Raw genomic sequence first — 56462 nt, forward strand, 5'->3', positions numbered from 1 at the left:
GATGTGCGGCACAGCGTTGCAAGCGCGCGCGGGGTGTGGGATATTCATCAGCACAAAGCATGAACAAGAAGGGGGTGGGAATGATCTGGAACAGCGCTGATTTGCCCGACCCATTCGCCCTGCGCGCAAAGCGGGTGCATGAGGCCGAGGGGCGGGGCAGGCGGGCCTTTGCGTGGTTTCAGGCGGCGCGCCACCAAGGCCCGTTGGTTTGGATTGTGCCCGCCCATGCGCCGGAAATGCCGATGCTGCGCGGATTGCCGCAAGGCGTGGCGGAACGGCTGCACCTGCTGCGGCCCGTGGGCGAAACCGACCTGCTTTGGTGCGTGGAGGAGACGTTGCGCGCAGCCCCCATCGCCTTTGTCATCGCCGAACCCGCGCAGCACTTGTCGCTGACGGCAGGGCGGCGGTTTCAATTGGCGGCAGAGGCGGGGCGGACCACAGGGTTGATGTTGGTGCAAACCGGGGCGGGCAGCAATGCCACGCAGACCCGTTGGACGTGTGAACCGGCAGCCAGCCCGCATCCAGACTCGACTCTGCATCGCTGGCAGCTTACAAAGAACAAAGAGGGAACTTTTGGCGATTGGACGGTAAACTGGCATGGCGCGGCGGCTGCTTTCGATATGGTTTCCACGGCTGGCCAGCGACACCAGCCTGCGACAGCGCCCGGTTGAAGGGCCGTTTGCGCTGACCCTGCGGTCGGGCAATAGCGACCATCTGCATTGCGTCAATCCGGCGGGCATGGCGCAAGGGCTGTCGCGGGGCATGGCGTTGGCCGATGCGCGCGCGATTTGCACCGACCTTGCCACGCGCCCTGCCGATTTGGCGCGCGACCACGCGGCGCTGGCCAGTTTGCGGCGCTGGGCCGGGCGCTATGCCCCGATGGTGGGGGCTGATGGGGCCGATGGGTTGATCGCCGATGTTTCGGGCGTGCCGCATTTGTTTGGCGGTGAGGCGGATTTGCGCAGCGACCTGCACGCGCGGCTTGATCGGGCGGGGTTCACGGCGGTCAGCGCGATTGCAGGCACGCGCGGGGCGGCCCATGCGTTGGCGCGCCACGGCGGCGGCATCATCCCAGATGGGCGGCTGGCCGAGGGGATAGGGCGGTTACCGATCATCGCGTTGCGGGTGAACCATGACACGGCGGCGGGGTTGGCGCGGGTGGGCTTGATGCGGATTGCGGACCTTATCGCGCTGCCCCGTGCGCCGCTGGCCAGGCGCTTTGGCCAAGGGTTGGTGATGCGGCTGGACCAAGCGTTGGGCCAACATGCCGAACCTGTGGCCGCCACGCCGGATGCGCCGCATTTTGGGGTGCGTATGACGTTGCCCGACCCGATTGGTTTGCAATCGGATGTGATGGCGGGGCTGGCGCGGTTGCTGGACCGGTTGTGCGTCACGCTGGCCACGCACCGGATGGGCGCGCGCCGTGTGCGGTTGGAATTGCGGCGCGTGGACCGGGGCGTGGTGGTGGTGGAAATCGGCCTGGCCCGCCCGATGCGCGATGCGGGGCGGATTGCGGCGTTGTTTGTAAAGGGCGTGGACGAGGTGGAGGCGGGGTTTGGCATCGACGCGCTGCGCCTGACTGCCCCAGTGGTAGAGGCGTTGGCACCCGAGCAATTGGGGGCGGCGCAGGGGGACGCGCAGGGGGAAGTACAGGGGGATTTGCTGGCCGATATGCTGTCATCACTGGGCAACCGCATTGGGTTTGACCGCGTGCTGCGCTTGTTGCCCGCCGACAGCCTTATCCCCGAACGCAGCCAAATCCTTGCACCCGCTGCGTATAGCGTGGCCGAACCCAGCCCTGTGCGTAGGGGCCCCCATCGTCCGATCACCCTGTTTGCCCCCGAACCCGTCGCCGCCGCCGCAGGCCACCCGCCCCGCCAGTTTCGCTGGCGGCGGATGCGGTTCACCACCTTGCGCGCGATGGGGCCTGAACGCATCACCCCGGAATGGTGGTTTGATGACCCGACCTGGCGCAGCGGTTTGCGCGATTATTGGCGGGTTGAAACCCAAGAAGGCCCGCGGTTGTGGCTGTTTGTGACGCCGCAATCGGGCGGGGGATTTGAGGCTTCTGGTGCGCAGGCGGGGGCGCAAAACTGGCCCGGCGCAAGCGCCCAAAACTGGTATGTGCAGGGGGAGTTTGCGTGACACCCCCCTATGCTGACCACCCTTATGCCGAACTTTGCGTCACCTCCAATTTCACCTTCTTGCAAGGCGCGTCCCACCCCGAGGAGTTGGTGACCCGCGCCGCCGAGTTGGGCCTTGCTGCCATCGCCATCACTGACCGCAATTCGGTGGCGGGGGTGGTGCGGGCGTATTCCGCGCTGAAAGAACTGTCGCGGTTGCAGGCACAAGCGGCGCAGGATGCACCCCCCATTCGGTCGCAGCAGGTGATGGACCATTCCAGCCGTCAAATGGGCGCGCAAACGGGGGGGGATATGCAAATACAGCCCAACGCCCCCCTGCCAAAGCTGATTGCGGGTGCGCGGCTGGTGCTGACAGACAGCGTGGTGGAATGGGTGGCGCTGCCCAGCGATTTGCCCGCGTGGTCGCGCCTAACGCGGCTGTTGAGTGTGGGCAAACGCCGTGCGCCAAAGGGGGCGTGTTATTTGACCCGCGCCGATCTGGTGGAGTGGGGCGCGGGCATGAACCTGATCGCCCTGTCACCCGATATGTTAGAGGATGCCACACCATCCGCCACCCGCGCCGACCTTGTGGCGATGGGCCATAGCTTTCCGGGCCAGTGCTTTTTGGGGGCGGCGCTGCGTTATGACGGGCGGGACCAAACCCGGCTGGACCAATTGGCGATGCTGGCGCAAACCACTAATCTGCCGATGGTCGCGGTGGGCGATGTGCTGATGCACCGCGCCGCGCGCAGGCCGCTGGCCGATGTACTGACCTGCCTGCGCCTTGGCTGCACGATCGATGATATTGGCACGCAGCGGTTGGCGAATGGCGAACGCCGCCTGAAATCGGGGGCGGAAATGGCGCGCTTGTTTCACCGCCACCCCGCCGCCTTGCGCCGCAGTATTGATATTGCCAATGCCTGCGCATTTCGCCTTGATGATCTGCGCTATCAATACCCGGATGAGGCGGTAAACGGCGAACCCGCGCAAGACAGGCTGGAACGGTTGGCCCATGCGGGGCTGCGCTGGCGATACCCCGCCGGGCCGCCACCCAAAATTGTGCACCGCGTGGAAAAGGAGCTGACCCTGATCCGCGAGGTGGAATACGCGCCGTATTTTCTGACCGTGCATGACATTGTGCAATTCGCGCGCGGCCAAGGGATTTTGTGCCAAGGGCGCGGGTCCGCCGCCAATTCGGTGGTCTGTTACTTGCTGGGGATCACTGAGGTGCCGCCCGAAACCATCACCTTAATTTTTGAACGCTTCATCAGCAAGGAACGCGGCGAGCCGCCCGATATTGACGTCGATTTTGAACATGAACGGCGCGAGGAGGTGATCCAATGGATTTACGACCGCTACGGGCGTGACCGCGCGGGGCTGACGGCCACGGTCATCCATTTTCGCGCCCGCGCCGCCATCCGTGAGGTGGGCAAGGTCATGGGCCTGTCCCAAGATGTGGTGGCGCGGCTGTCGGGGCAAATATGGGGCTGGTCGGGGGCCGCCCCCGATGCCGACCGGATGCGCGATGCGGGCCTGAACCCCACGGATGGGCGCATGATGCTGGCGGCGAAACTGATCACGGAGATCATCGGCTTTCCCCGACATCTGTCCCAGCATGTCGGTGGGTTTGTCATCACCCATGGGCGGCTGGACGCGCTGTGCCCGATTGAAAACGCGGCTATGGATGACCGGACCATTATTGAATGGGACAAGGATGATATTGACGCGCTGGGGTTGCTGAAAGTCGATATTTTGGCGCTGGGGATGTTGACCTGCATCCGCAAGGCGTTCGCGTTGATCGCGCAGCATCGGGGGCAAAACCTGACGCTGGCCAATATTCCGCCAGAAAACCCGGCGGTCTATGACATGCTGTGCCGCGCTGATGCCATTGGGGTGTTTCAGGTGGAAAGCCGCGCGCAGTTGAACTTTTTACCCCGGATGCGCCCGCGCACGTTTTATGATTTGGTGTGCGAGGTGGCGATTGTGCGCCCCGGCCCCATTCAGGGTGGCATGGTGCATCCGTTCATCAACCGCCGCATGGGCCGCGAACCGATTGAGGATTTGGGCCCCGCGATGATGGAGGTGTTGGGCCGCACCTACGGCGTGCCGCTGTTCCAAGAACAAGCGATGCAAATCGCCGTTGTCGCGGCAGGGTTTACCCCGGCGGAGGCTGACCGCTTGCGCCGGTCGCTTGCCACCTTCAAACGCATGGGCACGATTGGCGGGTTTCGGGATCGCTTTGTGTCGGGGATGCTGGCGCGCGGGTATGACGCCGATTTTGCCGTGCGGTGTTTCGCGCAGATCGAAGGGTTTGGCAGCTATGGGTTCCCCGAAAGCCATGCGGCCAGTTTCGCGCGGCTGGTCTATATTTCGGCATGGTTGAAATGCCACCATCAGGCGGTGTTCACCTGCGCGCTTTTGAACAGCCAGCCCATGGGGTTTTACGCGCCTGCCCAATTGGTGCGCGATGCGCGCGACCGGGGCGTGGAGGTGCGGCCCATTTCGGTGAACCATTCGCAATGGGATTGCACGCTGGAACCCCGCCCCGATGGGGGCCTTGCCCTGCGCCTTGGGTTTCGCCAAATCAAAGGCTTACGGGGTGAGGATGCGGCGTGGATTGTCGCGGCCCGCGCCAACGGATACCCCGATGTGGAAAGCCTGTGGCGGCGTGCGGGCGTGCATCCCGACACGCTGGAACGGCTGGCCGAAGGCGATGCTTTTGCCGCCCTTGGTCTGACGCGGCGCGCGGCACTTTGGGCGGCCAAGGCGCTGAAAGCCCCCGCACCTTTGCCCCTGTTTGGCACGGATGGCGAGGGCGGGGCGGAGCCGCAGGTGGCCCTGCCGCAAATGACATTGGGCGAGGAGGTGATGGAGGATTATTTGTCCCTGCGCCTGTCCCTGCGCGCCCACCCGATGGAGGTGTTGCGCCCGCGTTTGGCGGAAACCCTGCCCGAATCCCAGCCCGCGTGCTTGCCCAATGACCGGTTGGCGCAAGCACGCGGGCGGGTCAGTGTGACGGGGCTGGTGATCACCCGCCAGCGCCCCGGCACAGCGGCGGGGGTAATTTTTCTGACGCTGGAGGATGAAACCGGCACGGCCAATGTGATCGTCTGGAAACAGGTCTATGCCGCGTTTCGCAAAGCGGTGATCGCGGGGCGGTTGGTGCGCGTGACGGGCCGGGTGCAGCATGACGGCCCCACCACGCATCTGATTGCCGAGGTGGTGGAGGATGTGTCGCCACTGCTGGGCACCCTTGGCCGCCCCGCCAGCATCCCCTCCAACGATGGGCGCGCGGATGAGACGCGCCGATCTGTACCCAGCATTTCTGTTCTAAGTGTCCCTAATCCGAGTGTCCCTAAGTCTGCCAGTTCCGCCCGCCACCCCCGCGAACAGGCGAAAAAGCTGTTTCCCAGCCGGGATTTTCATTGACCCCGCGCAATGGCAAAGCCCGACCCTTTTGCAAGGACCGGGCCAATCCACCGTTCAGGGTCGCTTATTTCTCGCCGATATAATCCGCCATCAGCTTTTCATTGCGGGCATCTTCCAACCGGGCCAACCGGTCCTCAGAGATTTTGGCGTCAAAGCGGTATTTGACAAAATTCACCAGCGACAGCGTCAACAGCAAGATGCCAAGGCCCCAATAGCCTTTGGTCGAAAGGTCAACCGGGGCCAGCCAGATTGACAGGGCCAGCATGCCATAGGCGACAGCCACGCCAACAGCGTTGAAAAACATGATGGTCGAGGTGTCAGAGTTTTGTGCAGACATGGAAAAATTCCTTTTGGAATAAGGGGGGATTAGACAGTTTTCGATTGCAGCCGCGCCAGAACATCGGCGGCTGTGATGCGGGTGGCGGGGCCAAAGCCTGCATCTGCCATCCGGTCGGCAAGGCCATCATGACTTAGCTCTCGGTTGATGCCGCGCAGGATGTCTGATCGTTCAAACGGGTCATCGGCATTGGTGACGCGGGCGATCAGCGCCTCGGCTTCCTCTATTGCGGAGGCATCGCCATTGGGCAGTTTCTTGATCAGGGATTGTTCGCGGCGAATGGCGCGGGCGGTGGTGGCCCCTTGTTTTAGATCAATAATACGGTGATGCCCCGCCTCCACCGATTGGCGCAGACGCACGGTTTTGGTTTCCAGACGCAGCACCGTTTCAGACCGCAACACCCGTTCGTTTTCCATTTGGGCCAGCGCATCGGCGGCAGGGACGGCCAGATCATCGCGGCCTGTGGCCAGCGCATCGGTGGCGCGGCGGGTCATGTCGGTGATGCGCTGATCCAAGGTTGCCAGCATCCGCTCCTCGGCGCGCTGGCGCTGGATCAGGCTGGCAAGGGTGCCTTTGGCCGCGCGCAACCCTTCGTCGGCCTCGCGGATTTTTTGGTCAATCAGTTCAATCGCATAGGTGTCGCGCAGTGTATCCTCGGCGCGGGCATTGGCACCAAGGATCAGGGTTCGCAGTGTTCCAAACATTGGCCGTTCTTTTCATGGGTTCGAATTGAACTGCGTTCATGAATTGAGCATATCGAAAAATGAACGGCGTTCAAGTATTATTTTGAACGATGTTCGGAAAAATTAGCATGTGACGTAACGTTCGATAGAAGAATGGCGATCATTTCCTCCATCCGTGCGATTGGCACGCCAGAGATTCGGCGCTGCAGCCCCAGATGAACGATGCCATGCACCGATGAAAACAAGGTGCGGGTCATCATTTCCACATCTTGGCGCGGCATTTCGGGGAAAAGCCGGGCCAGTGGCGCGCCGATCAGGGCAAAGAGTTTGCCAAGTTCGGCCAGATACCATTGCGGCACGTCCATATCGGTTGACATTTCCAGATCAAACAGCGCGCGCCACAGGTTGGTGTTGTCATTGGCAAAGCGCAGATAGGCCAGCGACATGGTGATCAATTCGGCCTGCGGTTTGTCGGGTGCGCTGGCGGCAACAGACGCCGAAACAAACCCACCCAAAGCGTGAAAGGTGCGACCATTCACGGCCATGATCAGCCCGTTCAGGTCGGGAAACACATTGTAAATCGCGCCTACCGCGCAATCGGCAGATTTTGCCAGATCGCGGGCCTTAACGGCTGCGAGGCCGTTTTGGGCAATCACGCCTTCGGCAACATCGACCAGCCGCGCGCGCAAATCATCGCGGCGCAGATCGGCCTTGGTTGGTTTTTTGGGCGTATCGGGCATGTCTGAGCCTTTCTGAACGGGGTTCAGGATAGCTCAGACAGCGCGGGATGGAAAGGTGTTAGGGACTGGATGGCGCGCCCCCTTCGAACCGGTTGCCATTGGTGTAATCACAGGGCGCTTCTTGCATTTCCAGATGCAGGCGGTCGCCGGTATAGGGGTGGGCGCGGGCGAGGTCTTCGTCAAACTCGATGCCCAGACCCGGTGCTTCGGGCGGGATAATATAGCCGTTTTCCCATATGATCGAATGTTTGATTAAGGCCATGTGGAACGCACCGCCGGTTTCAATGGTTTCCGCGATGAGCAGGTTGGGGATGGAGGCGGCGAGGTGGATGTTTGCCGCCCATTCCACCGGGCCTGCATACAGATGCGGGGCCATTTCGGCGTTGAACACTTCGGCCATGGCGGCAATTTTCTTGGCCTCCCATATGCCCCCCACGCGACCAAGCGCGGGTTGCAGGATTTTCACGCCGCCCATGCGCAACAGCGCGCCAAATTCGGCCTTGGTGGTGAGACGTTCACCGGTGGCCAGCGGGATGCGGACGTGTTTGGCCACCTCGGCAAATTCTAGCAAGTTGTCTGGTGGGATGGGTTCTTCGTACCACAAGGGCGAATAGGGTTCCAACGCTTGGCCGAGCCGAATGGCACCGGACGTGGTGAACTGGCCGTGGGTGCCAAACAACAGATCGGCGCGGTCGCCCACCGCCTCGCGGATCGCCTTGCAAAACGCGACGGACCGCGTGATGTCGGACATGGCGGGATGATGACCGCCGCGCAGGGTATAGGGGCCTGCAGGGTCGAATTTCACGGCTGTGAAGCCTTGATCGACAAAGTGCACTGCGGCCTGCGCCGCCATATCTGGGTTTATCCAAAAATCCGCGCTTTCATTGCCCTGTTCGGGGTAAAGGTAAGTGTAGGAGCGGATGCGGGCATTCATTTTGCCGCCCAACAGCGCCCAAACGGGACGGTTTCGCGCCTTGCCCAGAATATCCCAACACGCCATTTCAAGGCCCGAAAACGCGCCGATCACCGTGGGGTCGGGGCGCTGGGTGAAGCCCGAGGAATAGGCGCGGCGGAACATCAGCTCAATATTTTCAGGGTTTTCGCCCTCCATATGGCGGCCAAACACATCTTCGATCACCGCGACCATGGCTTTTGGCCCGACGGTGGAGGCGTAACATTCGCCGTAGCCTGTGATGCCGCAGGCCGTGGTGAGTTTGGTAAAAATCCAATAGCGGCCGCCCCAGCCGGGGGCGGGGGGGGCGACGGTGAAAATTTCAAGCGATTGAAGGCGCATAGGATTGGGCTTTCTGTTGTGTTGCAGACGCCGGGGGGCTTCACGCCCCCCGGCCCCCCCGTGAGGTATTTTTACCAACACGATGTTAGGGGGCATTGATTGGTTTTTCGAGTGGTTTTTGTGAATGCAGCGCGATGGCTGCGACCATAAGGGCTGCAGCCAGCAAAAACGGCGCGCCGGGCGAGAAGATGGGGGCATCGGGGGCGGTGAAATAGGCGAAGGTGGCGGTCATAAGGAGGGGGGCAGTGATCATGGCGGCGGCGTTGACGGACGCCAGCACGCCTTGGAGTTCGCCTTGGGCATTGTCGGGGGTTTGGCGAGAGAGCAGCGCTTGGAGGGCAGGGGTGACCACACCCCCCAAAGCTGTGATGGGGGTGAGCATGATCGCTAGCGGGCCGGAGGTGACAAGGCCGAGTGCGGTGAGGGTGGCGAGGTTGACGAAGAGGCCGCCGAGGGCCGCGCGGTGTTCGCCGTAACGTTTGATCAAGGGGCCGACGAGGAAGGCCTGGCCAATAGCAAAGCTGATGCCGTAAACGCCCAGCGAATAGCCGATCATTGCGGCGTCCCAGCCAAAGCGCGCCTTGCCGTAAAACGCCCAGATTGCGGGGTAGACGTTCATGGCGATGGCGATGATGAGGAAGGTCACCAGGGGCCGTTTGAGGCCGGGGGTTTTAGTCAGTGCGTGCAAGGCACCCAAGGGGTTGGCGCGCGACAGGGTAAAGGGGCGGCGGTTTTCGTTCGTTACCGTTTCGGGCAGGATGATGACCCCAAGGATGAGGTTGAGAAGCGCCAAAGCCCCCGCCACATAAAACGGCGCGCGGGTGTCGATGCCTGCGACCAACCCGCCGATCATTGGCCCGAGGATAAACCCCACGCCAAAGCACGCCCCGATCAGGCCAAAGCGGCGGCCACGTTCGGACGGTTCGGAAATATCGGCGATAAAAGCGGTGGCGGTGGCTTGCGTCGCGCCTGCGATGCCTGCCAGCAGGCGTGCGGCCAACAGCAGCCAGATTGTGGGGGCCAGCGCCATCGCAAGGTAAGCAAACACCATGACCACCAGTGACAGGAGCAAAACAGGGCGGCGGCCATAGCTGTCGGACAGCGAGCCGATGACGGGGCCAAAGATGAATTGCATCACCGCGTAAGAGGTGGCCAACACGCCCCCCCACAGCGCCGCCGTGGCCAAACTGCCCCCCGTGACCGACCCGATCAGATCGGGCATGACCGGAAAGATCAGGCCAATGCCGATCGCATCCAAAGCGACGGTCATCAAGATGACACCTAAGGCGGCGCGGGGTGGTTTCTGCATCTGTGTTTCAAAAGTCCAAAAAGGGGGTGGTTCGTGGGCCTGCAGCTTTGCTGAGGGGTTGGGTTTGTGCAAGGGGCGTTGGGATTTGGGCGCGTTAGCTGTGCCCGATGTCGCGCAGGAAATCGAGCAGCGTTGTGGCGAATACTTGCGGGGCCTCCACCATGGGCAAATGGCCTGCAGGGCGGATGAGGGCCATGCGCGCGCCGGGGATCAGATGTGCCAGATCTTGGACCATATCGGCGGGGGTGATGGCATCTTGGCCGCCCGCGATAATCAGGCTGGGCAGGCGCAAGCTGGCTGTGGGGGTGTAAAAATCACTGCCTGCGATGGCTTGTGCGCAGCCCAAAAATCCCTGCAACCGGCGGGCGCGCAGCGCGGCTGTCCACGGCGCCAGCGCATCTGTTTTGCGAAAGGCCGGGGAAAAGTTGCGCTTTGTATCGGTGTCCAGCCGCGCCTCAATGCCGGTTGCGCGGATGGTCGCAATGTCGCGCGCCCATGTGTCCTTGGTGCCCAGTTTGGGGGCGGTGTTGGCCAGCACCAATGCGCGGATTTGGTCCAGCCGTTTTACCGCCAGCCCTTGGGCCACCATGCCGCCAAGGTCGTGACCGATGAACACCGCATCGCGGATGGCCAAATGGTCCAACAGGGTTTCGGCATCCCGCACCAGCGCGCCCATCGTGTAGGGGGCTGGCGGCGTATCTGACTGCCCATGACCGCGCAAATCATAGCCGATCACGCGCAGCCCGGGTGGCAGCAGGGCAATAGTGGCGGCCCAAATGCTGTGATCAAACCCCAAGCCATGCGCGAACACCAAGGCGGGACCGCCCGCTGCGCTGTCCCAAAAGGCGGTTTTATGGTCACCATTGCTGGCAAATTGCGGCTGCATCTGCGGGCCTTACCCGTCCAGCATCGCCAGCGCGCGGGCGAACACATCAGGGTCCACATTCCCGCCCGAGGCGACGCAGATCACATCCGGCGTGGCGATTTCATCGCCATGAAACAGCGCCGCCGCCAAGGCCACCGCGCCGCCGGGTTCCAGCACCACTTTAAGGCGTGACCACGCCAGTGCCACGGCGCGCAACGCCTCATCATCGGTCACCACAATGCCGGGGCCACACAGCCGCGCCATCACAGGCAGGGTCAGCGCGCCGGGGGTGGGCGTCACAATAGCATCGCACAGCGACCCCGCTGCATGGGCATTGTGCTGGCGCGTGCCTGTGGCCAAGCTGCGCGTCACATCATCAAACTCCGCAGGTTCGACCGGCCGGGCGCGCAGGCCCGTAGCGCGCGATGCCAGCGCAATCGCGATGCCCGATGTCAAACCACCCCCGCCGCAACAGACCAATACATCGGCCGCCGTGATCCCTTCGGCGGCAGCCTGTTCGGCAATTTCCAAGCCGGTGCTGGCTTGTCCCGCGATCACCATCGCATCATCATAGGGTTTGATCAGCGTCAGCCCGCGTTGGGTGGAAAGGGCAAGGCCAATGGCGTCACGGTCCTGCGCCGCGCGGTCATACAGCACCACTTCGGCGCCCAAAGCGCGGGTGTTGTCGATCTTCATCTTTGGGGCATCATTGGGCATGATAATCACCGCAGGCACCCGGTGTTGGCGCGCGGCCAAGGCCACACCTTGCGCGTGGTTGCCCGATGAATAGGCGATAACCCCTTGGGCGCGCAGACCCGGTTCCAGCGCCGACACCGCAGACCACGCCCCGCGATATTTGAACGACCCTGTGTGCTGCAAACATTCCGCCTTTACGAAGACGCGCCGCCCCGCGATCTCATCCAAAAAAGGCGAGGTTAACAGCGGGGTACGGCGGGCGTGGCCGTCAAGGCGGCGGGCGGCGGCCTCAATCGCTTGGATGTCGGGTGCCTGAATGTCAGGCGCTTGAATGTCGAGTGTTTGAATGTTGGGCGCTTGCGTGTGGGGGGCTGGCATATCGGGCATTGGGGCTACTTTTCTGGGGCATTTGCGCACCATAGCTGACCTGTTGCCCCCGAAAGGTCAATCTTTAGCAGGTTTGTTTACCGCCCGTTAACCAAATCCCGCCGAAGGTGGAGGGTAAGCGGAGGGACGTAATGCGTTTTGTCTGGGCCTTGATGATCTGGTGCTGTGCGGTGCAGGCGCAGGCGGGCGCATGGCCGCGCGAACAAGGCGGCGTGTTTATCGCCCTGTCGCAAGATGCCACGCAGCAAAAGCTGTACGCCGAATATGGCGCGCGCAACGATTGGACGATGGGGGGGGAGGTGACGATGCCAAAAGGCCGCCGCCTGCCCGATGTCAGCCAATTCGCGCATTATCCGGTGTGGCGCGGCAAAGGGGGTGCAATCTTGTCGCTGGGAATTGCAGGCGATCTGCGCGAGGCAGCGGCGGCAACCGTGGACCCGCTGTATGACGGCGTGGCCGAAATGACGGTGCGTTTGGGGGCGTTTTGGGGCAAGGGGTTTCAAACCGGGTTGGGCGATGGTTGGGCCACGGTCGATGTGCAGGTGGAACGGATTGTCAGCACCAATTGGGTGAACACGGGGTTGGCCTATAAGGTGGATGCGGGGCTGGGATTGAAGCCTATCAAGCAGGTGATGATCACAGCGCAGGCGCAATACTGGCGGCGCGATGATGACCAATTCTTGCGGCTGGAAGGGGGTGCTGCCCTGTCGCTGGGGCCAGCCAAACTGGTTGTGCAGCCGTCCATCGGGGTGATCGGACCAAAGGACGGGCGGGTTAAGATGGCGCTGTGGCTGGAATTTTGATCGCCCCCAACCAATCGCGCAGCACGGCGACCGCCGCCGCCTCATCCAAAAACGGGATATGGGCGCGGTCGGGCACGTTGCAAAACCCCATATCGGGGCGGCGTGCGCGCATTTCGTCCGCGCAGCTTTGCGTCAAAAGATCGGAATTTGCACCCCGGATCAGCGCGATGGGCAGGTCCGCGCATGCCTCAAACAACGGCCACAGATCGGTGGGCGGCCCGTCAAATGCAGCCAAAAAGCTGTCGCGCAATGTGGGGTCATAGGTGATGCGCAAACCGTCGGGGGTTGCGGTGTAATGCAGCTTCGCCTCCTCCATCCAGCGGCTTTCGGGCACATTGGCAAACCCCAGCATCAGCGCGGGCAGGGCGGCGGCCAGCTCGGCATGGGTGGTCACGCGCGGATTGCGGCCCACGTAATCCATAATGCGCGCCAGCCCCGGTTTGTGAACCTCTGGCCCGATGTCGTTGAAACAAATCCCCAGCAACCGATCCTTTGCCATCGCCGCCAGCACCATCGCGATCAACCCACCGCGCGATGTGCCAATCACAGCCGCCTGCGCCACGCCCAAATGGTCCAGCAATTCAATCGCATCGCGCCCTTCAATCGGCACGGTATAGGTGGCGGCCCCGGTCCACTGGCTTTCCCCGCGCCCGCGGTAGTCCATGCGGATGAGGCGATAAGGCGGCAAATGCGGGATCATGTAGTCAAAATCACCCATCGTGCGGGTCAATCCGGGCAAGCACAACAGGGGCAGCCCCGCGCCCTCATCGCGGTAGGCAATGCGCGTGCCGTCAGATGTGGTGAAAAATTGGGTCATGCGGCACCTGCAAGGTTGGGGATTTCAGTCAGATCTGGCAAAACATGGTCCGGCGTGGCGGTTAGACGGTCCATCGGCAGGCCCGCGCGGTTCACCCAAACCGTGCGAAACCCAAACGCCGCCGCCGAACACACATCCCACCCGTTGGATGACACGAACAAAACCGCGTTCCGCGCCACGCCAAACTGCGTGCCGACCAGCCCGTAAACCCGGCGCGCGGGCTTGAACACGCCAACCGCCTCCACCGACAGCACGGCGTCCAACACCCCTGCAATTCCGGCGGAACGTGTCGCCGCCGCCAGCATTGCGGGGCTGCCATTGGATAATATCGCCGTGGCCATCCCGCGCGCTTTCAACGCCGCCAAAACGCCCGGCACCTCTGGATAGGCAGGAAGTTCGTCATAAAGCGCCAGCAAACGCGCGCGCAGGGCCGCATCCTGCAGCCCCGCTGCCTCCATTGCCCAATCAAGGGCATCTGCGGTGACGCGGCCAAAATCTACATGGTCCCTCGTTACGGCGCGCAGCCAAGTGTATTCCAACTGCTTGCGCCGCCAATCCTCGGCCAATCGCGGCCACAGCGCTGCCAAGGCGCTTTGGCTCGGCTCGGTCGCCGCCACGCGCGCGGCACCTGCCACGTCAAATAACGTGCCGTATGCGTCGAAAACCACTGTTGAAATGGGCATGGGCAAACCTTTCATTGCGCCGAAATTGGCACAGACCAAGCGACAGCGAAAGGGGCCGCGACAATCGCCACGCTTGCGACTGCGGGGCACAGCGCCTAAAGGGATTTGGATTGGCGAAAAGGCAGACAGATATGGCACGCGGCACGACATTGCTGGAAGAGCGGGAAAAATCGAAACAGATGGGCGCGCTGCGGGGCCTCTTGCCCTATATGGCCCCCTACCGCAAGCTGGTGATCAGCGCGGTCGTGGCACTGGTCGCCACATCGGTCGTGTCGCTAACGCTGCCGCTTGCCGTGCGCCGCGTGGTGGATGGGTTTTCATCCGGCGATGCGGCGCTGCTGGACCAATATTTCGCCGCCGCCTTGGTTATCGCCATGCTTTTGGCGCTGGGCACGGGCGCGCGCTATTACTTTGTGACCCGGTTGGGCGAACGCGTGGTCGCCGATATCCGCAAATCGCTGTTCGACAAGGTGATGGGAATGAGCCCGGCATTTTTCGAACGCATCATGACGGGTGAAGTCCTAAGCCGTTTGACCACAGACACCACGCTAATCCTTTCAGTCATCGGTTCCTCCGTCTCTATCGCGCTGCGCAACCTGTTGATTTTTATGGGCGGCATCGTGGCCCTATTGCTGACATCGGCCAAGCTGACGGGGCTTGTCCTGCTGATCGTGCCGGGGGTGATTGTGCCCATCATCGTGCTGGGCCGCCGCCTGCGCGTGTTAAGCCGCGAAAACCAAGACTTAATCGCAGAAAGTTCCGGCAACGCGTCCGAGGCGCTGTTGTCAGTGCAAACTGTCCAAGCGTTCACCCATGAAATCCAATCGCGCGCCACATTTGCAGGCGTGACCGAGGCTGCGTATCTGTCTGCGCAACGCCGCATCGGCACGCGGGCGATCATGACCGTGATCGTGATTTTTCTGGTGTTCACGGGCGTTGTTGGCGTGCTGTGGATTGGCGCGCGCGATGTCCAAGCGGGCGTAATGAGCCCGGGCGAATTGGTGCAATTTCTGATTTATTCGGTGATGGTGGCGGGTGCTGTGGCGGCACTTTCCGAAATTTGGGGCGAATTGCAGCGCGCGGCAGGGGCCACGGAACGGCTGGTCGAACTGCTGGTCGCCGCCGACAGCGTCCGCGACCCCGCAACGCCAATGCCCTTGCCCCGCCCCGTGCGCGGTGCGATTGAGTTTGAAAATGTCACCTTCCGCTATCCGGCCCGCCCTGAAATCAGCGCGCTGGACCATATCAGCCTGCAGGTGAACCCCGGCGAAACGGTCGCGCTGGTCGGGCCGTCGGGAGCGGGCAAAACCACCATTTTGCAACTGCTGCTGCGGTTTTATGACCCCCAAAATGGCCGTATCACGCTGGACGGTATCGCGCTGCCCGACCTGACCCGCGATGATTTCCGCCGCGCCATCGCCCTTGTCCCCCAAGATCCGGTGATTTTTGGCGCATCTGCGCGTGAAAACATCCGCTTTGGCCGTCCCGAGGCCACTGATGCCGAGATTGAGGAGGCAGCCCGCGCCGCTGCGGCCCATGACTTCCTAACAGCGCTGCCGCAAGGTTATGACACCTTTGTGGGTGAACGGGGTGTGATGCTGTCGGGCGGCCAAAAGCAACGCATCGCCATTGCCCGCGCCATTTTGCGCGACGCCCCCGTGCTGCTGCTGGACGAGGCGACAAGTGCGCTGGACGCCGAAAGCGAAAGTGCGGTGCAAAAGGCTGTGGATCAACTGTCGATGGGGCGCACCACCTTGGTCGTCGCGCACCGTTTGGCCACGGTGAAAAAAGCCGACCGCATTGTGGTCTTTGACCAAGGCCAAATCGTTGCAACGGGCACCCATGATGAATTGGTGGCGCAAGGGGGGCTTTATGCCCGTCTGGCGCGGCTGCAATTCACCGATGGGCAGGCATGAACGGGGAATTTCCGCCCGTTTTTCCCCGCAACTGTGAAAAGCGGTGATTGCACCAAGCGTCCCAACCGCCATACTACGCCCGTGACGGGGCCTGTTGCCCCGGTTTTTAAGTGAGATGTTCATGGTTGTGTGGAGCTTTGTAAAAGATGCAGGCACATCGCTGTTCGGGGGCAAGGCCGATGCGGCCGATGCGCCAAAAGAGGACGCGCTGCTGCAAGAGGTGAAAAGCCTTGGCCTTGACACCACCGGGATGGATATCAAGGTGGACACCGCTGGCAAAGTTGTCGTGACAGGCAATGCCGTAAGCCAGGAAATGAAGGAAAAAGTGATCTTGGCCGTTGGCAACGTCGCAGGCGTTGGCGAAGTGCAAGATGACATGCCGGACGCAGGGCCCGCCCCCGTGTTCCACGAAGTCAAAAAGGGTGACACGCTGTCGGCAATTTCCAAGGCGACGCTTGGCAGCGCCAACCGCTATAATGAGATTTTTGAGGCGAACCGCCCCATGCTGTCGCACCCCGACAAAATCTATCCCGGCCAGATGCTGCGCATCCCGCAAGCGTGATTTGACCTAAAACCTGTTTGAAAAGGGGCGCAATCTGCGCCCTTTTTTATGCAGTGACGTTGCGTTTGGGCGGTGGTCACGGCTTGCGACACTGTCCAAAACCGCCCATCGTTACGCCAAAATGCCCAAGCGCAAATGTCGCGGGCCATAGGGGGGGGGACGATCCATGACAGCCTTTGCAACCATTGCCGACCGCGATGCGATAGAGGCGGAAATGCCCTATGCCGCGCGCAATACCGCCAAATCCATCTATGATTTCCTAACCCGCGCCCGCGACGCCCACGGCCCCAAACCCGCCGTCAGCTTTCAGTTGCAATCTGGCCCGACCGATGCTGCGCAAACGATGACATGGGCCCAATACCACGCCAGCGTCACCCAAGCCGCCAACCTGTTTCGCGCGCTGGGCGTGGGCCCGGATGATGTTGTGGCCTTTGTGCTGCCCAATTGCATGGAAACCGCTGTGACGGTTTTGGGCGGGTCTGTGGCCGGAATCGTCAATCCAATCAACCCCTTGCTGGATGCGGATCAAATCGCCTCTATTCTGCGCGAAACCGGGGCAAAGGTTGTGGTGACGCTGAAAGCCTTTCCCAAAATTGATCTGCCGCAAAAGGTGGCAAAGGCGGTTCGCCATGCCTCCAGCGTGAAAACCGTGCTGGAAATTGATCTGAAGCGGTATCTGTCGCCGCCCAAAAGTTGGATTGTGCCGCTGATCCGCCCGAAAAACCCCGTTGCGCACAGCGCCGAAGTCCGTGATTTCAACGCTGAGATCGCGCGCCACCCATCGGATGGCCTGACCTTTGACGATGTGCTGGACGACCGCGTGGCCGCCTATTTCCACACGGGCGGCACCACGGGCATGCCCAAAGTGGCACAGCACAAAGTGTCTGGCATGGTTTATAACGGCTGGCTGGGCGCGAATTTGATGTTCAAATCCAATGATGTGGTGATCTGCCCGTTGCCGATGTTCCACGTCTTTGCGATCTACCCCATCTTGATGTCGATGATCGCATCTGGCGCACATGTGGTGTTCCCCACCCCCGCCGGATACCGGGGCGATGGCGTGTTCGACAACTTCTGGAAGCTGGTCGAACGCTGGAAAATCACCTATATGATCACCGTGCCAACGGCACTTTCGGCATTGATGCAGCGCCCGGTCAACGCCGATATTTCCACCCTGCGCGGCGCGTTTTCAGGCTCCGCGCCCCTGCCGTTGGAGCTGTTCAAACGGTTCGAGGCGGCGACAGGCGTGCAGATCATCGAAGGTTACGGGCTGACCGAATGTACCTGCCTTGTGTCGTGTAACCCGCCGGAGGGTATTAAAAAAATTGGCTCGGTCGGTATTCCGTTCCCCTATACACATGTCCGTATTTTGTACCATGATGCGGCCGGAAACCCCACCGATTGCGGCATCGACCAGGTGGGTGAAATTTGCGTGGCAAACCCCGGCGTTTTCCCCGGCTCCACCTATACCGAGGTGGATAAAAACCACGATTTGTTCGCCGAAAGCATCTATTTGCGCACCGGTGATCTGGGGCGGCTGGACGCGGATGGCTATCTTTACATCACGGGTCGCGCCAAGGATTTGATCATTCGCGGCGGCCATAACATCGACCCCGCCGAGATTGAGGAAGTGCTGGCAGGCCATCCCGCGGTCGCCATTGTCGGCGCGATTGGCCAACCCGACGCCCATGCGGGCGAAGTGCCCTGCGCCTATGTGGAGCTGATAAAGGACGCCGAGGTGAGCATCGACGACCTTATGGCCTTTGCGCGCCAGCATATCCACGAACGCGCAGCGGTGCCAAAAGTCATTGAAATCCTTGCGGAACTGCCGAAAACAGCGGTGGGCAAAGTGTTCAAACCCGACCTGCGCCGCCTTGCCATCACCCGCATCTATAATGAGGCGTTGGTGGCAACTGGCCTGCCCGTGCGCGTGGTCGCGGTGGTGGAGGATAAAAAACGCGGCCTCGTCGCCCAAATCACGCGCGATGCAGGCACCGATGATGCGGCAGTGACGGCCGTTTTGGGCGACTTCGTGCGCCCGTGGGATTGGGTGGAATAGGGCCCAAAATTCAGGCAGCGGTGTCCAGCCAAATGGTCACCGGGCCTGCGTTGGTCAGGCTGACATCCATATCCGCGCCAAATTCACCGTTGGCCACAGGGATGCCCAAACGGCCCACGGCGGCGCTGAAATAATCGTACAACCGCCGCCCATCGTCCGGGCTGGCGGCGGGCGAAAAGCCGGGGCGATTGCCGCGCGATGTATCGGCGGCCAGCGTGAACTGGCTGACAATCAGCGCCGCCCCACCCGCATCCGCAATCGACAGGTTCATCTTGCCTGCATCGTCTTTGAAAATCCGCAGCTTGGCGATTTTCGCGGCCAATTGATTGGCCTCAGCCTCGGTATCGCCCTGCATCGCGCAGATGAAAATCAGCAGTCCCGGCCCAATTTCGCCGACCGTTGTCCCGTCTACCGTGACCGCTGCATGCTGGACGCGTTGCAACAGCGCCCTCATACCTCATGCGCCCAAGGTGGGTTTGCGCCGGGGCGTGACACGGTGATCGCGGCTGTGCGGTTGCCGAGCGACAGGGCCGCGTCCAGTGTGGCATCTGGCAGGCCCGCCAGCGCCGTTTTGGTCAGCGCGCCCGCTGTGTGCAGCGCGGCCAGCGCGCCCGCGTTGAACGTGTCGCCCGCGCCCACCGTATCGGCCACCGTTACTTTTTGCCCGGCGACAAAGCGGTTTTGTGTGGCCGTGATCGCGCGCGCGCCGCTGGCCCCTTCGGTCAAAAACACCAGCTTTGGGCCGCGCGCCAGCAGCCCTTGGGCCAGTGTCGCCGCATCACCGGGACCGTCGAGCCAATGCAAATCCTCATCACTGATTTTCACAATATCGGCGCGGGCCAGCATGGCCGTGATCCGCGCGCGGTAGGCGTTGGGATCGGTGATAAAACCGGGGCGGATGTTGGGGTCAATCATCGTCACGCGGTCGCCTGCTTGGGCTTGAAGGGCGGCGTAGGTGCTGGCAGCGGGGTCGTTCACCAAAGATATGCCGCCGAAAAATAGCGTGGTCACATCATCGGGCAGGGTGGGCAAATCGCTGGCCGCAAGGCTGCGCCCCGCCGTGTTTTCATCGTAGAATGCATAGGTCGCCTGCCCGTTCACCAGCTTGACAAAGGCCAGCGTGGTGGGCCGATCTGACCGCGCCGCAAGGCTGGTGTCTACGTTGGAGGCCGCCAGTGTGTCTGTCAAAATTTGGCCAAACAGATCGGTGGACAGGCCCGAATAAAACCCCGTTTTCACCCCCAGCCGCCCCAAAGCGATGGCTGTGTTGAACACCGCGCCGCCCGCGTGGGGGGCGAAACAGGGCGCACCATCAGTGGTTTGACGGGGCAACATGTCGATCAGGGCTTCGCCGCAGCAGAGGATCATGGGGGTGGTCCTTTCGGGTATCAGATAAAATAGGGCGCGAGGTTGGAGCGCACGCGGTCCAAAGGAGTGGCCCCGGACGTGTCGGGGACAAAGGGTTCGCCCGTAATCGCCTCATAGGCTTGGATATAGGTTTGGGCGGTGGCCGCGATCATATCGGCCGGGATTTCGGGGATGTCGTCGGTATAGGGGTCGCAGCGGGCGGCGACCCAGGCGCGGATCACGTCCTTATCGAACGAGGGGGGGCGGGTGCCCGTTTGCAGCGCCGCCGGGTATCCATCGGCCAGCCAATAGCGGCTGCTGTCGGGGGTGTGGATTTCATCAGCCAGCACGATATTGCCCGCGCCATCGGTGCCAAATTCGTATTTTGTATCTACCAAAATGAGGCCGCGTTCGGCCGACATTTCTTGGCCCCGTTTGAACAGCGCGAGGGAGATTTTGGCGATCTGGTCCCATTGGGATTGGGTCAAAAGGCCGGTTTCCACAATCTCCGCTGCGGTGAGGGGTTCATCATGGCCGCCATCAAACGCTTTAGATGTGGGGGTGATGATGGGCGTGGGCAGGGCGGCGTTATCGGCCAATCCATCCGGCAATGTGTGGCCATACATCTGGCGCTGGCCCTTTTTATACAGCGTCAGAATAGAGGTTCCAGTTGTCCCAGCCAGATAGCCGCGCACGATTATTTCGACGGGCAAAATGGTCAGCCGCTGGCCCACGACCACGTTTGGGTCGGGGTAAAACAGGACGTGGTTGGGGCAAATATCGGCGGTGTGTTCGAACCAGAACCGGGCGGTTTGGGTCAGGATTTGGCCCTTGTAGGGGATCGCGGTCAGGATGCGATCAAAGGCGGAAATCCGGTCCGAGGAGATGAGGATGCGTCGATCATCGGGCAGGTCATAGCAATCGCGGACCTTGCCGAAATAGGGGTGCGGCAGTTCAGGGATGCGGGCGCTGGAAAGGATGCGGGAAAGGTCGATCATATAGCCTCCTATCGGTTGGGGGTTCTATTGATCGACAGGTGGCGGGAGTCAATCTGTGCTGCGATTTTAGGGGTGCGGTTCGCGCGCGATGCTTTGGCTAAGAACCTGATATACAATAGTTTTGCGTTTTTCATTAAGGAAATTTTAAGTTTTGCATCGCGGTGTGATCTGCGGTCCGGCGGTGCCGCGCGGACCAAACCGGGCGCGGGGGGGCTAAATGCCCCCTAAGGTCGGGGCCCCCGTTGCAGGCGTGGCCATCAGCTTTGGCTTGCCACGGCCAGCGCGCCCAAGATCAGCGCGCCTGCGATCACGGCAAAGGTGATTTTCCATGCGGAATAGGGGCGTTCGCCTTGGACCTTGCCGGTTTGGCCGTTCACCACGAAACGGTAGGTTTTGCCGTTATATTTATAGGCGGCCATCCAGACGGGCAGCAGGATGTGTTTAAAGGTTTCGGCTGCATAATTGGTATCCACGCGGCTGATTTGCTGTTCATCGCCGCCAATATCGCCGCAGACATCGCCGTAAATTACGCCCGCCATAATGTCATGCGCGGCAGCGTTCCCATCCCCAAGGCCAATCGTATACCCTTCGGCGATGAAGCCTGCCAGAAAATCGGGGCGGTAGGGTTCCAGCGCGCCCAAATCCCATGGCGCAAGGCCCGTGGTAAAACGGTGCGGCAAGCTGGCGGAGGCCAGCACCAGCACATCATCAAACGCGCGGGCCACCCGGCCCGACACCGATTGCCAACGGGTTTTGCGGACTTGTTCTTGGCGTTGCTCGCGGCGTCCGTTCACCTCAACTGTGACCATCCGGGTTTCATAGTAATAAGTGCCGCGTTGGCCGGAATAGGATGATCGCGTGGCGGCATCAAACGTCCAATAAGGCACATAAAGCCCCGACAGCGCACGCCCTTTGCGGGCGTATTCCACCAGCCCGTTGGGCGCAAACCACAAGCGGCCCAGCCATGTGGCCATCGCTGCGCGCGCGGTGCGTTCATCCAGCTGGAACGGCACCAAGGCTTGGGGTTTGATTTGGCGGTTGGTGCCTGTGCCAATGACCACGGGGGTTGCACAAAACGGACATTGGGTGGCGTGTTTTGCGCCCAAAAACTCCACCAAGGCCCCACAATTCGGACATGGGGTGGTTTGCGGGGTTTCCATCGCGGTTTGCGGCAAGTCACCTTGCAACCCGCGCGCAAGGTCGTGTTCACCCAACGCGCGCGTGGACTCGCGCCGCATGGCGCGCGGGATATCTTGAGTGTTGCCGCAGTGATCGCACACCAATTCGGTGGCGCCGGGGGCAAAGCGCAGGTCGGCCCCGCAGGCATTGCAGGGCCAGCGGGTGGCCTGATCGGTCATTTAGGCCGCCGGAGTTGGGGCCGGGGGCGGCGGTGGCGCGATGGTGAACAGCTGCGCCAGTTCCGCGATTTGGCCTGCGGGTTTCCAGCCGTCTTGGCCTGCGGTCCACACCAACGTATCGCGGTTGAAGGTGGCATCGGTGATCATGCGGCCCAAATGGCTGCGCGAGAATGGCCCGTTGGTGGTGCCATTGGCCGCCGTGTGCCACAGCTTTTCGGGCGCGGGTGGCGGGGGCGGTGTTTGGGTGGCAGGCATCGCCCCCCATGGTCCCATGTTTTGCGCCATGCCCATGCCGATACCGGCCCCCAGCCCTGCGCCGACCGCAGCCCCTGCGGAAGAGTTTGGGTGCGCCATCCCTTCGGCGGCATTGAACTGCATATAGCGGTTCATATCGCCCACGATGCCCATCGAGGTGCGCTTGTCCAGCGCCGCCTCCACCGCCTGTGGCAAGGAGATGTTTTCGATGTAAAGTTCGGGCAGTGACAGCCCGTAAGCGGCGATTTGGGGCGTGATCGCGGTTGTGACCAGTTTGCCCAGATCGGCGGTGTTGGCGGCCATATCCAGCACAGGGATATTGGACGCGGCCAGCGCGCGCGACATTTCTTGCAAGATCACGTTGCGGATTTGAAAGCTGATTTCATCGGCAGTAAATTCGCCATCGGTGCCGACGATTTCTTGCATAAATTTCGCGGGGTCGGTGACGCGCATGGAATAGGTGCCGAACGCGCGGATGCGCACGGGGCCAAATTCGGGGTCGCGGGTCATGATGGGGTTTTTGGTGCCCCATTTCAGGTCGTTGAACCGGGTGGTGTTGATGAAATAGATTTCCGATTTGAAGGGGGATTGAAAGCCGTGATCCCAATGTTGCAGCGCGGTCATCACCGGCATGTTGTTGGTTTCCAACATATAAAGGCCGGGGCCGAACACATCGGCCAGCTGCCCTTCGTGGATGAACACGGCCGCTTGCCCTTCGCGCACGGTCAGTTTTGCGCCGTACTTAATTTCATTTCCGTGGCGTTCAAACCGCCAGACCATCGTGTCGCGGGTGTCATCGGTCCAAGCGATAACGTCGATGAATTGGCCTTTGAGAAAGTCGAATACCATGGCGTGTTCCTTAACTGTCGCCGCCCACAAGGGCTGTGGCGAGTTGGTCGATGATGGGGCGGGCCTGATCGGCCGTCATGCCGGGGGTCAAAGCGGGATTATAGAGCATTTTCAGCATCATTTCATCCATCGGCGTCAGCAAAGCAAATTCCTGATCGTCGTTAAAGATGGAGGGGCGCGCGGCGGGGCTGTCATTGGGCAGGCCGAGGCCTTGGGCAATTTCTTCGTGCAGGCACGACAGGTGCAACAGGTCGGGGTGTTCGGCGCGGATCACGGCAAAGGCGCGTTCGATCAAGTTAGTATCGTCGTTGATCGAGGTGGTGACCTGACAATAGGTCGATTGCGGCATGTTCACGATCGCATCAAGTTCGGGCGCGCCGATGTCCGGGTCGGTGCGGCGAATGGTGGGGCCAAGCGCCTGAATTTCATCGGTATTCAGGATGTTAAGCGAGAAGTTGATGTTGGTGGTGGCCAGCGCAATCGGGTGCCCCGTTAGTTTGGAGAGCCGGTTGAGGAAGGACCGGATGCGGGCGGTTTCTGTGGCGCGTTTGGTTTTCGGGATGGAGCTGCCGAACGTGAGGCCGACGCGCAGCGGTTTGTCCCAGCGGCGCAGGCGTTTTTCGGTGGCGCGGGCGACCAGCGTGCCGGACGAGCTGTCAAATTCATCGAAAAACGCGATGCGGATGAAATTATTGGCAAGTTGGCGCGCGGAAAAGGGCGCATCGGTGGCACCATCATCGGTGCGCATCAACCCTTGGGCCAGAAGTTGCGCCTGCACATCGGCGTAATAGGCGCGCAGGGCGGTGGATTGGGCAGAGGGGACGGCGGATATAATGGGGGCTGCAATGCGCTGTGGTGGGGGCTGCGTGGCGCGGCCTTGCAAGGTGGGCGGGGTGGCGCAGGCGGACAGCAAAGCGGCAGAGGTGGCCACAAGGACCACCCCTTTGCGGGCCTTTGCCCACAGCCCCTGACCGCCTGCGCGCATCACATCAGGTCCCCCGCGTCATGTTAAGCCTTGACGCCGATGGTGTCGCCGAGGCCTGTTTTACGCGCTTTGGCCGATGCCAGCGTGTCGCGCAATTCGTGTTCCATCTTGACCAATTCCACCTCTGCCTCTGCGCGTTTGGCCTTGCCTGCATCGGCAATCGCAAGGCTTTCGTTGATGGTGGCGATCAAGGTGGCGTTGGCCTTTTTCACCGCTTCGATATCAAACACGCCGCGTTCCATTTCGGTGCGCACGATGCGGTTGGTTTGTTGCAGGTTTTCCGCGTTGGAGGTGAGAAGTTCATTGGTCAAATCATTGGCCGCGCGAATGGATTCCGCCGCTTCGCGCGAACGTTGGATGGTGACCGCTTGGGCCAATTGGGTTTCCCACAACGGCACGGTGTTCATCAAGGTCGAGTTGATTTTGGTGACGAGCGATTTGTCGTTTTCCTGCACCAAACGGATGGAGGGCAAGGACTGCATGGTGACTTGGCGGGTCAATTTCAGGTCATGCACGCGGCGTTCCAGATCGTCGCGGGCGGCGCGCAGGTCGCGCAATTCCTGGGCCTTCATCACTTGGCGTTCTTCGGGGGCGGCTTTCACATCCGCCTCTTTGGCGGGGATGTCGGTGGCGTCGATGTCTTTCAATTTCGCCTCACCCGCCGCGATATACAGGGCGAGTTCGTCATAGAATGTCAGGGTTTTGTCATAAAGAATATCAAGCGATTTGATATCTTTCAGCAGGGTGTGTTCGTGGCCCAAAAGCGTGTCGGTGATCTTGTCGATCTGGCCTTGCACATCTTCGAATTTCGCGACGAAATTGGCGAAAGGGGCCGCGCGGCCCAGCAGTTTTTCCCACCACGTCCGCTGGCGGCGCACATCAAGTTCGGACACGGAAAACCCGCGAATGGTGCTGACCATGTTGCGCAGGCTGTCACCCGCTGGGCCCACATCTTTGTTTTTCACATCGGCCAGCATTTCTTGGGAAATGACCTGCAATTCGGCCTGCGCGCCCGACCCAAAGGAGATGATGGATTGCGTGTTCGACATATCAATTTCGGCCATCCGCTTGGTGATTTCAGCGGCATGGGCGGGGGCGGCGCTGTCCAGCGTGATCAATTCGCGGCCCGGTTCGGGCAGCACAACGGCGGTCACGGCCTCCACTTCGGCCAAGGTTGCGGCGGCTTTTTGTTGGATGGTTTCGGCCATAATACACTCACTATTTTGGCGGGGCGGGTGCCCAGCGGATTAACGATTTTCAAAGGCCAAGCGTTCGCGCAAGACCTGTATTTCAACATTCAGATCGCTGGTGTTGTCGGACAGCAAAGCGGTGGTGCGGCTGGCGAAATTGGTTTCCAAATCGGTCAGCAGGGCATCATATTCGGCGCGCACGGAGGGGTCGCGGTTGCGATTATAGACATCGACGAATTTGGTGGTCGCATCGCGCGCACCTTGCAAATAAACGCCCAAGTATTTGCGCGCCGCCGTCAGGTCGCGGGGGTCGTTTTCGACGGTGCGAAACATCGTGCGGGCGGTATCGGCAAAATGGTCAACGCGGGTTTCCAATTGGCGGTCGCGGGCGCGCAAAATGGCGTCTTTCATCGCCGTTAGATGCCCTTCGGCCACGTCGATCGCCTTGGCCACCCGGTCCGTTTGAAAGGCGTCAATGCCTTCGGCACCTTTATCGGTCATCGGGTCAAGGCCAAAGGCGCCAAGGTGCAAAAACGCGCCCAGCGTGCCAAGCGCGCTGGCGATCAGCACCCCTTGGCCTGCGATCAAGGTGAGGATGGCAAGGCCCGTGCCAATCAAAACCGCCGCAATCAGCTTGCGCGGCAGGGCAGGGCGGCGGGCGATGCTGCGCGCTTCATACGCTTCTTGTGCAAACAACCCTTCGCGGGTCAGCCATGCTGCCAGCAGCATCAAGGCGGCGGCCGCGCAGCCGAAAATCAGCGCGACAGGGTCACCTTGAAACGCGGTCCACAAAAAAGGCAGCGGCAGGAAAAACAGCAAGTTGGAGCGGAACCCCGCCTTGGTGCGGCGTTTGGCCTGAAACCCTTGGTTTTGGGTTGGGGGTTGCGGGCTGTTCGGGCTGAATTTTCCACCAAAACGCTGGGCCATGTTACACACCCCCCAAGTTGGCAACATAGACCGTAAGCGCCACGAGAAGGCAGAATGAGAGGGTTTTAAGCCCGTTTGATGACATATCCGCCCCCGATATTTGCGCGCGGCCTTGATTTGCGCGCGGCCCTTTTCGTGATCACCCTGCCTGCCATATGGCCGTCCGTGGCACCCTTGCCCGTGACAGCCCCCCCGCGCGGCACCCCAATATAGTATAAGAACCCCGCGCCCCGCGTGCCAGTGGCATAAGCGGGGAAAGGCGGGGTTAATTCCCCCTTTAGGGCCGTTTTGGGCGGGGATTTGCTGGTTTTGCAGGCCTTGCGGACGGTTTGCCTGCCCCTGCGGTGGGGCCATTGCGGCTGCCGTTTGGTTTGCCGCCCGGTTTTGGCGCAGCCTTGGCCCAAGATTTGCTGGGTGGTTTCGTGCTGCGGCTGGCCGGTGCGTCAATCGCGGCAGAGGCAAAAGCGCGCCCGCCAGATTTTTCGCCGGGTTTGGAGCCAGATTTGGGGGCGAATTTACCGCGCGAGGCGGCGGGTTTTGCGTCTGGCGTTGCAGCGGCGCGCGCGCCCGGTTTGGGGCTGGGTTTGGCGCCCGGTTTGACGATGCGCGGGCCTGTTGGGCGGGCATCGGTGGATGGGGCGGGGCGGTCACCACTAGGGCGGGCGGTGGATGGGCGGGGATTTGCGGGGCGGGGGCCTTTGGCGCGGGGGGCCGGGGCCACCGCATCTTCGGGCAATTCGCGCTGGCCCAGTTGGTCGCGCAGCACGCGGCCTTTCACCTCCTCCACATCGCCGGGCACCATTTCGCCCAAGCGGAACGGGCCATAGCTGACGCGGATAAGGCGGTTCACGGTGAGGTTGATGGCAAACATGGCACGGCGAATTTCGCGGTTTTTGCCTTCGCGCAGGCCGATGGTCAGCCAAGCGTTGGCCCCTTGGATGCGGTCAAGGACGACGATCATGGGCTGGAATTTTTCGCCCTCTACCGTGATGCCGCGGCGCAGGGGTTCGAGGTCCGGCTCGGTCGGGTTGCCCTTGACGCGCACCCGGTATTTGCGAAGCCAGCCCGTGGAGGGCAGTTCGAGTTTGCGTTTGAGGCCGCCATCATTGGTCAGCAACAAGAGCCCTTCGGAGTTGAGATCGAGGCGGCCGATGGACATGACGCGGGGGAGATCTTCGGGCAGGTGATCAAAGATCGTGTCGCGGCCTTTTTCGTCGCTGTTCGAGGTGACCAGCCCTTCGGGTTTGTAATAGAGCCACAGGCGGGCGGGTTCGGGTTGGCCGATCGGTTCGCCATCAACGGTGATGCGGTCGCGGGGGCCGACGTTCAGGGCGGGGCTGGTGATGATTTTGCCGTTCACGGCGACTTGGCCGAGTTCGATCATTCGTTCGGCTTCGCGGCGCGAGGCCACGCCTGCGCGCGACAGGACTTTGGCGATCCGATCGCCTTCGGGAGTTTGGGCTGGGGTTTGGGGGGTGTCGTTTGGCATGCTGTGGCCTTTTGTTTGCGGCGTCGTCGCGACGGGGCTTCGGGTGCAGAGTATTTGGTTGGGGGGGGCGGGGCAAGGGGGGTAAGGTTGGGAGGGGATTGAAATTTGGGCGGGGGCGGGGCAAGGCTGATCCATGGTTGGATTTACATCATATATGGCGGCGGCGCTGGAGGAGGCGCGGGCGGCGGGGCTGCGCGGGGAGGTGCCTGTGGGGGCCGTGGTTGTAGGGCCTGCCGGGGTGGTGGCGCGGGCGGGCAACCGGGTGCGCGAGTTGTGTGACCCGACCGCCCATGCGGAGGTTTTGGCGATACGGGAGGCCTGCCGGATGCTGGGCAGCGAGCGGCTGGGGGGGCATGATTTATATGTGACGCTGGAGCCGTGCCCGATGTGTGCGCAGGCGATATCATTGGCGCGGGTCGGGCGGCTTTATTATGGCGCGTCGGACCCGAAATCGGGCGGGGTGGAAGGCGGCGCGCGGGTGTTTTCGCACCCCCAGTGCCATCATATTCCGGAGGTTTATGACGGGATTTCAGCGGAGGAGGCGGCGCGGATGTTGCGGGAATTTTTTGCGAACCGCAGGTGAGGTTTGGGTGCGATCTGGAGGGTGGTTCGCGCGCGATGCGGCGGTTAATGCGTTGATTTTGTTTGGATTCGTGTTTTTTGTTAACTAAATTTTAACGGCTTACATCGCAGCGCAATTGCGATTTTCTACAGCTGCATCGCAAAGCGGGGGCTGGGGTCGCGGCGCGCAAAACCATTTGCCAAGTAATAGGTTTCGGCAGCGGTGTTGGCGGGGTGGGTGCCCACGGTGAGGTAGGTGCAGCCAAGCCCGCGCGCGCGATCGGCGCAGGCCGCAAGCAGGGCGCGGCCCATGCCGCTGCCGCGATGATCGGGCCAGATGAACAAATGATGCAAATCCATGCCGCGCCGCCCGTATTGGATTTGCGCAAGGGGCAGCAGGATGGCGTAGCCTGCGTGATTATCAAAAATAAGCGCGTGCATCCAAGGGGTTGGGCCGAACAGATCGCGCGCAAGGGTTGCGGGCGTGGCGCTGGCCGCATCACCGTGATGGGCGGCCAACTGCGTGATACCATCCAACAAGGCGGGAATATCGGCAGGGGTTGCGGGGCGGATGTGGGGCATCATGCGACCCTTGGGTTCGGGGGTGGCGGCTGTCAAGGGCGCGATCACAGTTGGGGGGGGCGTAGCCCCCTAACTGCTGGGTCCAAGCGGTTAATGCGCGGGTTTGATGAAAGTGCCGTTGCGCAAATCTGCAATCGCTTGGCGGATTTCGGCGTCGGTGTTCATCACGATGGGGCCGTGCCATGCCACGGGTTCGCGGATGGGCGCGCCCGAGATGAGGAGGAAGCGCAAGCCGTGATCGCCTGCTTGCACGGTCACCTCTTCGCCCCGGCCAAACTGGACCAGCGTGCGGTCGCCGGACATGTCGCGGATGTTCACCTCGCGTCCGCGCACTTTTTTTTCCAGCAGCACGCCGCGCGGGCGGCTGGCATCGCGAAAATTGCCTGCCCCTTCAAACACATAGGCGAAGGCGGATTTGTGCGTGTCGATTTTGAAGGTCTTTTTCACGCCTGCCGGCACGGAAATATCAAGGTATTGCGGGTCGGCGGCGATACCATCGACCGGGCCGGTCTTGCCCCAGAACGAGCCCACGATCACGCGCACTACGGTGCCGTCATCATCGGTAATTTCGGGGATTTCCTTGCTTTCCACGTCTTGATAACGCGGTTGGGTCATTTTCAAATGCCCCGGCAGGTTGGCCCAAAGTTGGAACCCGTGCATTTGCCCGGCTTTGTTTCCGTGCGGCATTTCTTGGTGCAAAATGCCCGAGCCTGCGGTCATCCATTGCACATCGCCAGCCCCCAGCGCCCCGGTGTTGCCCAAGCTGTCGGCGTGATCGACGGTGCCTGCTAGCACATAGGTGATGGTTTCGATGCCGCGATGCGGGTGCCACGGAAAGCCGCGCTGGTAGTGGCGCGGGTCATCGTTGCGAAAATCATCGAACAGCAGGAACGGGTCCATCTGTTCGGGGTTTTGAAAGCCGAAGGCGCGGTGCAGATGGACGCCCGCCCCTTCCATCGTGGGGGTGGCGGCGGTTTCAGAGGTGACGGGACGGATGGACATGCGGTACCTCGCGCTTGATTGGTATGTAAGTTTGGCGGTTTGTGCAGATTAACGCAATTCCCGTGCGCGCGGGGGCTGTGTGCGCCAGCGCACGCTTGCGGCGGGGGTGCTGGTTCTTTGCCGCGAACCTGATATAGCGGGAAAAACGACTTGGGGGTGGATATGGTCAAGGATGATAAAACGGTGTTGGCGCGGTTGGATGCGTCACAGCCGCGCCGGGTGATTGGGGCCGTTGCACAGGTCGGTTTGGCCGCCGTGTTGGTGTCGCTGGCCATATCATTCCCGCGTGAACAGATGGGGCTGCGGATTATTTTGCTGCTGCTGGGTGGGGTGATGGCCTATGCCGCCCATGCGACGTGGCGCGCGACCGAAATGGGTTTGACCTTGACCAAGGACGGGTTGGTGGACGGGCACGGGCGGGTATTGGCCGATCTGGCCAATGTGCGCGAGGTGGCGCGGGGGCCGTTTGCGTTGAAACCATCGCACGGGTTTTCGTTGTTGTTGTTCAAAGCGCCGGGGTTTGCCTGGGTGCCGGGGTTGTGGTGGCGGGTTGGCACGCGGGTGGGGGTGGGCGGTGTGACCGCATCCCAGCCCGCGCGGTTTATGGCCGAAACGATTGCGGGCATGGTTGCGGCGCGCGACGCGCCCCCCCGCGATGACGCGGAGGATGCGTAAGGCCGCGCGTCACGCGTTGCAGTTGTTGGGCAGGTTGATCAAGCACACCTTTGGCACAAAGCGCGGCCGGGTGACGATGAATTCGCCCAAGGTCAAAGCTTGAAGCTGGTTGAGGGGCGGGGTGTAGGGCACCACCGTTTCCACCAAAACTGCCGCTTCGCCATCCACCATAATGGGCAGCCTGTTGACGTAGCCTGCGATGGTTGCGGTGGTCAAACGGGGCAGCGCATTGCCGGGGGAGCGTGAAAACAGCACCTCATAGCGGGAGCGCACCCCGCTCCAGACAAAGGAGGTGACGCGGATTTGGGCGGTTTGGTCACCCGGCAGCATGAAGTTCATCGTGGTGCGCATGCCGGTGATATAGCTTTCGGGCAGGTCGGCGGGCGCGCGCGAAATCATGTCTGAAATCGTGTAGCTGGCTTTTTGCACGGTGTTGATGCTGCGATACGCGTCCCAGAACACGAAAAGCATCAAGTAGACGCTGACCAAAAGGGGGACCGCGATGATCGCCTCTAGGACCACGCTGCCTTTTGTGTCGCGCGCAAAACGGCGCAATGGCGTGCGGATGAATGACATTTGCATGATCCTTATGACGGTTCGTTCACATAGGCGGAAATGGCGATCAGGCGGTATTCGCCATTCAAATCCTCGGACAGACGCGCGCCGATCCCGGTGTAGGGGAACATCGCGTCCTGCAGCACGCAAACGCGCATGAACATGACCTGTTGGGAAGCGCCCGGATTGTAGTCGAGCGCGGGCATGATATTTTGTTCGCGGTTGTAGCAACTGACCTGATTGGACGGAAACGCCCAAGTTGCGGTATCGACCGGCATCATTTCCAGCGTGATGCTGGACATGCAATCGCGCAAGATCACACTTTTTTCGCAGATCAACTGTTTGACCAGCAAGGGTGTGGGGTTCGGGATGCGGCCCAAGCGCAATTCGCGCATGACGCGGTCCACCGATTGTTCCAACAGCACAAAGCGGGTCATCAGCATCGCGGATTCGAGCGCGGAGGCAAAGATGATCACCAATATTGGCACCACCAGCACGAATTCCAGCGATGCCACGCCTGATTGATCATGCCACCAGCCCGACACCCGCGCGCGCAATCTGGCGGCCAGCGATGGGTGCCGGGGGTTTGGGGCCCCAAGATTGGGCACGTCATGGGTCATTGGGTCAACCTCAACTGGCTGATGTTATTGGCGATGGCGCGAAAGGCGGTGGCGATTTCAAGCCCGTTTGCGTCAAAGTAATGGGCGCTGGAGGTGGCGCAGTTGCGCACTTGGGTGCGGCCGTTGGTTGGTGCCTCAAACCCGATGCCATAGACAATGACGTTTGCGTTTTTGGCGGCGTTGCAAACTTGCTGCAGGCGCGTGTCTTTGACCGAGTACACCGATTCCATGAAGGTGTCGCGCCATGTGTTCCAGTTTTGGTTCAACGGAAGGCCGTAGAAATCATAGGAGACGAACGTGACGGACCATGTGGCCCACACCTCGCCCCAAGTGAGCTGGGTGTATTGGTTTGCCGCGCCGCCGCCATCGCGGTCATTGCGCCAAGCGTTGGAGTTTGGCCACCACCAGTCGTTGGATGTGCCTGCGCGGTCATGGAACACCGAGATGCGGCCATTGCTGTTGCGGCGCCAGATGTTGGATAGGGCCGCCGAGTTGTTATAGGGCGGGCGCATTTTGTATTCGGTGGTGTTTTCACCATCTGTCATCACGACCAGCACCTTGATCACCTCGCGCGTGGCGGGGTTCAGGGGACGGTCGATAAAGGTTCGGGCGACGCGGTTGGCGGCGACCAAATTGCGGATCACACCATTCGCGCTGTTGTCGAGCAAATAGACACCCCATTTCACGCCCACGTCGATGGATGTATTGCCACCCACAGAGAGCGCGTTGATGGCATTGTGCAATGTGGTGACGTTTTCGGTGAGGGGGGTCACCACGTTGCCAGCTTCGGGGGGGCAGTTGAACAGCATTGAGGCGGGGGTTGTGGTGTAGTTGTAGGGATCAAAATGCGCGTTGTGGACGCGGCTGGTGGCCGTTGGCAGGCTGGTGGAGTTGAAGGCAGAATCCGGCAATTCGATGCAAGACGATGCGTTGTGTTGCGGCGTGGTGTTGAAGGAGTTCATCATGGGGCGGCCAATATTGACCTGCGCGTTATAGGGCACGATGGACACCGACATGCGCCCCGGCAGCGAGCCACCCAAAACGGTGGACACAAATTCGCGGGCCGCAGGGCGCAGGTTGTTGATGCGCGAGCCGTTCATAGAGCCCGAAATATCAAGCACCATCGAGATTTCCACATCCGAGATGCGCTGTTCGGCCCCTGAGTTGGAGTTGACGTTAAAATCGTCTTGGCCATAGATGCCGCCGGTCATAAAGCCGACGCGCGCACGGGCATGGGCGACCACGGAGCGGAAGTTTAGCCCCTGCTGTGCATCGACGCTGGACAGGTATTGGGTCAACCCGGCCTTGGCAAAATAATCCTCGATCACCGCTTGGGCTGGGCGGTTTTGGTTCATGGCGGCGGCGGCCAGCACCGAACGGTCCAGCGTTTGCTGCACTTCGGCGCGGCGCTGTTCATAGCGCATCACATCCACCGCAAAGGCGCCCATCATAAAAATCAGCACGAAAAACACGATGGCCAGAATAAACAGCGCCCCATCCTCGTTCCGCGTAAAGCGGCGGGCAGCGTGGCGCGCAGCCGCCATGTGGCGGGTGCGGAGGTTTTGTGGCGTTGGCCGATGCATGCCGTTCATGATGCCGTCCTTTGTTTGGTGCGCCCGAAGAAGGTTTGGCGGGTATTGACCCGAAATAGTGAGCGCCGGACGCGACACACGTTTTCCCAAGGCCACCTGGCCTGCAAGTTGGGGCGAAAGTGTGGCGATTTTGGTCGAAGATTTTGATTTTGTATGCTGTCTGGAAACGCTGGGCGTTTGGTGGCGGCATTGTGTTTGATTGCGCAACAAAGCCGGGCTGTGGGGGCGGGCGTTTTGCAAAAACCTTATAATTTGGTTAATTGCGGCGGCAAGAAAGCAGGCGGCGAATCGCGGGAAATGGCAGTTTTTCCTGATTGGCGGCGGTTTTCGGGCGTTAAGATTCGTCTGGATGGGGCGCGTGGGCGATTGTCCTTATTTGGGGTCTGCGTGCGAATAGAGGTGAAAAATTAAGCAACTCTGGCTATCGTGCCCGGTGTAAGCCCCACGCGGAGTGTGGGGCAGCAGGGAGAGACGTGATGCAAGTGACCGGTGAGCCGAGCTTTCGGGATTCTGTTGATTTGATGTTCAACCGCGCGACTGCGCTGATGGACCTAAGCCCGGGGTTGAAGCAGAAAATTCAGGTCTGCAATTCGACCTATACGGTGCGGTTTGGCGTGCGGTTGCGCGGGCAGATTGAGACATTTACCGGATACAGGTCCGTTCATTCGGAGCATATGGAGCCGGTTAAGGGTGGTATCCGCTATGCCCTATCGGTGAACCAGAACGAGGTGGAGGCGCTGGCCGCGCTGATGACGTATAAATGCGCCTTGGTGGAAACGCCGTTTGGCGGGTCCAAGGGGGGCCTTTGCATTGATCCCCGCGCGTGGGAGCCGCATGAGTTGGAAGCGATCACGCGGCGTTTTGCCTATGAGTTGATCAAGCGCGATTTGATCAACCCCGCGCAAAACGTGCCGGCCCCCGATATGGGCACGGGCGAGCGGGAAATGGCATGGATTGCTGACCAATATGCGCGGATGAACACGGCCGATATTAACGCCAAGGCCTGTGTGACCGGCAAACCGCCGCATGCGGGCGGTATTCAGGGCCGGGTGGAGGCGACAGGGCGCGGCGTGCAATATGCGTTGCAGGAATTTTTCCGCCACCCCGAAGATATTGCGCTGGCGGGGCTTTCTGGCAGTTTGGATGGCAAGCGGGTGATTGTGCAGGGCCTTGGCAATGTGGGCTATCACGCCGCCAAGTTTTTGTCCGAGGAGGATGGCGCGATTGTCACGGCGGTGATTGAGCATGACGGCGCGATTGTGAACGACAAGGGCATCGCGATTGAGGAGCTGCGCCAGTGGATTAACAAGACCGGGTCGGTCAAGGGGTTTGCAGGCGGTGATTATGTGGCCGAAGGGGGTGCGGTGCTGGAAAAGGAGTGTGACATTCTGATTCCGGCGGCGACGGAAGGGGTGATTAACCTGACCAACGCGGCGCGCATTCAAGCGCGGATGATTGTGGAGGCGGCGAATGGCCCCGTGACCTTTGGCGCGGATGAGATTTTGCGCAAAAAGGGTGTGGTGATTATTCCCGATATGTATGCCAACGCGGGCGGGGTCACGGTGTCCTATTTCGAATGGGTCAAGAACCTGTCGCATATTCGGTTTGGCCGGATGCAGCGGCGCGCCGAGGAAGCGCGGCATTTGCTGTTGGTCAATGAAATGGAGCGGTTGTCGGCGGATAAGGGCCTTGGCTGGACCATGTCACCGGGGTTCAAGGACAAGTATTTGCGCGGGGCAGGCGAGTTGGAGCTGGTGCGGTCGGGGTTGGATGACACGATGCGCACGGCCTATCAGGCAATGCGCGAGGTGTGGCACGGGCGGCCGGATGTCGAGGATTTGCGGGTGGCGGCGTATATTGTGTCGATCAGCCGGGTGGCGGCGACGTATCAATCCAAGGGTCTGTGAGGGCCAAGCGCCTGTGATTTGAATTGTGAAAGGGGGCCGGGGTATTCGGCCCCCTTTTTGCGGTTTGGGGTTCGATTTGGTTAAGCGGGCGTGAAGGTCATCGCGAGGCCGTTCAGGCAATGACGCTTGCCTGTGGGTTGCGGGCCATCATTGAAGATGTGGCCAAGGTGGCCACCGCAGCGGCGGCAATGCACCTCGGTCCGGGTGGAAAACAGGGATTTGTCGAGTTTGGTCGACACGGCGTTTTCCAAGCTGGCGTAAAAGCTGGGCCAGCCGGTGCCGCTGTCGTATTTGGTGTTGGACGGATAGACGGGCAGATCGCAGCCCGCGCAATTGTAGGTGCCCGCGCGCGATTCCTGAAGCAGCGGTGAGGTTTCGCCTTTGAGGCTGTTGGAGAAGGGTTTTTCCGTTGCCTCCTGCCGCAGGACCGCGAATTGGGCGGGGGTGAGGCGGGATTTCCATTCATCGACGCTGCGCGTGATTTCAAAGGATTGCGCAAAGGCGGGCAGGGTTGTGGCGGCGGTGGCGGCCAGCGTGGTGGCGAGGAAGTGGCGGCGTGACAGCATGATATCTCTCCTATGTTATGAGGTATATACGGGCTGTGGGGCGGAAAGTTGCATCACGATTGCGGCAGGGTTTGGTGAATGGCGTGCGGTTGCGACATGAAAGCGTCGCGGATGGGATTGTGTTTGCGGCCAAACCAGCGTTTTGTTTGCGGGTAAACAGGGGGCCTTGTGTCATGCGCTATTCCGGGTTGAAGGTGATCACACAAGGGCTGTTTGGCAACAAAGGCTGGGGGCCTGCGTGGCGCAATCCGGCGCCGAAACCCGAATATGATGCGATCATCATTGGCGGCGGCGGGCATGGGTTGGCCACGGCGTTTTATTTGGCGAAAAACCATGGGTTGACCAACATCGCGGTGCTGGAAAAAGGGCATATCGGGTCGGGCAACATCGGGCGCAACACAACGATTGTACGGGCCAATTATGTGCTGCCGGGCAATTCGGAGTTTTACAGCCATTCGTTGAAACTGTGGGAGCAGATGGAAACGGAGTTGAATTACAACGTGATGCATTCCCAGCGCGGGGTGATTAACCTGTTTCACAGCGACGGGCAGCGCGATGCGGCGGTGCGGCGCGGCAATGCGATGATTAACCAAGGCGATGATGCGGAATTGCTGGACCGTGAGGGCGTGCGCGCGTTGGTGCCGTATTTGGATTTTGAACAGACGCGGTTCCCGATTTATGGCGGGTTGCATCATAAGCGGGGGGGGACGGCGCGCCATGATGCGGTGGCGTGGGGCTATGCGCGCGGGGCGGATATGCGCGGGGTGGATTTGATCCAGAACTGTGAGGTGACGGGGATTGATATTGAGGGCGGGCGCGTAGTGGGCGTGCAGACCACGCGTGGGGCCATTCGGGCGCGCAAGGTGGGGATGGTGGTTGCGGGGCGGTCGGGGCAAGTGGCGGCGATGGCGGGGATGCGGCTGCCGATTGAGAGCCATGTCTTGCAAGCCTTTGTGACCGAAGGGTTAAAGCCGATTATCGACCAAGTGGTGACGTTTGGCATGGGGCATTTTTACATCAGCCAATCGGACAAGGGCGGGTTGGTGTTTGGCGGAGATATTGATTTTTACGCGAGCTATGCCAGCCGCGGCAACTTGCCGATGGTGGAGCATGTGATGGAGGCGGGGATGACCCTGATGCCGATGATCGGGCGGGCCAAGGTGTTGCGCAGCTGGGGCGGGATTATGGATATGACGCCGGACGGCAGCCCGATTATCGACAAGACGCCTGTGGAGGGGCTGTTTGTCGATGCGGGTTGGAATTACGGCGGGTTCAAGGCCGTGCCTGCATCGGGGTGGTGCATGGCGCATTTGATGGCCACGGGGGAAACCCACGCGGTGGCCAGCAAGTTTCGTTTGGACAGGTTTCGGACCGGGCATCTTCTGGATGAAGAAGGCACCGGGTCGCAGCATAATTTGCATTAAGGGAACATCATGCGCATCACCTGCCCCTTGTGTGGCCCCCGCGACCGCCGCGAGTTTTATTATTACGGATCAGAGGATTATCTGACGCAGCCAGAGGTTGGCGATTTGGACGCGGTGGATGCGCAGTTGCATTTGCGCGACAATGTGGCCGGGCGGGTGCGCGATGTTTGGTATCATGAGGCGGGCTGTGCATCGTGGTTGGTGGTGACGCGGGACACGGTTTCGCATGCCGTGGAAAAGGTGGAGCTGGTGGCCAATGTCAAAGGTATTTTGGCCAAGACGAAGCTGAAAGGCGGTGCAGCATGAGGATTGACGGCAAAGGGTTGGTGGACCGGTCTGCACCTGTGCGGTTTACGTTTGACGGGGTGGCGTATGAGGGGTTTCGCGGCGATACGGTGGCATCGGCACTGCTGGCAAACGGCGTGCGCGTGGTGGGGCGGAGTTTTAAGTATCACCGCCCGCGTGGGGTTTTGACCGCCGGATCGGAGGAGCCGAACGCGCTGGTGGAGGTGATTGAGGTGGGCCAGCAAACCCCCAATGTGCGCGCCACCGTGCAAGAGATATTTCCGGGGTTGGAGGTGAAAAGCCAAAACCGTTGGCCGAGTTTGAAATATGATGTGATGGCGGTGAATGATATGCTGTCACCGTTCCTAAGTGCTGGGTTTTATTACAAGACCTTTATGTGGCCGCGCAAGTTTTGGGAACGGGTGTATGAGCCGATTATTCGGCGTGCGGCGGGCCTTGGCAGCCTGTCGGGGCGCCATGATGAGGCGGATTATGAGAAGGCCTTTGCCTTTTGCGACTTATTGGTGATTGGCGCGGGGCCAGCGGGGTTGATGGCGGCGGTGCAGGGTGCGCGGGCCGGGGTGGACGTGATATTGGCCGACGAAAACCCGGTGATGGGGGGGCGGTTGCTGGCGGATGGCGGCGAGATTGACGGGCGGCCTGCCAGCGTTTGGGTGGCGGAGGTGTTGGCGGAGTTGGAGGCAGCACCCAATGTGCGGTTGATGGTGCGCACGTCTGTGACCGGGGCCTATGACGGGGGCACGTTTAGCGCGTTGGAGCGCGTGGGCCTGCATGTGGCGGCGCGCGCGAACCTGCCGCGCGAGTGTTTTTGGCGGATTGTGGCGGGGCAAACGGTGTTGGCGGCGGGGGCGTTGGAACGCAGTATTGCCTTTGCGGATAACGACCGGCCGGGTGTGATGATGGCATCAAGCTTGCGGGCTTATGTGAACCGGTACGGCGTGTCGCCGGGCAAGCGGGTGACGATATTTGCCAATAATGATGATGCGCGGTTATCGGCGCGGGCGTTGATGGCGGCGGGGGTGGATGTGGCCGCGATTGTTGATACGCGGGCGGACGCGTCCACGTTGGAGGATTGCCCGGTGTATGCGGGGGCCGAGGTGGTGGGCACCAAGGGGCGGCACGGGTTGAGCGCGATCACCGTGCGGCATCGCGGTGGCGAGATGCAGATTGAAACGGATTGTTTGGGGGTGTCGGGGGGGTGGAACCCTTTGGTGCATTTGACCTGCCACATGAACGGGCGGCCGGTTTGGGACGCGGATTTGGCGGCGTTTGTGCCTGTGGCGGGTGCTGTGCCGGGGCTGCATGCGGCTGGGGCCTGTGCGGGGGTGTTTTCCACGCAGGGCTGTTTGGCGGATGGGGCGCGGGTGGCGGTTTTGGCGCTGGGCGTTTTGGGGCGCGCGGTGCGGGCGGTGGATGCGCCTGTGGCGGAGGATGCGCCGTATGCGGTGCTGCCGCTTTGGGAGGTGAAGGGCAAGGGGCGCGCTTGGCTGGATTTTGCCAATGATGTGACCACCAAGGATGTGCGGTTGGCGGCGCAGGAGAATTTTGCATCCGTTGAGCATATGAAACGCTATACCACGCAAGGTATGGCGCCCGATCAGGGGAAAAATTCCAACGTCGGCGCGTTGGCGGTGTTGGCGGATGCAACCGGGCGCAGCATTGCGCAAACCGGCACCACGACATATCGCGCGCCGTTCAGCCCGGTGTCGATTGCCGCGATGGGGGCGGGCGGGCGTGGGGCGGGGTTTGCGCCGCAGCGGTTTATGACGTCGCACGGCGCATCGGTGGACCGGCGCGCGCCGATGGTGGAGGCGGGGCTGTGGTACAGGCCCAGCTATTTCCCCAAAGGGGCGGAGACGACGTGGCGGGAGGCCTGTGACCGTGAGGTGGTTATGGTGCGGGAGGCCGTGGGGGTGTGTGATGTGTCCACGCTGGGCAAGATCGACATTCAGGGCGCGGATGCGGCGCGGTTTTTGGATTTGGTCTATACCAATGTGTTTTCCACGCTGCCTGTGGGGCGGGTGCGGTACGGTTTGATGCTGCGCGCTGATGGGCATGTGTTGGATGATGGCACCACGGCGCGGCTGGGGGAAAACCATTATTTGATGACGACCACCACGGCGGCGGCGGGATTGGTGATGCGGCATTTGGATTTTGTGCAGCAGGCCTATTGCGGCGATTGGGATGTGCGGTTTGTGTCGGTGACGGAAAACTGGGCGCAGTTTGCGGTGGCGGGGCCGCGCGCGCGGGCGTTGCTTGCGTCGCTGGTATCGGTCGATTTGCCATTCATGGGCTGTTCGCGGGTTGAATTTGGCGGCGTGGGGGCGCGGGTGTTCCGCATCTCATTTTCCGGTGAGGAGGGGTATGAGATTGCGGTGCCGTCGCGGTATGGCGAGGCGCTGTTTCGCGATTTGGTGGCGCGGGCGGAGACGCTTGGCGGCGGGCCATATGGCATGGAAGCGCTGAACGTGCTGCGGATTGAAAAGGGGTTTATCACCCATGCCGAGATTGACGGGCGCACCACCGCGTTTGATATTGGGTTGGCGGGGATGATTTCGGCGCGCAAAGATTGCATTGGCAAGGCGGCGGCGGGGCGATCGGGTTTGACAGGCGCGGCGCGGTTGCAGATGGTAGGCCTGCGGCCGGTGATGCAGGCGGCGATCACGGCGGGGGCGCATTTGTTCACGCCCGGCGATGAGGTGCGGCGCGAAAACGACCAAGGCTATGTGACATCCGTTGGGTATTCGCCCATGATGGAAGGGTATTTGGGCTTGGCGTTTTTGCGCGATGGGCGGGCGCGGATTGGCGAAATGGTGCGTTTGGTCGATCATTTGCGCGACATTGATGTGCTGTGCGAGGTGTGCGACCCGGTGTTTCACGACAAAGAGGGGGTGAAGCTGCGTGGGTAATTTGATCGCAAAGCGGCCCCTTGGGGTGGACCCTGTGGGGCATGGCGACCTTGTTTTGGCAGAGGTGGATTTGGGGCGAGTGACATCTGTTGCGCCGTTTGCGGGGGCGGACGTTGCGCGGGTGTTGAAGCCGTTGGTGTTTCCGGCGCCGGGTGTGGTGTCATCGAAAGGCGACGCGCGGCTGGTTTGGACCGGGCGGGGGCAAGCGTTTTTGTTTGGCGCGGTGCCCGAAGGTCTGGGCGCTGTGGCCGCGCTTTCGGACCAAAGCGATGGTTGGGCGGGGCTGTCGCTGACGGGGACAGGCGCTGTGGATGTGTTGGCGCGTTTGGTGCCCTTGGATTTGCGTGCGCTGGTGCCGGGACAATGTGCGCGCACCACCTTGGGGCATATGCCGTTGATTTTGATCGCTGTTTTTGGTGGATTTGAGGTGCTGGTGTTTCGATCCATGGCGCGGTCCGCGTGGCATGAGGTGGAGCAGGCGCTGCGGATGTGGGGGGCGCGGGCACAATGCTGACAGATTTTGATATCAGCGAACTGACAGCATTTCGGCGGCAATTGCACCGCTTCCCCGAGGTGTCGGGGCAAGAGCGTGGGACGGCGGCGTGGGTTGCGGCGGCGCTGGCGGCCTGCGGCGTGTCGCCGGGGCGGATTGTGACGGGCCTTGGCGGGCATGGCGTGGCGGCGGTGTTTGACGGGGCGGCGCTGTTTGACGGAGCGGCGGTGGGGCCCACGGTGATGTTTCGCGCGGAATTGGACGCGCTGCCGATCACCGAACTGTCAAACGCGGCGCATCGGTCGTCTATCCCCGGTGTTGCGCATTTGTGCGGGCATGATGGGCATGTGGCGATTTTGCTGGGATTGGCGCGGATGCTGTCGCGCCACCAGCCTGCGCGCGGGCGGGTCGTGTTGATGTTCCAACCCGCGGAGGAGGATGGATCGGGCGCGGCGGCCGTGGTCGCCGATGCGCGATTTGATGATTTGCACCCTGATTGGGCCTTTGCGCTGCATAATTTCCCGGGGATTGCGCGGGGGGAGTGTTGGCTGGCGGCAGGCCCGCTGTCTTGCGCCTCTGTTGGGATGCGGGTAATGTTGGAGGGCAAAACCAGCCACGCCGCGCAGCCCGAACGTGGTGTTTCGCCGGGGTTGGCGGTGGCGGGCTTGATCGCCGATTTGGGCGCGTTGGGGCGCGGCGGCGATTTGGGCGATGCTTTCCGGCTGGTCACCATCACCCATGCGCGGTTGGGCGAACCTGCCTTTGGCACTTCCCCCGCGCATGGTGAGGTGTGGGCGACCTTGCGCACCATGCTGGACGCGCCGATGGCCGCGCTAAAGGCGCAAGCCGTGGCCTTGGCGGAGGCGGCTGCGAAAACCCATGGATTGGCCCTGCGCATCGAATGGCATGATAACTTTGCCGCTTGTGCCAATGATCCGGCAGCCACAGATCACATGGCACGCGCATTGGACAGCTTGGGCATGACACACGCCCCCGGCGGATTGCCGATGCGCCCGTCCGAGGATTTTGGCGCTTTTGACAAACTGCCGGGCTGCAAATCGGCCATGGTGATGCTGGGCGCGGGCGTGGACCATGCCGCCCTGCACAACCCCGATTACGATTTTCCCGATGATCTGATCGCCCCCGGCGTGCGCCTCTTTGACCGCATCACGCGCGATCTTTTGGGCTAACGCCGCATCTTCATCTTGGTAAAAATACCTTCGAGGGGGGAATTGGCCGTAAGGCCAAGGGGGGACAGAATGTCCCCCGCTTCCGCCCAACCCAAACGCCGCCATCGCCCATTCCAAACCCCGCACTTGCCTATCGCGCCGTAGCGCCCGATATTAGCACTATGAGTCTTCCACCCGGTTTCATAGATGAACTGCGCACCCGCGTGTCCTTGTCCCAAGTTGTTGGGCGCAAGGTGACGTGGGACATGCGCAAATCAAACCAAGGCAAAGGCGATATGTGGGCGCCGTGCCCGTTTCATCAGGAAAAATCCGCCAGCTTTCATGTCGATGATCGCAAAGGGTTTTATTACTGTTTTGGTTGTCAGGCCAAAGGCGATGCGCTGGGGTTCATCATGGAATCCGAAAACCTTGGGTTCATGGAAGCGGTGGAGTTGTTGGCGCGCGAAGCGGGGATGCCGATGCCAGCGCGTGATCCCCAAGCCGCCCAAAAGGCCGATCGCCGCAGCCAGTTGGCCGAGGTGATGGAGGAGGCGATTAAGTTTTGCCGCCTTCAGTTGAAAACCACCGCCGGTCAAGTGGCGCGCGACTATCTGGACCGGCGCGGCCTGAACGCAGAAGCGCAGGAGCGTTGGGGGATTGGCTGGTCGCCCGAAGGCAAGCAAGCCGTGTTTGGCGCGATGCAGGCCAAAGGGTTTGCGCCGGATTTGATTTTGGCCAGCGGTGTGTGCGCGGTGTCCGATCATAATGAGACGCCTTATGATCGGTTTCGCGCACGCATTACCTTTCCCATTCGGGATGGGCGGGGCCGCGCCATTAGTTTGGGCGGGCGCAGTTTGGACCCCGCGGCGCGGGCGAAATACCTGAACGGCCCCGAGACGGAGCTGTTTGATAAGGGCCGCAATTTGTACAATTTGGCCCCGGCGCGCGAGGCGGCGGGCAAGGGCGCACCGCTTGTCGTGGCCGAAGGGTATATGGATGTGATTGCGCTGTGCGAGGCGGGATTTCGTGCCACGGTGGCCCCGCTTGGCACGGCGGTGACCGAGGAGCAATTGCGCCTGATGTGGCGGGTGAGCCCTGAGCCGATTATCGCGTTGGACGGGGATGCAGCGGGGTTGCGCGCGGCGTTGCGGGTGATTGATTTGGCGCTGCCTTTGTTGGAGGCGGGGCAGGGGTTACGTTTTGCCGTGCTGCCAAAGGGGCTGGACCCCGATGATTTGATCAAAGCGCAAGGGGCGGGCGCGATGCAGGCGGTGTTGGACAACGCGCAGCCCATGGTCAATTTGCTGTGGCAGCGTGAGACGGAAGGCCGCAGTTTTGACAGCCCCGAGCGCAAGGCGGCGTTGGATAAAACGCTGCGCACGGCGTTGATGCGCATCAAGGATGCGTCGATTCGCGGGCATTACGGCGAGGAAATTAAGCGCCTGCGCTGGGATTTGTTTGGGCAGGGACGCGGTGGGCAATTCGGCAGTGGCCCGCGTGTTGTGGGGCCGCGCAAACCCTGGGTGCCGGGGGCCAAGTCGGCGTGGCAGCCCGAACTGCCGCCTGTGGCCACCACGAAATCCAGCGCGCTGGTGGTGGGGGCGGGCGATGAGCGGGTGCTGGAGCAGTTGATTTTGGCGGTGTTTATCACCCATCCCAGCCTTGTTTTGCGGTTTGAGGCGGTGCTGGAGCGGTTGGAATTTACCGATCCGTTTGAAGATGGGGTGCGATTGGCGCTGTTGCAGGGCGAGGCGGGGGAAAAACTGCGCGCGGGGCACCGTGCGGTGGTTGAATCTGTGCTTAACCAGAACCATGTCATGACAGCACCACCAATTTTGAAAGTTGATGATCCCGAATTTGCTGAAATTTGCGCGGGCGATATGCTGCGCAAGCTGCGGTCCGCGCGCGGCGGGCGGCGCGAAGTGCGCGAGGCGGAGGAGGATTTGGCGGGGTTGGTCGATGAGGGGCTGACATGGCGGTTGGCGCAGGCCAATGAAGCGCGGTTTTTGGCCGCCAAAGGGCCGGAAGCGGTGAAGGGTGAAGGGTTTGTGGCAGAAAATGGGGTGGAGATGGACAAGGATGAGTTGAGCGTGGCCCGCAGCCTTTGGGACCGCATTGATTTTGGCCGGGGCGGGCGGTCCAAACCCTGACGGATGGATATGGGGCCGGGGGGCCTTTTATCTTTCACAAAAAAGCTGATACACGGGGGAAAAGCTGGGAAAATTGGGTGAAAGCCTTATCCCCGCTCGTGATTCGCGCTAATGATTCGTTATTCGATCGAGTGATTCGGTTTTAGGCAAACCAGACATTCGGCCAAAGGAGCATCCATGGCAGCCAAAGACAACGACGACAGCAAGCCAGACGACAACGACACCGATGGCTCGTTGGATATGAGCCAAGCTGCCATCAAAAAGATGATCTCGGATGCGCGCGAGCGTGGCTATATCACCTATGACCAGCTGAACGCGGTTTTGCCGCCCGAGCAAGTGTCGTCCGACCAGATTGAGGACGTGATGTCCATGCTGTCGGAAATGGGGATCCAAGTCACCGAAGAAGAAGAAATGGAGGACAGCGCGTCGGCGGGCGAGCTGGTGGCGCAGAGCACGGGCGCACGCGATGTGACGCTGGCAGGGGCAAGTGCCGAGGCGCTGGACCGCACGGATGACCCGGTGCGCATGTATTTGCGCGAAATGGGGTCTGTTGAATTGCTGTCGCGCGAGGGCGAAATTGCGATTGCCAAGCGGATTGAAGCGGGCCGCAACACGATGATTTTGGGGCTGTGTGAAAGCCCGTTGACCTTTCAGGCGATCACGATTTGGCGCGACGAATTGCTGTCTGAGGACATTTTGCTGCGCGATGTGATCGACCTTGAAACGACCTTTGGCCGGGGTATGGACGGTGAAGGCGAGGGCGACGAGGATTTGGTTGGCGGGTTAAACGGCGAGGCGTCCACCAAGCGCGACACCGGGCCAGAGTTGGACGCCGACGGTAACCCGCTGTCGAGCAATGATGACGACGACGATGAGGATGATGAAGCGTCCAACATGTCGCTGGCGGCGATGGAGGCCGCGTTGAAGCCGCGCGTGCTGGAAACGCTTGAAGTCATCGCGCATGATTATGAGGCGCTGGCAGAAATGCAAAACCTGCGGATGTCGGCGACGATGAACCGCAAGGATTTATTTTCCACCAATGAGGAAGACGCATACCAAAAGCTGCGGTCGCAAATTGTGTTGCTGGTCAATGAGTTGCACCTGCACAACAACCGGATTGAAGCGCTGATTGACCAGCTTTATGGCATCAACCGCCGGATTATGGCGATCAATTCGGGCATGGTGAAGCTGGCCGACCAAGCCCGCATCAACCGCCGTGAATTTATCGACGAATACCAAGGTTACGAGCTGGACCCAACGTGGTGCGACCGCATGGCCGCCAAGGATGGGCGCGGCTGGCAGGCCTTGATGGAGAAATCCCGCGAGAAGGTGGAGGAGTTGCGCGAGGAGATGGCGCAGGTCGGATCCTATGTCGGGGTTGATATTTCCGAATTCCGCCGGATAGTGAACCAAGTGCAAAAGGGCGAAAAAGAAGCCCGGCAGGCCAAGAAAGAAATGGTCGAAGCGAACCTGCGTCTGGTAATCTCAATCGCGAAGAAATACACGAATCGGGGCCTGCAATTTCTTGATTTGATTCAGGAAGGCAACATTGGCCTGATGAAAGCGGTCGATAAGTTTGAGTACCGCCGCGGGTATAAGTTTAGCACTTATGCAACATGGTGGATCCGTCAAGCGATCACGCGGTCGATTGCCGACCAAGCGCGCACCATCCGGATTCCGGTGCATATGATTGAGACGATCAACAAGCTGGTGCGCACGGGCCGCCAGATGTTGCACGAAATTGGCCGCGAACCGACGCCCGAGGAATTGGCCGAAAAGCTGCAAATGCCGTTGGAAAAGGTCCGCAAGGTGATGAAAATCGCCAAGGAGCCGATTTCGCTGGAAACCCCGATTGGCGATGAAGAGGACAGCCAGCTTGGCGACTTCATCGAGGATAAAAACGCGGTTTTGCCGTTGGATAGCGCCATTCAGGAGAACCTGAAGGAAACCACGACGCGGGTGCTGGCCAGCCTGACGCCACGCGAGGAACGGGTTTTGCGGATGCGCTTTGGCATTGGCATGAACACCGATCACACGTTGGAAGAAGTGGGCCAGCAGTTTTCGGTGACACGCGAGCGTATTCGCCAGATTGAAGCGAAGGCGCTGCGCAAGCTGAAGCATCCGAGTAGAAGCAGGAAGCTGCGGAGTTTCTTGGATCAGTGAGGCCGGTATGGGAAGCAAGCAGTCGGGTGAAGTGACATCGGTGCCGGCAGCGTCTGTGGCGTCGAAAACCACGCGGGACCCTAAGGCATCTGGGTCACGAGAAACGGCCACCGGATCAGCGATAACTTTGCGCGTGGTCAAAGAATCCTCACGAACGCACAGTGATGCGCTGAAGCGGCTTGTGGATCGGTGGGCCACTATCGGTTGACGCTTGCCGACGTGATTGTCGCGCATAATGAAGCGTTGACCTATGGCGGGCGGGATGGGGTGGTGAACCTCGATTACCTAAAATCAGCGATTGAGCGGCCTTATTCTGGTTATCACCGCGCTATTGAACGCAAAGCTGCTGCGTTGATGGAAGCAATTGTGCAGAACCACGCATTTGTAGATGGGAACAAGCGCACCGCGCTTTTGGCCACAGACTTGTTCGTGCGTCGTAGCGGCTATTCCTTGGTGCTTTTTGCGGATGAGCGATTGGATGATATCATCGTTGGCGTGGCAGAGGGGGCGCTGAATATGAAGATTTGGTGCCTTGGTTCAAAGCCAGGCTTGCGCGTTCACGCTGACTAATCCTCTCGCCCTGCCGCCCGCCGTCGCCACCGCCGCAGGGCAAATCCTGTCAGCACCACAACGATCGCCACGGGAATGGCGATTTCGACCCATTCGGGGACGTTGATGTTTGTGAACAAGCGCCCGATCAGGTGTCCGGCTTGTTTGCCGACGAACACAAGGATGGTGGCCCAGATCAATCCGGCGATGGCGGTGAGGATGCCGTAGCGCAGCGGCGTGATGGCGGTGGCGGTGGCCAGCGCCACCGGGCCTGCGGTGCGCACGCCGGGCATGAAGCGGATGGCGAGGGCGAGGGCCATGGGATAGGCCACGAACATGTTGAAAAACCGCCATTTTCGCGCGGCCACGACTGCGCGTACCGTGCGGGGGTGGTCGCGGTAGCGGCGCGCGAGGTGATAGATGAGTTGGTCCGAACACCAGCCGCCGAATGCGCCGGCAAAGATCACGGGCCACAGCGGTAACAGCCCGCGCTGCACCAGCACGCCTGCGGTGACGACGGCGGCGTCGCCTTCAATAGCGGCGGTGCCGAACACGGCGAGGAGGCCAAAATTTGCAATGAGGTCTGTGGGGTCGAACATGTGGGGCCTTTGGTTGCGCCCTTGTCAGATATGCGTTTGGGGGGCCGCTGCAAGGTGAATTTTGTGGCGGTGGCAAAAGTATATACGGTTGGGCTGGAGGGGGGGCAGGAGAGGGGGTTGGGTTGCCCCCACCCTACGCCATGCGGCACGGTCTGGTATCCGTTTGCGGTGTCGTGGCGGCGGTTGCGCAGGGTCTGGCGGGGTCGCCAGATATGCAAAGCGGGCGATAGGAGCGCGCAAGCCAAGATGGTTGGGGCCGCACCTGACCGGCCCCCTTGGGTTTTGCCCGGTGGCCCCTTCCCCCCTTCCACCGCGATGGCGATGTGCGCCCCGACCCATTGTTGTGTTTTGGGTCAACCATTAGGGGTCAGGCACCCCTTCAGCATTTTGCCGGGAGATTTTGCTGCAAAACCTTATGGTTACCTTAGGCGCGATTGTTTTGCATGTTCAAGCTGCGTCGGGGCGTGCGCGATCACAGCCTGATTGAGTCCGTCAGGCCACAGTTTTGCGCTATATCTGGGATGCGCGATAATCCGCTACCCAAGACCTGTGCGCGCCCCTATAGTTCTAGAGATAAGCAGGGGGGCCAACCCCCGCATATGAGGCAGTAGAATCAAGAAACGAGGGGGGACCAGCCTATGCGCTGCCCATTCTGCGGGAATATTGACACGCAAGTGAAAGACAGCCGCCCGGCTGAGGACCATGTTTCCATTCGGCGTCGGCGGTTTTGCCCGGCGTGTGGGGGGCGGTTCACCACCTATGAACGGGTGCAGTTGCGCGATTTGGTTGTGATCAAAACCAACGGCAAGCGCGAGGATTTTGACCGTTCCAAGTTGGAACGATCGATCCGGATGGCGATGCAAAAGCGCCCAATTGATCCGGAACGGATTGACCAGATGATCAGCGGCATCGTGCGGCGGTTGGAAAGTCTGGGCGAGACGGACATCAATTCCAAGGTGATCGGTGAGATTGTCATGGAAAGTTTGGCGCGGATTGACACGGTGGCGTATGTGCGATTTGCCAGTGTTTACAAGAACTTCCAAGCGGCGGATGATTTCGACAAGTTCGTATCGGAACTGCGGCCGGTTGGCCCCACCGAAGAATGACCGAACACCATAGCGCCCATATGCGCCACGCGTTGCAGCTTGCAGCGCGTGGCCTTGGGCGTGTTTGGCCCAACCCGGCGGTGGGCTGTGTGTTGGTGCAAGGCGGGCGCATTGTGGGGCGCGGTTGGACGCAGCCCGGCGGGCGGCCCCATGCGGAGCGTATGGCGCTGGATCAAGCGGGGACATTGGCGCGGGGTGCTGCGGCCTATGTCACGTTGGAGCCTTGCGCGCATTTTGGGCAGACGCCGCCCTGTGCGGGTGCATTGATTGAAGCGGGTGTTTCACAGGTTTTTTATGCGTTGGGCGATCCGGATCCGCGTGTTTCGGGGCGCGGGCACGCGATGCTGGTTAAGGCGGGTGTGCGGGTTGAGGCGGGGCTGTGCGCCGAGGACGCGCGGGTTATGAACGCGGGGTTTTTGAAGCGGGTTTTGCACGGGTTGCCGATGGTGACGTTAAAGCTGGCGACCACGTTGGACGGGCGGATTGCCACGGGCACAGGGGAAAGCCGTTGGATTACGGGCGCGGACGCGCGGCGTGCGGTGCATGCGCTGCGCATGACGCATGACGCGGTGATGGTGGGGTCCGGGACCGCGCTGGCGGATGACCCGGATTTGACGGTGCGCGATTTGGGCGCGGGTCATCAACCGTTGCGGGTGTTGGTGGATGGGGCGTTGCGCCATGCGCCGGACAGTCGGTTGGGGCGGACGGCGCGGGATAGCCCGGTTTGGGTGTTGCATGGGCCGGGCGCGCAGGCGGCGGCGTGGCAGGCCACGGGGGCGCGGTTGTTTGAGGTGCCTCGGCTGGACGCAGGATTGGATTTGCGCGCGGGGCTGGCGGCATTAGCGGCGGCGGGTGTGACGCGGGTGTTGTGCGAAGGCGGGGCAGGATTGGCTGCGGCATTGCTGCGCGCGGGGCTGGTCGATGATGTGGTGATGTTTACAGCCGGAGCGATGATTGGCGCGGACGGTGTGGCGGCGTTGGGGCCGTTGGGGCTGGTTGCATTGGCGGATGCGCCGCGATTGGCGTTGGTATCAAACGCCCGAGTGGGGGCGGATGTGATGACGCATTGGCGCTTTGCGCGCGCGGATTGATGCGCTAATTTGAAGGCTGGCGCGAGTCCTTTATCCCCCCTTCTGTCGCGTTACTGTGTTCCCGATCCACCGAAGGGGGTGGTGCAAAGGGGATAGTATGTCTGAAATCCTGATTGGAAATGCGGACCATTTGGTGACGATGGACGGCGCGCGGCGCGAGCTGGCGGGGGCGGACATGCGCCTGCGCGGTGGCGTGATTGTTGAAATTGGCGCGGGGTTGGTGAGCGCTGGCGAGGTGATTGACGCGCGCGGCTGCGTGGTGACGCCGGGGTTGGTGAACACGCATCATCATTTGTACCAAACCCTGACGCGGGCGGTGCCGGGGGGGCAGGATGCGCTGCTGTTTGGCTGGCTGAAAACGCTGTACCCGATTTGGGCGCGGTTTGGGCCGGAGGAGATCTTTGTTTCGGCGCAAGTGGGGTTGGCGGAGTTGGCGCTGACGGGGTGTTCGATGACGTCGGACCATTTGTACATGTACCCCAATGGCGCGCGGTTGGATGACACGATTGCGGCGGCGGGCGAGGTGGGCTTGCGGTTTCACCCCACGCGGGGCGCGATGAGCATTGGCGAAAGCGATGGTGGCCTGCCGCCCGATGCGCTGGTGGAGCGTGAGGCGGCGATACTGGAAGATTGTATTCGCGTGGTGGACCGGTTCCACGATGCGCGGGCGGGGTCGATGCTGCGGGTGGGGATTGCGCCGTGTTCGCCGTTTTCAGTATCGCGCGAATTGATGCGGGATGCGGCGATTTTGGCGCGCGACAAGGGCGTGATGCTGCACACGCATTTGGCGGAAAATGACGAGGATGTGGCGTATTCCTTGGCGAAATTTGGATGCAGGCCGGGGGAATATGCCGAAGGGTTGGGCTGGGCGGGGGAGGATGTGTGGCACGCGCATTGCGTGAAATTGGACAGCGCCGAGATTGATTTGTTTGCGCGCACGGGGACGGGGGTGGCGCATTGCCCGTGTTCGAATTGTAGGCTTGGGTCCGGGATTGCGCCGGTGCGCGCGATGCGGGATGCTGGGGTGAAAGTTGGCCTTGGGGTGGATGGGTCCGCCAGCAATGATGCGGGGAATTTGGTGGCCGAGGCGCGGCAAGCGATGTTGTTGCAGCGCGTGTCGCGCGGGGCGGATGCGATGAGCGCGCGTGAGGCGCTGGAGATTGCAACGCTGGGCGGGGCGCGGGTGTTGGGGCGGCATGATTGCGGCAGTTTGGAGGTGGGCAAACGAGCGGATATTGCGATTTGGGATGTGTCCGGGGTGGAGGCGGCGGGGTCGTGGGACCGGGTGGCGTTTTTGCTGGCAGGCCCGATGCGGGTGCGCGATTTGATTGTGGAGGGGCGCGTGGTGGTGCGCCACGGCAAGCTGGTGACGGTGGATTTGGCGGCGGTTGTGGCGCGGCAGAATGTGTTGGCGGCGCGGTTGATGGAATAGGGGTTGCGGGCGCGGGGGCGTTTGGGCAGGAAGGATAGGAACAATTTAGGAGCGTGCGATGACCCATGATTACAAGGCCCAAGAGGCTGAAACCATTGAAACCTTTGCGGAAATTAGCAAGATTGACAGCTTGCCAAAGCAGGCGGTTGTGAACTTTTTGTTCTTGGCCGAGGAGGTGGATGCGCCGTTTGAGGCGGCGGCAGCGGCACTGACGGCGGCGGGGTTTGTGACGCATATTGACGTTGAGGGCGAGACGGTGGAGGCGCGGACGGGGGAGATGGAAATCTCGGCCGCGGCGATTTGGGGAGTGGAGCGTAAGGCGACCGAAGTGGCGTTGAAATTTGGCTTTGACCCGGATGGGTGGGAGTTGGTGGAGTAAGATTTTAAGGCGCGCTGCCGGCTGGTAGACGTAAGGGAGGGGGCGCTGCCCCCCTCGGCCCCGACTTTTACAGTGCAAAAGACGGGGCCGCCCCCGGGATATTTCAAAACAGGTAAAGTGTGGGGTTAGGCGCGGGTTCCGGCGATGTAGACGGCTTTTATGGCGCGGTCGTCGCCCATCATGATAGTGGGGAACACCGACTGCCAGATGGTTTGCGCGCGGCGCGTGGCCTGTTCGATGCCGGGGGTGGAGCCGAGGTCGATCACGACCAGATCCGCCTCCATCCCTTTGGCGATGTTGCCGATTTTGGTGTTGGCGTGCAGCGCGCGGGCGGAACCCATGGTTGCCAGCCACCACAGTTGCGCGGGGTGCAGCGAGACGCCGCGCAGTTGGCCCACTTCATAAGCGGCGGCCATGGTGCGCAGCATGGAAAAGGACGAGCCGCCGCCCGTGTCGGTGGCAAGGCCCACGCGCAACCCGCGTGCGATTGTGCCTTGCATATCAAACAGGCCGGAGCCGATGAAGCTGTTGGAGGTGGGGCAGTGGATGAGGGAGGCGCCCATTTCGGTGAGGCGGTCGATTTCGCGGGGTTCAAGGTGAATGGCGTGGCCGTAAAGGCCGCCCATGCCCAGGAGGCCGTGGGATTCGTAAGTGTCGAGGTAGTCGCGGGCGGTGGGGTAGAGGGTTTTGACCCATGCGATCTCATCCAATTGTTCGGAGAGGTGGGTTTGCATCAGGCAGGATTGGTTTTCGGACCACAGGGCACCCAAGGCGGCGAGTTGATCGGGGGTGGAGGTGGGGGAAAAACGCGGGGTGATGACGTAGGACAGGCGGTCCTGGCCGTGCCATTTTTGCAAAAGGCGCTTACTGTCATCATAGGCTGATTTGGCAGTGTCTTGTAGGCCCGCAGGCGCGTTGCGGTCCATGCAGGTTTTCCCCGCATAAGCGCGCAGGCCACGGGTTTGGGCAGCGGTGAAGAACGCATCGACGCTTTCGGGGTGGATGGTGGCGTAAGAGCAGACGGTGGTGGTGCCGTGCGACAGCGTCAGATCGAAATAGCGGTTCGCGATTTCCGCAGCATAGGCGGGATCGGCAAAGCGAATTTCCTCGGGGAAAGTATAGGTGTTGAGCCAGTCGATGAGGCGTTTGCCCCAAGAGGCGATGATCGCGGTTTGCGGGTAATGCACATGGGCATCGACAAAACCGGGGGAAATAAGGGCGCGGCCGTAATCGGTCACGGTGGCTTGGGGGTATTGCGCACGCAAGGTGTCGGCGTTTCCGGTGGCGACGATTTCACCGCCCAGCATCACCACGCCGCCCGATGTGTTGATTTGTACCGCGTCCGGGCCCAGCACAAACGGGTCGCCGTGATAGCTGAGGACCTGCCCCAAAATCAATTCTGCCATGGTTTCCCCCTGATGGTTTCGCCTGCCGTTGCGCGCGTTTCGCGCAACTTAACCGCTTTGTGGGGCCGCGTAAATTTCCCAGTCGCCTCTGTTTCTTTGAAGCTGTTTATCCTAAGGTCGGGGTAATCGTTTTTGGGGGGGCATATGGCCGAGGACATGGCAGACATTATTGAGGATGTGCTGGATGCCCGCCGGGTGGAGGCCATTCAGGACGCGGTGGATGCGCAAGATGCGCAGCGGTTGGACAGCTTGCTGGACCCGCTGCACGCTGCTGATATTGCTGACCTTTTGGAACAAATCAGCCCCACGGTGCGGCGCGAATTGCTGCGGCTTTGGCCCGAGGGGATTGATGGCGACATCCTGTCCGAATTGGAGGAGGGGATTCGCGAGGAGGTGATCGAGAGCCTGTCGCCGGATGTGTTGGCCGAGGCGGTGCGCACGCTGGACACCGATGATGTGGTCGACATTTTGGAAGATATGGAGGCGGCGGACCAAGACCGCCTGCTGGGGGCGCTGGACAAGGCCGACCGGGTCGCGGTGGAGCAAGCGCTGGCCTATCCCGAATATTCGGCGGGGCGTTTGATGCAGCGCGAGGTCGTGGTGGCCCCCGAAGACTGGAATGTGGGCCAAGCCATTGATTACATGCGATCTGTGGAGACATTGCCCGACCAGTTTTACCATGTGATTTTGGTGGACCCGCGCATGAAACCGCGCGGCTATGTCACCTTGGGGCGGGTGTTGTCATCGCGCCGGGACGTGTTGTTGCACGACATTGTGGAGGATAGTTTTCGCACGATTGAGGCGCATGAGCCGGAGGCGGATGTTGCCTATATCTTTAACCATTATCACTTGATTTCCTGCGCTGTGGTTGATGCCCATGATCGTTTGGTGGGCGTGATCACTATTGATGACGCGATGAATGTGCTGGACGAGGAGCATGAGGAGGACATGCTGCGGATGGCGGGCGTAGATGACGAGGCAAGCCTGTCGGACACGGTGATTGAGGCGGCAAAGGGCCGGGCGGTGTGGTTGTTTGTGAACTTGTTGACGGCGATTTTGGCGTCCTTGGTGATTTCGGCCTTTGCCGAGACGATCAACCAGATGGTGGCGCTGGCCGTGTTGATGCCGATTGTGGCGTCGATGGGGGGCAATGCGGGCACGCAGACGATGACGGTGGCGGTGCGCGCGCTGGCCACGCGGGATTTGACATCGCAAAACGCGCTGCGGGTGATTTGGCGTGAGGCGGCGGTGGGGGCGATCAACGGGTGCATTTTTGGCTTATTGATGGCGTTGATTGCGGGCTGGTGGTTTGGCATCCCCATGTTGGCGGTGGTGATTGGGGTGGCGATGGTGCTGACCCACATCGCGGCAGCGGCGGGGGGGATTTTGATCCCAATGGGGTTGCAGCGGTTTGGGGTGGACCCGGCGCTGGCATCGGGGCCGTTTGTGACCACGGTGACGGATGTGGTTGGATTTTTTGCCTTTTTGGGGCTGGCATCATGGGCATTGCTGTGAAGGCTGCGGCGCGGGCGGCAGGGTTTGTGGCGCGCAAGGCGGCGTTTGCAGCGGGGCAGGGGCAGGCCGCCGAGATTTTGGCAGATTATCTGGCGCAGTTTGGCGATGCCGTTTTAGCTGGCTATATGCCGATGCGCACGGAAATTGACCCGTTGGCGGCGATGGCGGCGCATCCGGGTGTGGTGGGGGTTCCGGTGATTGTGGGGGCAGGCCACGCATTGCGGTTTCGCGAATGGTCGCCGGGCTGCGCGATGGTGGCGGGGGAATTTGGCGCGCTGGTGCCCGAAGGTGGCGCGTGGGTGGTGCCGCAGGTGGTGATTGTGCCCTTGGTCGCGTTTGACGTGCGGGGATACCGCCTTGGCTATGGCGGCGGGTTTTACGACCGCACGCTGGAGGGGTTGCGCGCGCGCGGCCCGGTGGTGGCGGTTGGATTTGCGTTTGCAGGCCAAGAGATGGCGGACGTGCCGATTGACGCCACGGACCAGCGGCTGGACGTGATTGTGACAGAGCGCGGGCTGAGGACGTTTTAAGCGTTAATGCGCAATCGATTCCTGCTTCACGAACATGTTGCCCCATGCGCGGTCGATCAGGTCGGGCGTCATGTGATAGGGCGTGTTTTCGAAATCGCAGACCGCGATGATCTGTTCGATCAGGAATTTGGGCATGTAATTGGCATAGGTGTTTTGGATGGTAGGGAATTTCACCTTCATCAGATGCACTAAAGCGCGTTCATCCAGCGGCATTTTTTTCGCCCGTGCGACCATTGCAAAAATTTTTAGGAAATTCTCCTGATCGGGGCCGTCGATTTTGATTTTGAAAAAGATACGGCGCAGGGCCGCGCCGTCAAAAATCTCATTCGGGTGGAAGTTGGTGGAGAAGATCACGAGCGTGTCAAAGGGCACGGTGAATTTTTCGCCAGACTGCAGGGCGAGGATATCCTTTGCCTCCTCCAAGGGCACAATCCAGCGGTTGACCAGTTTTTGCGGCGGTTCGGCCTGTCGGCCAAGGTCGTCGACGATGAAAATGCCGCCGGTGGATTTAAGCTGCAACGGGGCCTGATAGGTGCGCGCGACCGGGTTGTAGGTAAGGTCGAGCATATCAAGGCTAAGTTCGCCGCCAGTGATCACGGTGGGGCGTTCGCAATAGACATAGCGGTTGTCAAACCGGTTGGAGGTGCGGCGCAGGGAATTGGGGTCGTCTGTCGCCTCCTCGGCCGCTGAATGGACGATGGGATCGTAGACGGTGATGACCTGACCTGCGTATTCCAGCGCGCGGGGAACATAGATTTTATCGCCCATCGCATCGCGGATACCGTTGGAAATACTGGATTTTCCATTGCCCGGTGGTCCGTACATCAAGATGGATCGGCCCGAGGTGATGGCGGGGCCAAGGTTGCCCAACAGATCGGGCGGCAGGATAAGGTGGCCCATCGCCCCGATAAGCTGTTCGCGGGTCAAACGGATATCGCGCACGGATTGGCGTTTGACCTGCACGCGGTAATCATCCAGCGGGATGGGCATGGCGCCGTAATATTCGGACTGTGCAAGGGCATCAAGCGCGCGGGATTTCCCGGCTTCGGTTAACTGATAGCCCATTTCATTGCTGGAGGT

At 61.2% G+C, this 56462-nt stretch carries 51 protein-coding genes (1 of these 51 only partly in view); 24 read left to right on the top strand and 27 right to left on the bottom strand.

All coding sequences use genetic code 11. The features are described from left to right. The first annotated feature begins 80 nt into the window (after positions 1-80). Genes BMY36_RS03540 through BMY36_RS03550 form a run of 3 tightly spaced genes read left to right on the top strand, consistent with a single transcriptional unit; the run spans position 81 to position 5552 of the window. Positions 81-671: an ImuA family protein gene (locus tag BMY36_RS03540; protein WP_050519486.1), complete on the top strand. Its 591-nt coding sequence runs from the start codon at positions 81-83 to the stop codon at positions 669-671. Continuing rightward, complete coding sequence (locus tag BMY36_RS03545; protein WP_050519487.1) at positions 598-2145, top strand: Y-family DNA polymerase; 1548 nt, start codon at positions 598-600, stop codon at positions 2143-2145. The genes BMY36_RS03540 and BMY36_RS03545 overlap by 74 nt, the downstream gene beginning before the upstream one ends. Continuing rightward, a complete protein-coding gene (locus BMY36_RS03550) occupies positions 2142-5552 on the top strand; it encodes an error-prone DNA polymerase (protein WP_050519488.1) in 3411 nt (1136 codons plus the stop codon). The genes BMY36_RS03545 and BMY36_RS03550 overlap by 4 nt, the downstream gene beginning before the upstream one ends. A gap of 64 nt (positions 5553-5616) precedes the next feature. On the opposite strand, the gene BMY36_RS03555 is transcribed toward BMY36_RS03550, so the two are convergent. From BMY36_RS03555 to BMY36_RS03585, 7 genes are all read right to left on the bottom strand, one after another. Then, positions 5617-5889, bottom strand: coding sequence for a YiaA/YiaB family inner membrane protein (locus BMY36_RS03555; RefSeq protein WP_050519489.1), 273 nt, complete (start codon positions 5887-5889; stop codon positions 5617-5619). 29 nt (positions 5890-5918) lie between these two features. Beyond that, a complete protein-coding gene (locus tag BMY36_RS03560) occupies positions 5919-6593 on the bottom strand; it encodes a PspA/IM30 family protein (RefSeq protein WP_050519490.1) in 675 nt (224 codons plus the stop codon). A 77-nt stretch (positions 6594-6670) separates the two neighbouring features. Further along, positions 6671-7312: a TetR/AcrR family transcriptional regulator gene (locus BMY36_RS03565; RefSeq protein WP_050519491.1), complete on the bottom strand. Its 642-nt coding sequence runs from the start codon at positions 7310-7312 to the stop codon at positions 6671-6673. A gap of 58 nt (positions 7313-7370) precedes the next feature. Then, on the bottom strand, positions 7371-8606 hold the full coding sequence (locus BMY36_RS03570) for a mandelate racemase/muconate lactonizing enzyme family protein (RefSeq protein ID WP_050519492.1): 1236 nt from the start codon (positions 8604-8606) through the stop codon (positions 7371-7373). 85 nt (positions 8607-8691) lie between these two features. Then, positions 8692-9915, bottom strand: a complete 1224-nt coding sequence (locus BMY36_RS03575; RefSeq protein WP_050519513.1) for a TCR/Tet family MFS transporter — start codon at positions 9913-9915, stop codon at positions 8692-8694. Positions 9916-10009: 94 nt separating this feature from the next. After that, positions 10010-10801 carry an alpha/beta fold hydrolase gene (locus tag BMY36_RS03580; RefSeq protein WP_050519493.1) on the bottom strand — a complete coding sequence of 264 codons (792 nt, stop codon included), beginning with the start codon at positions 10799-10801 and terminating at the stop codon, positions 10010-10012. 9 nt (positions 10802-10810) lie between these two features. Continuing rightward, complete coding sequence (locus tag BMY36_RS03585) at positions 10811-11863, bottom strand: threonine ammonia-lyase (protein WP_231579705.1); 1053 nt, start codon at positions 11861-11863, stop codon at positions 10811-10813. A 131-nt stretch (positions 11864-11994) separates the two neighbouring features. Here BMY36_RS03585 and BMY36_RS03590 point away from each other — a divergent pair, with 131 nt between their 5' ends. After that, positions 11995-12666, top strand: a complete 672-nt coding sequence (locus tag BMY36_RS03590) for a hypothetical protein (RefSeq protein ID WP_050519494.1) — start codon at positions 11995-11997, stop codon at positions 12664-12666. Here BMY36_RS03590 and BMY36_RS03595 read toward each other — a convergent pair. Both BMY36_RS03595 and BMY36_RS03600 read right to left on the bottom strand, forming a co-directional pair. Next, complete coding sequence (locus tag BMY36_RS03595; protein WP_050519495.1) at positions 12638-13483, bottom strand: alpha/beta fold hydrolase; 846 nt, start codon at positions 13481-13483, stop codon at positions 12638-12640. The genes BMY36_RS03590 and BMY36_RS03595 overlap by 29 nt on opposite strands. Then, positions 13480-14166, bottom strand: coding sequence for a haloacid dehalogenase type II (locus BMY36_RS03600; RefSeq protein ID WP_050519515.1), 687 nt, complete (start codon positions 14164-14166; stop codon positions 13480-13482). The genes BMY36_RS03595 and BMY36_RS03600 overlap by 4 nt, the downstream gene beginning before the upstream one ends. A gap of 131 nt (positions 14167-14297) precedes the next feature. Between BMY36_RS03600 and BMY36_RS03605 the strand changes: the two genes are divergently transcribed. The 3 genes from BMY36_RS03605 to BMY36_RS03615 all read left to right on the top strand — a co-directional run bounded on the left by BMY36_RS03605 (position 14298) and on the right by BMY36_RS03615 (position 18703). Further along, a complete protein-coding gene (locus BMY36_RS03605; protein WP_050519496.1) occupies positions 14298-16082 on the top strand; it encodes an ABC transporter transmembrane domain-containing protein in 1785 nt (594 codons plus the stop codon). Positions 16083-16203: 121 nt separating this feature from the next. Next, positions 16204-16644 (top strand): peptidoglycan-binding protein LysM, encoded by a 441-nt coding sequence (gene lysM / locus BMY36_RS03610; protein ID WP_050519516.1) that lies wholly within the window; start codon positions 16204-16206, stop codon positions 16642-16644. A 166-nt stretch (positions 16645-16810) separates the two neighbouring features. Next, the gene (locus tag BMY36_RS03615) at positions 16811-18703 is read left to right on the top strand and encodes an acyl-CoA synthetase (protein WP_050519497.1); all 1893 of its coding nucleotides are present in this window, start codon (positions 16811-16813) and stop codon (positions 18701-18703) included. Between the two features lie 10 nt (positions 18704-18713). On the opposite strand, the gene dtd is transcribed toward BMY36_RS03615, so the two are convergent. From dtd to BMY36_RS03660, 9 genes are all read right to left on the bottom strand, one after another. Continuing rightward, on the bottom strand, positions 18714-19157 hold the full coding sequence (gene dtd / locus BMY36_RS03620; RefSeq protein ID WP_050519498.1) for a D-aminoacyl-tRNA deacylase: 444 nt from the start codon (positions 19155-19157) through the stop codon (positions 18714-18716). Further along, positions 19154-20071, bottom strand: coding sequence for a carbohydrate kinase family protein (locus BMY36_RS03625; RefSeq protein ID WP_050519499.1), 918 nt, complete (start codon positions 20069-20071; stop codon positions 19154-19156). The genes dtd and BMY36_RS03625 overlap by 4 nt, the downstream gene beginning before the upstream one ends. Positions 20072-20091: 20 nt before the next feature. Continuing rightward, positions 20092-21048 (bottom strand): phosphoribosylaminoimidazolesuccinocarboxamide synthase, encoded by a 957-nt coding sequence (locus BMY36_RS03630; RefSeq protein ID WP_050519500.1) that lies wholly within the window; start codon positions 21046-21048, stop codon positions 20092-20094. A gap of 257 nt (positions 21049-21305) precedes the next feature. Then, positions 21306-22406: a TFIIB-type zinc ribbon-containing protein gene (locus BMY36_RS03635; RefSeq protein WP_050519502.1), complete on the bottom strand. Its 1101-nt coding sequence runs from the start codon at positions 22404-22406 to the stop codon at positions 21306-21308. After that, entirely contained in the window at positions 22407-23510 is a 1104-nt protein-coding gene (locus BMY36_RS03640; RefSeq protein ID WP_050519503.1) for an SPFH domain-containing protein, read from the bottom strand. A gap of 10 nt (positions 23511-23520) precedes the next feature. Beyond that, positions 23521-24495 carry a DUF2927 domain-containing protein gene (locus BMY36_RS03645; RefSeq protein ID WP_050519504.1) on the bottom strand — a complete coding sequence of 325 codons (975 nt, stop codon included), beginning with the start codon at positions 24493-24495 and terminating at the stop codon, positions 23521-23523. A 23-nt stretch (positions 24496-24518) separates the two neighbouring features. Then, complete coding sequence (locus BMY36_RS03650) at positions 24519-25703, bottom strand: toxic anion resistance protein (RefSeq protein ID WP_050519505.1); 1185 nt, start codon at positions 25701-25703, stop codon at positions 24519-24521. A 39-nt stretch (positions 25704-25742) separates the two neighbouring features. After that, positions 25743-26612 carry a 5-bromo-4-chloroindolyl phosphate hydrolysis family protein gene (locus tag BMY36_RS03655; RefSeq protein WP_050519506.1) on the bottom strand — a complete coding sequence of 290 codons (870 nt, stop codon included), beginning with the start codon at positions 26610-26612 and terminating at the stop codon, positions 25743-25745. 277 nt (positions 26613-26889) lie between these two features. Then, a complete protein-coding gene (locus BMY36_RS03660; protein WP_082224825.1) occupies positions 26890-28101 on the bottom strand; it encodes a pseudouridine synthase in 1212 nt (403 codons plus the stop codon). A gap of 133 nt (positions 28102-28234) precedes the next feature. On the opposite strand from BMY36_RS03660, the gene BMY36_RS03665 reads away from it, so the two are divergent. After that, on the top strand, positions 28235-28684 hold the full coding sequence (locus BMY36_RS03665) for a nucleoside deaminase (protein WP_050520702.1): 450 nt from the start codon (positions 28235-28237) through the stop codon (positions 28682-28684). Between the two features lie 125 nt (positions 28685-28809). On the opposite strand, the gene BMY36_RS03670 is transcribed toward BMY36_RS03665, so the two are convergent. Together BMY36_RS03670 and BMY36_RS03675 are read right to left on the bottom strand one after the other, a co-directional pair. Then, positions 28810-29244, bottom strand: coding sequence for a GNAT family N-acetyltransferase (locus BMY36_RS03670; RefSeq protein ID WP_175469243.1), 435 nt, complete (start codon positions 29242-29244; stop codon positions 28810-28812). A 90-nt stretch (positions 29245-29334) separates the two neighbouring features. Then, positions 29335-30246, bottom strand: coding sequence for a pirin family protein (locus tag BMY36_RS03675; RefSeq protein WP_050520704.1), 912 nt, complete (start codon positions 30244-30246; stop codon positions 29335-29337). Positions 30247-30408: 162 nt separating this feature from the next. Between BMY36_RS03675 and BMY36_RS03680 the strand changes: the two genes are divergently transcribed. Then, entirely contained in the window at positions 30409-30921 is a 513-nt protein-coding gene (locus BMY36_RS03680) for a hypothetical protein (protein ID WP_050520705.1), read from the top strand. Positions 30922-30930: 9 nt separating this feature from the next. Here the strand turns inward: BMY36_RS03680 and BMY36_RS03685 are convergent, their stop codons facing one another. The 3 genes from BMY36_RS03685 to BMY36_RS03695 are packed head-to-tail and all read right to left on the bottom strand — an operon-like array spanning position 30931 to position 33688. Continuing rightward, on the bottom strand, positions 30931-31497 hold the full coding sequence (locus BMY36_RS03685) for a TadE/TadG family type IV pilus assembly protein (protein WP_139193924.1): 567 nt from the start codon (positions 31495-31497) through the stop codon (positions 30931-30933). Between the two features lie 11 nt (positions 31498-31508). Beyond that, positions 31509-32096, bottom strand: a complete 588-nt coding sequence (locus tag BMY36_RS03690; protein ID WP_050520707.1) for a TadE/TadG family type IV pilus assembly protein — start codon at positions 32094-32096, stop codon at positions 31509-31511. Then, complete coding sequence (locus BMY36_RS03695) at positions 32093-33688, bottom strand: TadE/TadG family type IV pilus assembly protein (protein ID WP_050520708.1); 1596 nt, start codon at positions 33686-33688, stop codon at positions 32093-32095. The genes BMY36_RS03690 and BMY36_RS03695 overlap by 4 nt, the downstream gene beginning before the upstream one ends. A 476-nt stretch (positions 33689-34164) precedes the next feature. Between BMY36_RS03695 and BMY36_RS03705 the strand changes: the two genes are divergently transcribed. Next, complete coding sequence (locus BMY36_RS03705) at positions 34165-35595, top strand: Glu/Leu/Phe/Val family dehydrogenase (RefSeq protein WP_050520710.1); 1431 nt, start codon at positions 34165-34167, stop codon at positions 35593-35595. Between the two features lie 80 nt (positions 35596-35675). Here BMY36_RS03705 and msrB read toward each other — a convergent pair whose 3' ends face one another. Beyond that, positions 35676-36158 carry a peptide-methionine (R)-S-oxide reductase MsrB gene (msrB, locus tag BMY36_RS03710; protein ID WP_050520760.1) on the bottom strand — a complete coding sequence of 161 codons (483 nt, stop codon included), beginning with the start codon at positions 36156-36158 and terminating at the stop codon, positions 35676-35678. Between the two features lie 176 nt (positions 36159-36334). On the opposite strand from msrB, the gene BMY36_RS03715 reads away from it, so the two are divergent. The 8 genes from BMY36_RS03715 to BMY36_RS03750 all read left to right on the top strand — a co-directional run bounded on the left by BMY36_RS03715 (position 36335) and on the right by BMY36_RS03750 (position 47345). Further along, entirely contained in the window at positions 36335-37585 is a 1251-nt protein-coding gene (locus BMY36_RS03715) for a sarcosine oxidase subunit beta family protein (RefSeq protein WP_050520761.1), read from the top strand. 9 nt (positions 37586-37594) lie between these two features. Then, positions 37595-37891 (top strand): sarcosine oxidase subunit delta, encoded by a 297-nt coding sequence (locus tag BMY36_RS03720; protein ID WP_050520711.1) that lies wholly within the window; start codon positions 37595-37597, stop codon positions 37889-37891. After that, positions 37888-40800, top strand: a complete 2913-nt coding sequence (locus tag BMY36_RS03725) for a sarcosine oxidase subunit alpha family protein (RefSeq protein ID WP_050520712.1) — start codon at positions 37888-37890, stop codon at positions 40798-40800. Before BMY36_RS03720 ends, BMY36_RS03725 begins: the two co-directional genes overlap by 4 nt. Further along, positions 40793-41314 carry a sarcosine oxidase subunit gamma gene (locus BMY36_RS03730; protein ID WP_050520713.1) on the top strand — a complete coding sequence of 174 codons (522 nt, stop codon included), beginning with the start codon at positions 40793-40795 and terminating at the stop codon, positions 41312-41314. Before BMY36_RS03725 ends, BMY36_RS03730 begins: the two co-directional genes overlap by 8 nt. After that, positions 41308-42483 (top strand): amidohydrolase, encoded by a 1176-nt coding sequence (locus tag BMY36_RS03735; RefSeq protein ID WP_050520762.1) that lies wholly within the window; start codon positions 41308-41310, stop codon positions 42481-42483. Before BMY36_RS03730 ends, BMY36_RS03735 begins: the two co-directional genes overlap by 7 nt. Positions 42484-42644: 161 nt before the next feature. Then, complete coding sequence (gene dnaG / locus BMY36_RS03740; protein ID WP_050520714.1) at positions 42645-44612, top strand: DNA primase; 1968 nt, start codon at positions 42645-42647, stop codon at positions 44610-44612. Between the two features lie 177 nt (positions 44613-44789). After that, positions 44790-46775, top strand: a complete 1986-nt coding sequence (gene rpoD / locus BMY36_RS03745) for an RNA polymerase sigma factor RpoD (RefSeq protein ID WP_050520715.1) — start codon at positions 44790-44792, stop codon at positions 46773-46775. Positions 46776-46979: 204 nt separating this feature from the next. Then, positions 46980-47345 carry a type II toxin-antitoxin system death-on-curing family toxin gene (locus BMY36_RS03750; protein ID WP_175469244.1) on the top strand — a complete coding sequence of 122 codons (366 nt, stop codon included), beginning with the start codon at positions 46980-46982 and terminating at the stop codon, positions 47343-47345. Here BMY36_RS03750 and BMY36_RS03755 read toward each other — a convergent pair. After that, positions 47342-47923 carry a DedA family protein gene (locus BMY36_RS03755; protein WP_050520717.1) on the bottom strand — a complete coding sequence of 194 codons (582 nt, stop codon included), beginning with the start codon at positions 47921-47923 and terminating at the stop codon, positions 47342-47344. The two genes, BMY36_RS03750 and BMY36_RS03755, sit on opposite strands and share 4 nt — an antisense overlap. A gap of 638 nt (positions 47924-48561) precedes the next feature. On the opposite strand from BMY36_RS03755, the gene nrdR reads away from it, so the two are divergent. From nrdR to BMY36_RS03775, 4 genes are all read left to right on the top strand, one after another. Further along, a complete protein-coding gene (gene nrdR, locus BMY36_RS03760; protein WP_050520718.1) occupies positions 48562-49029 on the top strand; it encodes a transcriptional regulator NrdR in 468 nt (155 codons plus the stop codon). Then, complete coding sequence (gene ribD / locus BMY36_RS03765; protein WP_074818412.1) at positions 49026-50120, top strand: bifunctional diaminohydroxyphosphoribosylaminopyrimidine deaminase/5-amino-6-(5-phosphoribosylamino)uracil reductase RibD; 1095 nt, start codon at positions 49026-49028, stop codon at positions 50118-50120. The genes nrdR and ribD overlap by 4 nt, the downstream gene beginning before the upstream one ends. Positions 50121-50217: 97 nt before the next feature. Beyond that, a complete protein-coding gene (locus BMY36_RS03770) occupies positions 50218-51552 on the top strand; it encodes an 8-oxoguanine deaminase (RefSeq protein ID WP_050520720.1) in 1335 nt (444 codons plus the stop codon). Positions 51553-51610: 58 nt separating this feature from the next. After that, entirely contained in the window at positions 51611-51931 is a 321-nt protein-coding gene (locus BMY36_RS03775; RefSeq protein WP_050520721.1) for a ribonuclease E inhibitor RraB, read from the top strand. A gap of 125 nt (positions 51932-52056) precedes the next feature. On the opposite strand, the gene guaD is transcribed toward BMY36_RS03775, so the two are convergent. After that, positions 52057-53337 (bottom strand): guanine deaminase, encoded by a 1281-nt coding sequence (gene guaD / locus BMY36_RS03780; protein WP_050520722.1) that lies wholly within the window; start codon positions 53335-53337, stop codon positions 52057-52059. Positions 53338-53481: 144 nt separating this feature from the next. On the opposite strand from guaD, the gene mgtE reads away from it, so the two are divergent. Both mgtE and BMY36_RS03790 read left to right on the top strand, forming a co-directional pair. Further along, entirely contained in the window at positions 53482-54852 is a 1371-nt protein-coding gene (mgtE, locus tag BMY36_RS03785; RefSeq protein WP_050520723.1) for a magnesium transporter, read from the top strand. After that, positions 54837-55382 carry a 5-formyltetrahydrofolate cyclo-ligase gene (locus BMY36_RS03790; RefSeq protein ID WP_050520724.1) on the top strand — a complete coding sequence of 182 codons (546 nt, stop codon included), beginning with the start codon at positions 54837-54839 and terminating at the stop codon, positions 55380-55382. Before mgtE ends, BMY36_RS03790 begins: the two co-directional genes overlap by 16 nt. A 3-nt stretch (positions 55383-55385) precedes the next feature. On the opposite strand, the gene BMY36_RS03795 is transcribed toward BMY36_RS03790, so the two are convergent. Beyond that, positions 55386-56462, bottom strand: partial view of a DUF8689 domain-containing protein gene (locus BMY36_RS03795; protein ID WP_050520725.1) — the 3' portion only. Its footprint extends 240 nt past the window's final position; the window shows 1077 of its 1317 coding nt (coding positions 241-1317); the start codon falls outside the window, past its right edge — the gene reads right to left on this strand; it ends in the stop codon at positions 55386-55388.

This window comes from Pseudorhodobacter antarcticus (assembly GCF_900110135.1).
Taxonomy (GTDB): domain Bacteria; phylum Pseudomonadota; class Alphaproteobacteria; order Rhodobacterales; family Rhodobacteraceae; genus Pseudorhodobacter; species Pseudorhodobacter antarcticus.

Excerpts from the sequence above, each read along its gene's own strand:
- BMY36_RS03595 (WP_050519495.1), bottom strand. The coding sequence starts at position 13,483 with ATGACCCAATTTTTCACCACATCTGACGGCACGCGCATTGCCTACCGC.
- BMY36_RS03575 (WP_050519513.1), bottom strand. The coding sequence starts at position 9,915 with ATGCAGAAACCACCCCGCGCCGCCTTAGGTGTCATCTTGATGACCGTC.
- BMY36_RS03705 (WP_050520710.1), top strand. The coding sequence starts at position 34,165 with ATGCAAGTGACCGGTGAGCCGAGCTTTCGGGATTCTGTTGATTTGATG.
- ribD (WP_074818412.1), top strand. The coding sequence starts at position 49,026 with ATGACCGAACACCATAGCGCCCATATGCGCCACGCGTTGCAGCTTGCA.
- dnaG (WP_050520714.1), top strand. The coding sequence starts at position 42,645 with ATGAGTCTTCCACCCGGTTTCATAGATGAACTGCGCACCCGCGTGTCC.
- BMY36_RS03625 (WP_050519499.1), bottom strand. The coding sequence starts at position 20,071 with ATGATCCTCTGCTGCGGCGAAGCCCTGATCGACATGTTGCCCCGTCAA.
- BMY36_RS03650 (WP_050519505.1), bottom strand. The coding sequence starts at position 25,703 with ATGGCCGAAACCATCCAACAAAAAGCCGCCGCAACCTTGGCCGAAGTG.
- BMY36_RS03560 (WP_050519490.1), bottom strand. The coding sequence starts at position 6,593 with ATGTTTGGAACACTGCGAACCCTGATCCTTGGTGCCAATGCCCGCGCC.
- BMY36_RS03735 (WP_050520762.1), top strand. The coding sequence starts at position 41,308 with ATGCTGACAGATTTTGATATCAGCGAACTGACAGCATTTCGGCGGCAA.
- BMY36_RS03540 (WP_050519486.1), top strand. The coding sequence starts at position 81 with ATGATCTGGAACAGCGCTGATTTGCCCGACCCATTCGCCCTGCGCGCA.
- BMY36_RS03790 (WP_050520724.1), top strand. The coding sequence starts at position 54,837 with ATGGGCATTGCTGTGAAGGCTGCGGCGCGGGCGGCAGGGTTTGTGGCG.
- BMY36_RS03580 (WP_050519493.1), bottom strand. The coding sequence starts at position 10,801 with ATGCAGCCGCAATTTGCCAGCAATGGTGACCATAAAACCGCCTTTTGG.
- dtd (WP_050519498.1), bottom strand. The coding sequence starts at position 19,157 with ATGAGGGCGCTGTTGCAACGCGTCCAGCATGCAGCGGTCACGGTAGAC.
- BMY36_RS03570 (WP_050519492.1), bottom strand. The coding sequence starts at position 8,606 with ATGCGCCTTCAATCGCTTGAAATTTTCACCGTCGCCCCCCCCGCCCCC.
- BMY36_RS03720 (WP_050520711.1), top strand. The coding sequence starts at position 37,595 with ATGCGCATCACCTGCCCCTTGTGTGGCCCCCGCGACCGCCGCGAGTTT.
- BMY36_RS03635 (WP_050519502.1), bottom strand. The coding sequence starts at position 22,406 with ATGACCGATCAGGCCACCCGCTGGCCCTGCAATGCCTGCGGGGCCGAC.
- BMY36_RS03655 (WP_050519506.1), bottom strand. The coding sequence starts at position 26,612 with ATGGCCCAGCGTTTTGGTGGAAAATTCAGCCCGAACAGCCCGCAACCC.
- BMY36_RS03590 (WP_050519494.1), top strand. The coding sequence starts at position 11,995 with ATGCGTTTTGTCTGGGCCTTGATGATCTGGTGCTGTGCGGTGCAGGCG.
- BMY36_RS03605 (WP_050519496.1), top strand. The coding sequence starts at position 14,298 with ATGGCACGCGGCACGACATTGCTGGAAGAGCGGGAAAAATCGAAACAG.
- BMY36_RS03775 (WP_050520721.1), top strand. The coding sequence starts at position 51,611 with ATGACCCATGATTACAAGGCCCAAGAGGCTGAAACCATTGAAACCTTT.
- BMY36_RS03680 (WP_050520705.1), top strand. The coding sequence starts at position 30,409 with ATGGTCAAGGATGATAAAACGGTGTTGGCGCGGTTGGATGCGTCACAG.
- BMY36_RS03565 (WP_050519491.1), bottom strand. The coding sequence starts at position 7,312 with ATGCCCGATACGCCCAAAAAACCAACCAAGGCCGATCTGCGCCGCGAT.
- BMY36_RS03630 (WP_050519500.1), bottom strand. The coding sequence starts at position 21,048 with ATGATCGACCTTTCCCGCATCCTTTCCAGCGCCCGCATCCCTGAACTG.
- guaD (WP_050520722.1), bottom strand. The coding sequence starts at position 53,337 with ATGGCAGAATTGATTTTGGGGCAGGTCCTCAGCTATCACGGCGACCCG.
- BMY36_RS03555 (WP_050519489.1), bottom strand. The coding sequence starts at position 5,889 with ATGTCTGCACAAAACTCTGACACCTCGACCATCATGTTTTTCAACGCT.
- BMY36_RS03640 (WP_050519503.1), bottom strand. The coding sequence starts at position 23,510 with ATGGTATTCGACTTTCTCAAAGGCCAATTCATCGACGTTATCGCTTGG.
- BMY36_RS03585 (WP_231579705.1), bottom strand. The coding sequence starts at position 11,863 with ATGCCCGATATGCCAGCCCCCCACACGCAAGCGCCCAACATTCAAACA.
- BMY36_RS03660 (WP_082224825.1), bottom strand. The coding sequence starts at position 28,101 with ATGCCAAACGACACCCCCCAAACCCCAGCCCAAACTCCCGAAGGCGAT.
- BMY36_RS03695 (WP_050520708.1), bottom strand. The coding sequence starts at position 33,688 with ATGAACGGCATGCATCGGCCAACGCCACAAAACCTCCGCACCCGCCAC.
- BMY36_RS03665 (WP_050520702.1), top strand. The coding sequence starts at position 28,235 with ATGGTTGGATTTACATCATATATGGCGGCGGCGCTGGAGGAGGCGCGG.
- BMY36_RS03725 (WP_050520712.1), top strand. The coding sequence starts at position 37,888 with ATGAGGATTGACGGCAAAGGGTTGGTGGACCGGTCTGCACCTGTGCGG.
- BMY36_RS03685 (WP_139193924.1), bottom strand. The coding sequence starts at position 31,497 with ATGTCATTCATCCGCACGCCATTGCGCCGTTTTGCGCGCGACACAAAA.
- BMY36_RS03675 (WP_050520704.1), bottom strand. The coding sequence starts at position 30,246 with ATGTCCATCCGTCCCGTCACCTCTGAAACCGCCGCCACCCCCACGATG.
- lysM (WP_050519516.1), top strand. The coding sequence starts at position 16,204 with ATGGTTGTGTGGAGCTTTGTAAAAGATGCAGGCACATCGCTGTTCGGG.
- BMY36_RS03715 (WP_050520761.1), top strand. The coding sequence starts at position 36,335 with ATGCGCTATTCCGGGTTGAAGGTGATCACACAAGGGCTGTTTGGCAAC.
- BMY36_RS03645 (WP_050519504.1), bottom strand. The coding sequence starts at position 24,495 with ATGCGCGCAGGCGGTCAGGGGCTGTGGGCAAAGGCCCGCAAAGGGGTG.
- BMY36_RS03670 (WP_175469243.1), bottom strand. The coding sequence starts at position 29,244 with ATGCCCCACATCCGCCCCGCAACCCCTGCCGATATTCCCGCCTTGTTG.
- nrdR (WP_050520718.1), top strand. The coding sequence starts at position 48,562 with ATGCGCTGCCCATTCTGCGGGAATATTGACACGCAAGTGAAAGACAGC.
- BMY36_RS03690 (WP_050520707.1), bottom strand. The coding sequence starts at position 32,096 with ATGACCCATGACGTGCCCAATCTTGGGGCCCCAAACCCCCGGCACCCA.
- BMY36_RS03770 (WP_050520720.1), top strand. The coding sequence starts at position 50,218 with ATGTCTGAAATCCTGATTGGAAATGCGGACCATTTGGTGACGATGGAC.
- mgtE (WP_050520723.1), top strand. The coding sequence starts at position 53,482 with ATGGCCGAGGACATGGCAGACATTATTGAGGATGTGCTGGATGCCCGC.
- BMY36_RS03600 (WP_050519515.1), bottom strand. The coding sequence starts at position 14,166 with ATGCCCATTTCAACAGTGGTTTTCGACGCATACGGCACGTTATTTGAC.
- BMY36_RS03615 (WP_050519497.1), top strand. The coding sequence starts at position 16,811 with ATGACAGCCTTTGCAACCATTGCCGACCGCGATGCGATAGAGGCGGAA.
- BMY36_RS03545 (WP_050519487.1), top strand. The coding sequence starts at position 598 with ATGGCGCGGCGGCTGCTTTCGATATGGTTTCCACGGCTGGCCAGCGAC.
- BMY36_RS03755 (WP_050520717.1), bottom strand. The coding sequence starts at position 47,923 with ATGTTCGACCCCACAGACCTCATTGCAAATTTTGGCCTCCTCGCCGTG.
- rpoD (WP_050520715.1), top strand. The coding sequence starts at position 44,790 with ATGGCAGCCAAAGACAACGACGACAGCAAGCCAGACGACAACGACACC.